The 56,166-nt window shown below is 64.6% G+C and carries 52 protein-coding genes and 1 pseudogene (2 of these 53 only partly in view); 21 read left to right on the plus strand and 32 right to left on the minus strand.

Going from position 1 to position 56,166, the window contains the following annotated elements:
* From HWX53_RS13870 to HWX53_RS13880, 3 genes are all read right to left on the minus strand, one after another.
* Positions 1-598, minus strand: partial view of a hypothetical protein gene (locus HWX53_RS13870; protein ID WP_244140108.1) — the beginning only. Its footprint begins 644 nt before the window's first position; 598 of the gene's 1,242 nt are visible here — the first part of the coding sequence; it begins with the start codon at positions 596-598; its stop codon lies off the left edge, out of view.
* Positions 599-886: 288 nt separating this feature from the next.
* A complete protein-coding gene (locus tag HWX53_RS13875; RefSeq protein ID WP_175941693.1) occupies positions 887-2,281 on the minus strand; it encodes an MFS transporter in 1,395 nt (464 codons plus the stop codon).
* Between the two features lie 449 nt (positions 2,282-2,730).
* On the minus strand, positions 2,731-3,018 hold the full coding sequence (locus HWX53_RS13880; RefSeq protein ID WP_175941695.1) for a hypothetical protein: 288 nt from the start codon (positions 3,016-3,018) through the stop codon (positions 2,731-2,733).
* Between the two features lie 266 nt (positions 3,019-3,284).
* Between HWX53_RS13880 and HWX53_RS13885 the strand changes: the two genes are divergently transcribed.
* The 11 genes from HWX53_RS13885 to HWX53_RS13935 all read left to right on the plus strand — a co-directional run bounded on the left by HWX53_RS13885 (position 3,285) and on the right by HWX53_RS13935 (position 15,089).
* On the plus strand, positions 3,285-4,241 hold the full coding sequence (locus tag HWX53_RS13885; RefSeq protein WP_175941697.1) for a hypothetical protein: 957 nt from the start codon (positions 3,285-3,287) through the stop codon (positions 4,239-4,241).
* Positions 4,242-4,325: 84 nt separating this feature from the next.
* Positions 4,326-5,045 carry a PIG-L family deacetylase gene (locus HWX53_RS13890; RefSeq protein WP_175941700.1) on the plus strand — a complete coding sequence of 240 codons (720 nt, stop codon included), beginning with the start codon at positions 4,326-4,328 and terminating at the stop codon, positions 5,043-5,045.
* Positions 5,042-6,010: a glycosyltransferase gene (locus HWX53_RS13895; RefSeq protein ID WP_175941702.1), complete on the plus strand. Its 969-nt coding sequence runs from the start codon at positions 5,042-5,044 to the stop codon at positions 6,008-6,010. The genes HWX53_RS13890 and HWX53_RS13895 overlap by 4 nt, the downstream gene beginning before the upstream one ends.
* A gap of 197 nt (positions 6,011-6,207) precedes the next feature.
* Complete coding sequence (locus tag HWX53_RS13900) at positions 6,208-7,497, plus strand: glycosyltransferase family 1 protein (protein WP_175941704.1); 1,290 nt, start codon at positions 6,208-6,210, stop codon at positions 7,495-7,497.
* Positions 7,494-8,072: an HAD family hydrolase gene (locus tag HWX53_RS13905; protein ID WP_175941706.1), complete on the plus strand. Its 579-nt coding sequence runs from the start codon at positions 7,494-7,496 to the stop codon at positions 8,070-8,072. The genes HWX53_RS13900 and HWX53_RS13905 overlap by 4 nt, the downstream gene beginning before the upstream one ends.
* The gene (gene waaF / locus HWX53_RS13910; protein ID WP_175941708.1) at positions 8,069-9,253 is read left to right on the plus strand and encodes a lipopolysaccharide heptosyltransferase II; all 1,185 of its coding nucleotides are present in this window, start codon (positions 8,069-8,071) and stop codon (positions 9,251-9,253) included. The genes HWX53_RS13905 and waaF overlap by 4 nt, the downstream gene beginning before the upstream one ends.
* A 12-nt stretch (positions 9,254-9,265) precedes the next feature.
* Positions 9,266-11,011: a carbamoyltransferase C-terminal domain-containing protein gene (locus HWX53_RS13915; RefSeq protein ID WP_175941710.1), complete on the plus strand. Its 1,746-nt coding sequence runs from the start codon at positions 9,266-9,268 to the stop codon at positions 11,009-11,011.
* A complete protein-coding gene (locus tag HWX53_RS13920) occupies positions 11,008-12,063 on the plus strand; it encodes a glycosyltransferase (protein ID WP_175941712.1) in 1,056 nt (351 codons plus the stop codon). The genes HWX53_RS13915 and HWX53_RS13920 overlap by 4 nt, the downstream gene beginning before the upstream one ends.
* Complete coding sequence (locus HWX53_RS13925; protein WP_175941714.1) at positions 12,060-13,124, plus strand: glycosyltransferase family 9 protein; 1,065 nt, start codon at positions 12,060-12,062, stop codon at positions 13,122-13,124. The genes HWX53_RS13920 and HWX53_RS13925 overlap by 4 nt, the downstream gene beginning before the upstream one ends.
* The gene (locus HWX53_RS13930; protein ID WP_175941716.1) at positions 13,111-14,070 is read left to right on the plus strand and encodes a glycosyltransferase family 4 protein; all 960 of its coding nucleotides are present in this window, start codon (positions 13,111-13,113) and stop codon (positions 14,068-14,070) included. Before HWX53_RS13925 ends, HWX53_RS13930 begins: the two co-directional genes overlap by 14 nt.
* A 35-nt stretch (positions 14,071-14,105) precedes the next feature.
* Entirely contained in the window at positions 14,106-15,089 is a 984-nt protein-coding gene (locus tag HWX53_RS13935) for a UDP-glucuronic acid decarboxylase family protein (RefSeq protein WP_175941718.1), read from the plus strand.
* Here the strand turns inward: HWX53_RS13935 and HWX53_RS13940 are convergent.
* From HWX53_RS13940 to HWX53_RS13970, 7 genes are all read right to left on the minus strand, one after another.
* The gene (locus tag HWX53_RS13940; RefSeq protein WP_175941720.1) at positions 15,079-15,681 is read right to left on the minus strand and encodes a ParB/Srx family N-terminal domain-containing protein; all 603 of its coding nucleotides are present in this window, start codon (positions 15,679-15,681) and stop codon (positions 15,079-15,081) included. The genes HWX53_RS13935 and HWX53_RS13940 overlap by 11 nt on opposite strands.
* A 9-nt stretch (positions 15,682-15,690) precedes the next feature.
* Complete coding sequence (locus HWX53_RS13945; protein WP_175942434.1) at positions 15,691-18,357, minus strand: ATP-binding cassette domain-containing protein; 2,667 nt, start codon at positions 18,355-18,357, stop codon at positions 15,691-15,693.
* A 93-nt stretch (positions 18,358-18,450) separates the two neighbouring features.
* Complete coding sequence (locus HWX53_RS13950) at positions 18,451-20,829, minus strand: DNA polymerase II (RefSeq protein ID WP_244140109.1); 2,379 nt, start codon at positions 20,827-20,829, stop codon at positions 18,451-18,453.
* Between the two features lie 203 nt (positions 20,830-21,032).
* Positions 21,033-21,704 (minus strand): flagellar transcriptional regulator FlhC, encoded by a 672-nt coding sequence (gene flhC, locus HWX53_RS13955; protein WP_175941722.1) that lies wholly within the window; start codon positions 21,702-21,704, stop codon positions 21,033-21,035.
* A 17-nt stretch (positions 21,705-21,721) separates the two neighbouring features.
* Complete coding sequence (flhD, locus tag HWX53_RS13960; protein ID WP_175941724.1) at positions 21,722-22,039, minus strand: flagellar transcriptional regulator FlhD; 318 nt, start codon at positions 22,037-22,039, stop codon at positions 21,722-21,724.
* A gap of 511 nt (positions 22,040-22,550) precedes the next feature.
* Entirely contained in the window at positions 22,551-23,681 is a 1,131-nt protein-coding gene (locus tag HWX53_RS13965; RefSeq protein ID WP_244140110.1) for a purine nucleoside permease, read from the minus strand.
* A gap of 133 nt (positions 23,682-23,814) precedes the next feature.
* Entirely contained in the window at positions 23,815-26,373 is a 2,559-nt protein-coding gene (locus HWX53_RS13970) for a mechanosensitive ion channel domain-containing protein (RefSeq protein WP_175942438.1), read from the minus strand.
* A gap of 245 nt (positions 26,374-26,618) precedes the next feature.
* Here HWX53_RS13970 and HWX53_RS13975 point away from each other — a divergent pair, with 245 nt between their 5' ends.
* A complete protein-coding gene (locus HWX53_RS13975; protein ID WP_175941726.1) occupies positions 26,619-26,843 on the plus strand; it encodes a hypothetical protein in 225 nt (74 codons plus the stop codon).
* Positions 26,844-26,859: 16 nt separating this feature from the next.
* On the opposite strand, the gene HWX53_RS13980 is transcribed toward HWX53_RS13975, so the two are convergent.
* From HWX53_RS13980 to HWX53_RS13990, 3 genes are all read right to left on the minus strand, one after another.
* Positions 26,860-27,789, minus strand: a complete 930-nt coding sequence (locus HWX53_RS13980; protein WP_175941727.1) for a cation diffusion facilitator family transporter — start codon at positions 27,787-27,789, stop codon at positions 26,860-26,862.
* 34 nt (positions 27,790-27,823) lie between these two features.
* On the minus strand, positions 27,824-28,903 hold the full coding sequence (gene selD, locus HWX53_RS13985) for a selenide, water dikinase SelD (protein WP_175941728.1): 1,080 nt from the start codon (positions 28,901-28,903) through the stop codon (positions 27,824-27,826).
* A gap of 65 nt (positions 28,904-28,968) precedes the next feature.
* Positions 28,969-29,508, minus strand: a complete 540-nt coding sequence (locus HWX53_RS13990; protein ID WP_175941730.1) for a putative glycolipid-binding domain-containing protein — start codon at positions 29,506-29,508, stop codon at positions 28,969-28,971.
* Positions 29,509-29,712: 204 nt separating this feature from the next.
* Here HWX53_RS13990 and HWX53_RS13995 point away from each other — a divergent pair, with 204 nt between their 5' ends.
* Both HWX53_RS13995 and HWX53_RS14000 read left to right on the plus strand, forming a co-directional pair.
* Positions 29,713-30,135 carry a hypothetical protein gene (locus HWX53_RS13995; protein WP_175941732.1) on the plus strand — a complete coding sequence of 141 codons (423 nt, stop codon included), beginning with the start codon at positions 29,713-29,715 and terminating at the stop codon, positions 30,133-30,135.
* Between the two features lie 298 nt (positions 30,136-30,433).
* Positions 30,434-30,637 carry a hypothetical protein gene (locus HWX53_RS14000; RefSeq protein WP_175941734.1) on the plus strand — a complete coding sequence of 68 codons (204 nt, stop codon included), beginning with the start codon at positions 30,434-30,436 and terminating at the stop codon, positions 30,635-30,637.
* A gap of 286 nt (positions 30,638-30,923) precedes the next feature.
* Here HWX53_RS14000 and HWX53_RS27665 read toward each other — a convergent pair whose 3' ends face one another.
* The 9 genes from HWX53_RS27665 to HWX53_RS14035 all read right to left on the minus strand — a co-directional run bounded on the left by HWX53_RS27665 (position 30,924) and on the right by HWX53_RS14035 (position 35,371).
* A complete protein-coding gene (locus tag HWX53_RS27665; protein ID WP_241269929.1) occupies positions 30,924-31,148 on the minus strand; it encodes a type VI secretion system tube protein Hcp in 225 nt (74 codons plus the stop codon).
* 27 nt (positions 31,149-31,175) lie between these two features.
* Positions 31,176-31,265: a type VI secretion system tube protein Hcp gene (locus tag HWX53_RS27670; RefSeq protein ID WP_241269930.1), complete on the minus strand. Its 90-nt coding sequence runs from the start codon at positions 31,263-31,265 to the stop codon at positions 31,176-31,178.
* A gap of 62 nt (positions 31,266-31,327) precedes the next feature.
* Positions 31,328-31,636 (minus strand): hypothetical protein, encoded by a 309-nt coding sequence (locus HWX53_RS14010; protein ID WP_175941737.1) that lies wholly within the window; start codon positions 31,634-31,636, stop codon positions 31,328-31,330.
* The gene (locus HWX53_RS28045; RefSeq protein WP_347879158.1) at positions 31,633-31,863 is read right to left on the minus strand and encodes a tlde1 domain-containing protein; all 231 of its coding nucleotides are present in this window, start codon (positions 31,861-31,863) and stop codon (positions 31,633-31,635) included. The genes HWX53_RS14010 and HWX53_RS28045 overlap by 4 nt, the downstream gene beginning before the upstream one ends.
* Complete coding sequence (locus tag HWX53_RS28050) at positions 31,827-32,108, minus strand: tlde1 domain-containing protein (RefSeq protein WP_347879161.1); 282 nt, start codon at positions 32,106-32,108, stop codon at positions 31,827-31,829. Before HWX53_RS28050 ends, HWX53_RS28045 begins: the two co-directional genes overlap by 37 nt.
* 420 nt (positions 32,109-32,528) lie before the next feature.
* Positions 32,529-33,296: an anti-sigma factor gene (locus tag HWX53_RS14020; RefSeq protein ID WP_175941740.1), complete on the minus strand. Its 768-nt coding sequence runs from the start codon at positions 33,294-33,296 to the stop codon at positions 32,529-32,531.
* Entirely contained in the window at positions 33,293-33,808 is a 516-nt protein-coding gene (locus tag HWX53_RS14025; protein WP_175941743.1) for a sigma-70 family RNA polymerase sigma factor, read from the minus strand. The genes HWX53_RS14020 and HWX53_RS14025 overlap by 4 nt, the downstream gene beginning before the upstream one ends.
* Positions 33,809-33,851: 43 nt before the next feature.
* Positions 33,852-34,223, minus strand: a complete 372-nt coding sequence (locus HWX53_RS14030; RefSeq protein WP_175941746.1) for a hypothetical protein — start codon at positions 34,221-34,223, stop codon at positions 33,852-33,854.
* Between the two features lie 158 nt (positions 34,224-34,381).
* Positions 34,382-35,371 (minus strand): AraC family transcriptional regulator, encoded by a 990-nt coding sequence (locus HWX53_RS14035; protein ID WP_175942440.1) that lies wholly within the window; start codon positions 35,369-35,371, stop codon positions 34,382-34,384.
* A gap of 220 nt (positions 35,372-35,591) precedes the next feature.
* On the opposite strand from HWX53_RS14035, the gene HWX53_RS14040 reads away from it, so the two are divergent.
* Positions 35,592-36,644, plus strand: a complete 1,053-nt coding sequence (locus tag HWX53_RS14040; protein ID WP_175941749.1) for an aldo/keto reductase — start codon at positions 35,592-35,594, stop codon at positions 36,642-36,644.
* Between the two features lie 33 nt (positions 36,645-36,677).
* Here HWX53_RS14040 and HWX53_RS14045 read toward each other — a convergent pair whose 3' ends face one another.
* Positions 36,678-37,544, minus strand: coding sequence for an SDR family oxidoreductase (locus HWX53_RS14045; RefSeq protein ID WP_175941751.1), 867 nt, complete (start codon positions 37,542-37,544; stop codon positions 36,678-36,680).
* A 183-nt stretch (positions 37,545-37,727) separates the two neighbouring features.
* Between HWX53_RS14045 and HWX53_RS14050 the strand changes: the two genes are divergently transcribed.
* On the plus strand, positions 37,728-38,909 hold the full coding sequence (locus HWX53_RS14050) for a 4-hydroxybenzoate 3-monooxygenase (RefSeq protein ID WP_175941753.1): 1,182 nt from the start codon (positions 37,728-37,730) through the stop codon (positions 38,907-38,909).
* 160 nt (positions 38,910-39,069) lie between these two features.
* On the opposite strand, the gene HWX53_RS14055 is transcribed toward HWX53_RS14050, so the two are convergent.
* Positions 39,070-41,328: an amylo-alpha-1,6-glucosidase gene (locus HWX53_RS14055; protein ID WP_175941755.1), complete on the minus strand. Its 2,259-nt coding sequence runs from the start codon at positions 41,326-41,328 to the stop codon at positions 39,070-39,072.
* A 190-nt stretch (positions 41,329-41,518) separates the two neighbouring features.
* On the opposite strand from HWX53_RS14055, the gene HWX53_RS14060 reads away from it, so the two are divergent.
* On the plus strand, positions 41,519-42,313 hold the full coding sequence (locus tag HWX53_RS14060) for a sulfite exporter TauE/SafE family protein (RefSeq protein ID WP_175941758.1): 795 nt from the start codon (positions 41,519-41,521) through the stop codon (positions 42,311-42,313).
* 222 nt (positions 42,314-42,535) lie between these two features.
* Positions 42,536-44,218: an acid phosphatase gene (locus HWX53_RS14065; RefSeq protein ID WP_175941760.1), complete on the plus strand. Its 1,683-nt coding sequence runs from the start codon at positions 42,536-42,538 to the stop codon at positions 44,216-44,218.
* On the opposite strand, the gene HWX53_RS14070 is transcribed toward HWX53_RS14065, so the two are convergent.
* Positions 44,215-44,613 (minus strand): RidA family protein, encoded by a 399-nt coding sequence (locus HWX53_RS14070; RefSeq protein WP_175941762.1) that lies wholly within the window; start codon positions 44,611-44,613, stop codon positions 44,215-44,217. The genes HWX53_RS14065 and HWX53_RS14070 overlap by 4 nt on opposite strands.
* A gap of 36 nt (positions 44,614-44,649) precedes the next feature.
* Positions 44,650-45,549, minus strand: a complete 900-nt coding sequence (locus HWX53_RS14075; RefSeq protein WP_175941763.1) for a LysR family transcriptional regulator — start codon at positions 45,547-45,549, stop codon at positions 44,650-44,652.
* Positions 45,550-45,662: 113 nt separating this feature from the next.
* Between HWX53_RS14075 and HWX53_RS14080 the strand changes: the two genes are divergently transcribed.
* Positions 45,663-46,559 carry an NAD-dependent epimerase/dehydratase family protein gene (locus HWX53_RS14080; RefSeq protein WP_175941765.1) on the plus strand — a complete coding sequence of 299 codons (897 nt, stop codon included), beginning with the start codon at positions 45,663-45,665 and terminating at the stop codon, positions 46,557-46,559.
* Positions 46,560-46,617: 58 nt separating this feature from the next.
* On the opposite strand, the gene HWX53_RS14085 is transcribed toward HWX53_RS14080, so the two are convergent.
* The 3 genes from HWX53_RS14085 to HWX53_RS14095 form a co-directional block, all read right to left on the minus strand.
* A complete protein-coding gene (locus tag HWX53_RS14085) occupies positions 46,618-47,721 on the minus strand; it encodes a malate/lactate/ureidoglycolate dehydrogenase (protein ID WP_175941767.1) in 1,104 nt (367 codons plus the stop codon).
* Between the two features lie 166 nt (positions 47,722-47,887).
* Positions 47,888-49,357 (minus strand): M20 family metallopeptidase, encoded by a 1,470-nt coding sequence (locus HWX53_RS14090; protein ID WP_175941769.1) that lies wholly within the window; start codon positions 49,355-49,357, stop codon positions 47,888-47,890.
* A 71-nt stretch (positions 49,358-49,428) separates the two neighbouring features.
* Positions 49,429-51,864 (minus strand): penicillin acylase family protein, encoded by a 2,436-nt coding sequence (locus HWX53_RS14095; protein WP_175941771.1) that lies wholly within the window; start codon positions 51,862-51,864, stop codon positions 49,429-49,431.
* Positions 51,865-52,116: 252 nt separating this feature from the next.
* On the opposite strand from HWX53_RS14095, the gene HWX53_RS14100 reads away from it, so the two are divergent.
* Positions 52,117-52,320 carry an oxidoreductase-like domain-containing protein gene (locus tag HWX53_RS14100; RefSeq protein ID WP_244140111.1) on the plus strand — a complete coding sequence of 68 codons (204 nt, stop codon included), beginning with the start codon at positions 52,117-52,119 and terminating at the stop codon, positions 52,318-52,320.
* Positions 52,321-52,417: 97 nt separating this feature from the next.
* Positions 52,418-52,927, plus strand: a complete 510-nt coding sequence (locus HWX53_RS14105; protein ID WP_175942444.1) for a DUF1993 domain-containing protein — start codon at positions 52,418-52,420, stop codon at positions 52,925-52,927.
* Positions 52,928-52,967: 40 nt separating this feature from the next.
* On the opposite strand, the pseudogene HWX53_RS27675 reads toward HWX53_RS14105, so the two are convergent.
* From HWX53_RS27675 to mprF, 3 genes and pseudogenes are all read right to left on the minus strand, one after another.
* Positions 52,968-53,270 (minus strand): annotated as a pseudogene (locus HWX53_RS27675) (VOC family protein).
* Between the two features lie 63 nt (positions 53,271-53,333).
* Positions 53,334-54,623: a virulence factor family protein gene (locus HWX53_RS14110; protein ID WP_175941773.1), complete on the minus strand. Its 1,290-nt coding sequence runs from the start codon at positions 54,621-54,623 to the stop codon at positions 53,334-53,336.
* Positions 54,620-56,166: the 3' portion of a bifunctional lysylphosphatidylglycerol flippase/synthetase MprF gene (gene mprF / locus HWX53_RS14115; protein ID WP_175941775.1), read on the minus strand. Its footprint extends 1,051 nt past the window's final position; the window shows 1,547 of its 2,598 coding nt (coding positions 1,052-2,598); the start codon falls outside the window, past its right edge; the stop codon is at positions 54,620-54,622. The genes HWX53_RS14110 and mprF overlap by 4 nt, the downstream gene beginning before the upstream one ends.

Below are 56,166 nucleotides of genomic sequence, written 5' to 3' on the forward strand. Positions count from 1 at the left end.
CCCTGCCCGGCTGATAGACGGTCAACGGCTCGTCGGTATCGCATCGAGGCGGCGGCAAGGCGTCGAAGAACGCGCTATGTCCGGCCGCATGGCACGCGTTCAGATGACGCGCGAACACGGCTCGCCAGCGCGGACCATACTTGCTATAGAGACGCGGCGTGAACACGAGCGACACCGCCACCACCGGCGCGCCGCGCAAGTCCGGGTGCTGGCTCGACCACATGGATGCAATCGGTATCACGCCATTGAGTAGGTCCCAGTCGGCAACAGCCGGAAATGCCTCCAGCAGTTCCTCCTCCGTGACGAATTTGCCGTACTCGTAGAAGGCCCGGCATCGCGCAGCCATGCCGCGCGCGATGCGGCGGTTCTCCTCGGTATTTCGGACAACGAACATTTCCGTATTGATGCCGAAGAAACCTTTGGTCACGAGGCTGTCTCGTCCTTCCATGATCCGGCCGAAATCTTCGAAGCGGACGAAAAGCGCATTCTCCGTCGCAAAGATGACGACCTCGCCTTCGGCCGCGCGCGCGAGCCGGTCGCTGATCATCTGGTATTTGAAGAGGACACCGAGTTCGAGCGAATCGACGCTGCTCGACATCGACTCGTCGTAATGAGCCGCTTGCGTTCGGCGACAGAATTCGGCGTGGTTGTCGCGCGAGGATGTCGCGCGGCGGTCGGAGAAGCAGCTAACCAGTGTGACCATGTTGTACCGGCAAGTGAATAGCGTGGACGCACGAAGCGCGGCGCAAGAGGCCGCGCGCAAGGGGCCAAGCATATCCGTTGCGGTCAACGAACTTGCAAATTATTGCGTCAACCGAAGTATCGCTGCGCGCGGCGAAGAGCGACCCGCGCTCAATTGTAGGACGCGCGAAGAAGCATGAAAGCACTAACGACCGGCGGCGCGCTCGCCTGTTCGAATCACGCGCACGATGCCCACCGCGACGCCAATCGCGGCCGCTGCCGCCGCGCCGACGAGCGACACCTGCGCGCCGTGTTGTCCATACATGCCGAACGCAACGGCGGCGAGCGCCGCGCCCAGCGAAAGGCCGATCATGCGCGCCATCGTCATGAGGCCGCCCGCCGCGCCGCTGCGTTCATGCGGCGCGGACGTCAGCATGATGCGATTGTTCGGCGTCTGAAAGAAGCCGAATCCGATGCCGCACACCGCGACACGCCACGCGATGTCCACGTTCGAAGGCGATGCCGGCAGCCCGATCAAAAGACATAGCCCGATTGCCATGATGCCGAGTCCCATGCCGCCGATCAGCCCCGGCGCGTGCCGGTCCGACAGGCGACCGGCGAGCGGCGCGACGAACACGATCACGAGCGGCCACGGCGTGACGAGCAGTCCGGTCGTCGTCGCGCTGCGGGCGAACTGGTGCTGGAGCATGAACGGCAGCGCGAGATAGGCGAGCGTCTGCGCCACGTACGAGCAGATGGACGTCAGCGAGGACAGCGAGAGGATCGGAATGCGCAGCAGATCCAGCGGCACGAGCGGCGCGGACCGTCCGCGTTGATGGCGGATGAGCGCGAAACCGGCAACGCACGCACACGCGATCTCGACGAGAGGCAGCGCCCGCAGTTGCACATGGCCCTCGCCCGCGCCCTCGCCTGCACCGAGCCCGCCCACGCCCAGAATGAAGAGCCCGATGGCGAGCGCGCTGAGCGTCGCGCCCGCGAAGTCGAAGCGGCGCGCGGCGTTCGGCGTGCCGGGCGGCAGCATCGTGCTGGCGAGACCGAGGCCGATGATGCCGAGCGGCACGTTCACCGCGAAGAGCCAGCGCCATCCGGCGACCGAGAGAATCCCCGCCGCGACTGTCGGCCCGAGCGCCGCCGAGAGCGCCACGGTCAAGCCGAGCAGCGCGACGCCGCGTCCGACGAGCTTCGGCGGATAAACCTGCCGCAGCAGCGCGGGCACGATCGTCGACATGCATGCGCCGCCCACGCCCTGAATCGCGCGAGCAGCGACCAAGAGCGGCAGCGTCGGCGCGAGCGCGCAGCCTATCGACGCCAGCGTGAAGACGACGAAGCCCCACAGGAACACGCGCCGGAAGCCGAGCATTTCGCCGAGCGCGGCGAGCGGCAGCACCGAGACGGCGACCGCGAGCTGATACGCGGTGACGACCCAGACCGTATCGGCTGCGCTGCGCGAGAGGTTGTGCGCGATGGTCGGCAAGGCGACATTCGCAATGGACGAATCGAGGTTGCCGAGAAACGTGCCGAGCAGCACGGAGACGACTGCCCAGTAATTGACGCGGGTGGCGGGTATGGCGCTGTTCATGTCTGCTTTTGAAATGCCCGCGGGAGGCGGACCCGCGCGGCGCCCGCATGGTAACGGACACTGCGGTGCGTGTGCAAAAGCGTGCTGTCGGCCAATGTGCCGACTGCTGCCTGACGCTTCGCGCGAGCGCGTCGGCGATCACATCACCGACATGTCGTCTGAACGACCGTTCGTTCGCGGCGCGACGCTGACAGCGCGCACGCCGTGACTCTTCGGCAATTCGCGCTGCGCCAACGCGACGACGCGGGCGTTTGCAATTTGGGTTCGGATGCCTGCCGGGCGGTGCGTTCGGACTGGCGCGGCCTCAATGCACAGTGCGCGTCGCTTTGCCGACTCGACGAAGAATTCAGCGGACCTGCCCCGCCGCGCCGGGCCAGAGACCCGGGCATTTCAGTCGTGCGTTATCGGATATGGAAGCGGCGCGAGCGGCGGGGCCGTTCATCGCGTGGCTATAAGCGCCGCTCCGGCGCAACGGCGGTCGAGCGTCCCGTAGCCGCATCATCGCAAGTCGTCATGTGAACGCCGCGCGGCACGTGGCGTCCATCCAGCTCGTCCCTGCCATATTGGATGGCGAACTGCTCGGCTGCCCGGGCCGTGGCAAACGGTCGAAACGGGCCGATCGCGCGCCGCACGCCGTCGGGCCGCTCGATCAGGACCGTCGCGATGAACTCGCCGGCCGCCCGCGCGACAATCGCCGACAACTCACACCCGCGGTACTCCACTGGAATGGCGTCCATCTGATCCTCGCTTCGAAATGGCTGGAGTGCGAAGGCGTCCCGCGCATGCCGACGCGCGCGGCACGGACGCCTTATTTGTAGCGCCGAATCGAAAGTCAGGACGTGCGTCGACGAACATTCCCTTTCTGCAATATCGGCATGATTCTCGTTTAGCCGCTATGCTTGGACGACGCTTTCACTTCGAAGGCATCTGCATTCCCGGTTCCGACTTTATTTCGATGCCATCTCTCGCTCAAAGACGCCCGTACAGACACGCCGCCTTCACAATGGCCGCCCTCGCGCTCAGCGCCACGGCTCACGTGGTCCAAGCGCAAGAATTCTCGATTCTCGCCGGCCCGCTCCAGAGCGGCAGCCAGAACACGTATTCGTGGGAAGCAAGCTATCGCGAGGGCCTCGGCCCGTACGCGGCCTGGAGCTTCTCGTGGATCAACGAAGGTCATATTCCGAACCATCACCGCGACGGTCAGGCGGCGCAGTTGTGGGCGCGGATGCCGCTCTGGAACAACCGCCTCGAATTGTCGGCGGGCGCGGGCCCGTACCGTTACTTCGACACCAGCGAGGCGGAAGCCGGCGGCGACTATTCCAACACGCACGGCTGGGGTGGCATATTCACGCTGCGCGCCGCGTATTACTTCGATAACCGCTGGATCGCGGAGATGAAGCTCAATCGCGTGCAGGCGTTCGGCGGCCCGGACACGACCGCCCTGCTCTTCGGCATCGGCTATCAGCTCGACGCCCCGAACGGCCACGGCCCGCGTGACTCCGCGCCGTCGCGCACGACGAACGTCACCGGCAACGAGGTCACGGTGCTGGTCGGCACGACCATCCTGAACAGCCTCGATTCTGAATCGAACGTGGCGGAAAGCATCGAATACCGGCGCGGGCTGTGGAAGTACGTCGATTTCACCGCGTCGTATCTGCACGAAGGCGGCCACGTGCAGTCGCGGCGCGACGGCGTCGCCGCTCAATTGTGGGCGACGCGCGCGTTCTTCGATGACCGGCTGACGCTCGGCGTCGGCGCCGGACCGTATCTGTCGATCACGCAGAACGACGATCTGCCGCAAAACCGCACCGGCGATGGCCGTTTCGCCGGCCTCGTCTCGGTGTCGGCGAGCTACCGCTTTACGAATCGCTGGCTCGTGCGCGCAACGTGGAACCGCATGGTGACGCGCTACGACCGTGACGCAGACATCATCGAAGCGGGCGTCGGCGTGCGTTTCTGACCGCGCCGTTACGTCCGTCGAGTTTCACCGCTGGCGCGGTACTTGCGTTTCGACGAGCCGTCATTCGCTCTCAACGGCTCCTTTATGATCGAAGTCCCGCGCAAAACGCTGCTCATCTCTCCCCATCTCGACGACGCCGTGTTCGGTTGCGGCGCGTCGCTCGCCGGCGCGGCCGACGTGCTGGTCTGCACGGTCTTTACGGGCTGCCCCGCCGCCGATGCCAGCACGGACTGGGACGCCCAGTGCGGCTTCGTGGACGCGAAGCAGGCGATGGCCGCGCGCATCGAAGAAGACAACCGCGCGCTCGGGCTGCTCGGCGCGACGCCGCTGCATCTCGGCTTCCTCGACTCGCAATACGTACCCTTCGCGCCCGACGCCGACAAGCCCACGCGCGCGATGTTGACGCAGGCGTTTCTCGACGCGATAGACGAGCATCGCCCCGAAACGCTGCTGATCCCGCTCGGCCTGTTTCATTCGGACCACGCGCTCGTGCATGAGGCCGCGTGCGATGCATGGTTGCGCCATCCCGAGCTGCCGTGCATCGCCTATGAAGAGGCGCTCTATCGATGCCACCGGGCGCTCTTGCAGCAGCGGCTCGCGGACTTGATAAAACGCGGCATCGACGCTACGCCGCTCAATGCGCGCCTTCCCGAGCATGGGCAAGCCACGCGCCGCGAAGCGTTGAAGCGCGAAGCCGTGGCCGCGTACGCGAGCCAATTGAAGGCATTCGGCCCGAACGGATACGACGACGTGTTCCGGCCCGAGCGCTTCTGGACACTCGAAGTTGCGGAGGCACGCGCATGAGCTCGCTGCCGCAACGCGTTGCGCGCGCTGCTCACGACGCCGCCGCGCGCCTCACTGTTGTCGTGCTGACCTACAACCGCGCCGATCAGGTGCTCGACACACTGGAAAGACTCGCGGCGCTGCCGGATCGCATCGACATTGTCGTGGTCGATAACGCCTCGTCCGACGATACCGCGGCACGCATCGCACAAGCCTTCCCGTTCGTCGAACTCGTCGTCGCGCCGTCGAACATGGGCGCAGCGGGGCGCAATCTTGGCGTCGCGAAGGTCAGCACCGAGTACGTCGCCTTCTGCGACGACGACACGTGGTGGAGCCCCGGCTCGCTCACGCGCGCAATCGAGATCCTCGATGCCGCGCCGCGCGTCGCGGTGTTGAGCGCGCGCGTGGTCGTCGGCGAAAACGGCGATGCCGACGAAACCTGCGAGCGCATGCGCGTGAGCCCGCTCGGCGCGAACGGTTTGCCGGGGCCGGCGCTCATCGGCTACATGGCCGGCGCGAGCGTGTTTCGCACGAGCGTTTATCGGGAGATGGGCGGCTATGAGCCGCGGCTTTTCATAGGCGGCGAGGAATCGCTGCTTGCGCTCGACATGCTCGATCACGGCCACGCACTCGTCTATGCAGACGAACTCGTCCTGCATCATCACCCTTCTCCGATCCGCGACAGCGCCTTGCGCAGACGCCTGCTCGCGCGTAACGCAGCGTGGGTCGCGTGGCTTCGCTTGCCGTTGCGCGAAGCCTTGCACGCGAGCATGCAGGCGCTCGCCGTCATGTGGCGCGAAGGCGCGTTCTGGCGAGATGCGATTCAGATATTGCGTGGATTGCCTTGGGCGCTCGCACATCGGCGCGTGGTGGGCACTCACGTGCGGATCATGCGATCGATCGTGCGCGAGGACGACCGCCGCCATGCCCGGGTAGAGGCAAGCAAACACGCCACGATACCGGCAGACGCTACACACACCGTGTAAAACCGCGCCGCTGCTGTCGAAGCTACGTCTAACGAAATTTTGTTCGTCCCGCAACGAACCAACGATTCTGCGCAATTTTGCGCTGGTGGCACAACGAATGCTCACAGGCCATCAAGCTTCGAAAGACGCGGCAATCCCTGTGCGCGCTCAACGGCTCGAAGCCCATTTCGAACAACGCGAATCGAGGGGGCCTACACGTGAAGATCGCACTTATCAGTGAGCATGCGTCGCCTCTCGCGGTAGCGGGCGGTGTCGATAGCGGCGGGCAGAATATCTATGTCGCGCACGTCGCGCGGCAGCTCGCACGCAACGGCCATCAAGTGGATGTCTTCACGCGCCGCGACCGTTCTCTCTTGCCGCTGGTGTCGCGTTTCGAAGGCATACGCGGCATTCGCGTCATCAACGTGCCGGCGGGTCCGCCGGTGCAACTCGCGAAGGAACAGCTTCTTCCGCACATGGACGAGTTCGCTCGCTTCATGATCGGCTTCTTCAAGAAGCAGGCGACGCCTTATCACGTCGTGCATGCGAACTTCTTCATGTCGGGACTCGTCGGCATGCGCATCAAGGAAGCGCTGGGCGTGCCGCTCGTCACGACGTTTCATGCGCTCGGCCGCGTGCGGCGCATTCATCAAGGCGCGGGCGATGGCTTCCCCGATGAACGCTTCGAGATCGAAGATGCGCTCGTGCGCGAATCCGATTCGGTGATTGCCGAATGCCCGCAAGACGAAGCGGACCTCATATCGCTGTATCACGCGGAGCGCGAACGCATCGACCTCGTGCCGTGCGGCTTCGACAGCACCGAGTTTCATCCGATGAAGAAGGTCGAAGCGCGTGAGCGTCTCGGCTGGCCGCAGGACCGCTTCATCGTGCTGCAACTCGGACGCATGGTGCCGCGCAAGGGCATCGACAACGTGGTGCGCGGCATCGGCCTCTGCAATCGCGAACTGAACGAAGACGCGCATCTCTATGTGATCGGCGGCAACTCCGATGAAGCGAATGAGATTGCGACGCCGGAAATCGGGCGTCTGCGCGGCATTGCGCAGGAATGCGGCGTGGCCGACAAGGTGAACTTTCTCGGCCGTCATGGAAGGCAACGCCTCAAGACCTTCTATAACGCAGCCGATGTGTTCGTGACGACGCCGTGGTATGAGCCGTTCGGCATCACGCCGCTCGAAGCCATGGCCTGCGGCCGGCCGGTCATCGGCGCGGACGTGGGCGGCATTCGATATTCGGTGGCCCATGAAGAAACGGGTCTGCTCGTGCCGCCGAAGGACCCGCGCGCGCTTGCCGATGCGCTCGCCACGCTGAAGCGCGACCCCGCGCGCGCCGAACGCATGGGCGCAGCGGGCCTCGAACGCGCTCGCGCGATGTTCACATGGTCCGGCGTCGCGCAGTCGCTCGAACGCGTCTATGCGCGCGTGGCGGGGGTGGATATCGCGCAGGACCTCGACAGCCGGCGCGCCGCATACGGCAGCGCCACCGCATGAAGCCCGCCGTTTTCCTCGATAAAGACGGCACGCTGCTCGACGACGTGCCCTATAACGTCGATCCCGCGAAGATGCGTCTTGCGCCAGGCGCGCGCGATGCGCTTGCCATCTTCGCGCGTATGAATGTGCCGCTTGTCGTTATTAGCAATCAGAGCGGTGTCGCGCTCGGCAAGTTCGATGAGTCAGCGCTTCGGCACGTCGAACGCAAGCTGCACGAGCTCGCTGCCGAAGCGGGCGCGCGGCTCGCGGGCATCTACTGGTGTCCGCATCATCCGCAAGGCACGGTCGCAAGTTATGCACGCGCATGCGATTGCCGCAAGCCCGCGCCGGGCATGATTGAGCGTGCCGCGCGCGAACTGAACCTTGACCTGGCGCGAAGCTGGTTCGTAGGCGACATTCTCGACGATATCGAAGCGGGCCATCGCGCGGGCTGCCGCGCGGTGCTGATCGACAACGGCAACGAGACGCTGTGGCAGCGTGGTCCCTTGCGTGAACCGGATGCCACTGCGAAGGACATGGGCGAAGCCGCGCGCATCATCGAGCGTGCGTGGCATGCGACGGAGCTCGCGACATGAAGCGCGATCCGTCACGGGCGAACGATATCGCCATCCCTCTTCAGCCCGCGAACGCGCACGCGCGCGCGCCGGCCATCGCGCCTCAGCGCGTATGGGGCGCGGACGTGCGGCGCATTCTCTGCATTCGTCTCGACAATCTCGGCGACGTGCTGATGACGACGCCCGCACTGCATGCGCTCAAACACGCGTATCCGGGGCGGCATCTCACGTTGCTTGCATCGCGTTCGGGCGCGCAGGCGGCGCGCTTCATCGACGATATCGACGACGTGATCGAATACGATGCGCCGTGGGTCAAGCATGACAAGGCCATCGATGCGAGCGGAGACATCGCGATGTGCGAGCGGCTTGCATCGCTCGGCTTCGATGCCGCCGTCATCTTCACGGTCTATAGCCAGAATCCGCTTCCCGCAGCGATGTTTTGCCATCTGGCGAAGATTCCGCTGCGCCTCGCGCATTGCCGCGAGAATCCATACGGCCTGCTAACCGATTGGGTCGCGGAACGCGAGCCGCAACAGGGCACGCGACACGAAGTCGAGCGGCAGCTTGCGCTCGTCGAGAGCGTCGGCGCAACGCACGCGGATACGCGCATGCGCTTCGCGTTGCGCGCCGAAGACGAGGCATCGCTTGCGCGCAAGCTGGACCAACGCGGTGTCGATCTCGACGCGCCCTTCTTCGTCATGCATCCCGGCGCGACCGCCGCATCGCGGCGCTATCCGCCCGAGCGATTCGCGCAGGCCGCGCGCGTGCTCGCGGATGGAACCGGCTGGCCCGTGCTCGTGACCGGCTCGGCGAGCGAAGCCCCATTGTGCGAGACCGTCAGCGCTGGCGATACGCGCGTCGTCAGTCTCGCGGGCGCGCTCGAACTGGGCGAGCTCGCGGCACTGATCGCCCATGCGCGCGTGCTGATCTCCAACAACAGCGGTCCTGTGCATATCGCATCGGCGCTTAACGCGCCGGTCGTCGATCTGTATGCGCTCACCAATCCGCAGCATATGCCGTGGCAAACGCCGCATCGCGTGCTGTACCGCGACGTGCCCTGCCGCTGGTGCTATCGCAGCGTGTGTCCCGAAGGGCATCACGCGTGTCTGCTCGGCGTGAGCGTCGATGAAGTCGTCGATGCCGCGCTGTCTTTACTCGATGCCCGCACCGAACACCATCCTGCTCATCTGACACTACCCTGAGAGACGCGCCTTATGTACACACTCGGAATCAATGCGGTCTATCACGACAGCGCGGCGGCGCTGGTTCGCGACGGCGTCGTGATCGCGGCGGCGGAAGACGAGCGTTTCACGCATGTGAAGCATGCGAAGCGCCCCGTGCCTTTCTCGACGTGGCAGCTTCCTTTCGATGCCATCGACTATTGCCTGAAGGAAGCCGGCATCGAACTCGCGGATATCGACCATGTAGCGTATTCGTACGATCCGCATCTGTTCTCGGGCATGCCCAAGCAGGCGAAGGCGACCATCGCCCTGCCCTTCATGCCGTCGGAGCATGTGACCGGCAATCCCTCGGAATCGCCGTGGGACCCGCTTTTCCTGAGCTATATCGTCAATGCCCGCGGCCAGTTGCTCGACGGCGCGCCGCATCATCTGAAGAAGCGTTTCGCCAGCGGCGGACGCGCGCCGCGCTTCGAGTGGCACAACGTCGATCACCATCTGTCGCATGAGGCGAGCGCGTTCCTCGCGGCGCCGTATGAAAACACTGCGGTACTCACGATGGACGGCCGCGGCGAAGGCGTGACGACGAGTCTCGGTCAGTTCGTCGATGGCGAGTACAAGCGTCTCAAGCAAGTGGAACTGCCGCATTCGCTGGGCTTGCTCTACGAAGCCGTGACGGACTATCTCGGCTTCCTTCACTCGTCGGACGAGTACAAAGTCATGGCGCTTGCTTCGTTCGGCAAGCCCGCATACGTCGATCAGTTCCGCGAGATCGTGAAGTATCGCAACGACGGCAGCTACACCGTGGATGCGCCGCGTCTCGTTGAGCGCTTTGGCCCGCGACGCGAGCGCGGCGGTCCGCTCACGCAGCATCACTACGACATCGCTCATTCGCTGCAAGTGGTGCTCGAAGAAACGGCGCTGGATCTCGCGCGCTGGCTGCATGAACGCACCGGCCTCAAGCATCTGGCGATGGCAGGCGGCGTCGCGCTCAATTGCGTGATGAACGCGCGTCTGCGTGACCGTGGTCCGTTCGAAGACATCTGGGTTCAACCCGCTGCGGGCGATGCGGGCACCGCGCTCGGCGCGGCGCTCTGGACCGACTATCAGGAGCGCGTGAAGCAAGGCGATAGCAGCCGGCGCTGGCACATGAATCACGCGTATCTCGGCCCGCGTTATGAAGACGACGAGATCGAGCAATTCCTCAAGTGGTCGAAGACGCCGTATCGCCGGCTGCACGATATTGCGAGCGAAACCGCTGAGATCCTGGCGTCCAATCGCGTGATCGGCTGGTATCAGGGACGCACGGAGTTCGGTCCGCGCGCGCTCGGTGCGCGCTCGATTCTCGCGTCGCCGATCGATCCGTCCATGCAGGCGCGCCTGAACGAGATCAAGGATCGCGAAGACTTCCGGCCGGTTGCGCCCGTGGTAATGGAAGAACATGCTGCGGACTGGTTCGTCGATGCACGCGTCGCGCCGTTCATGCTCTTCGTATTCGATGTGCGCGAGGACATGAAGTCGCGCATTCCGGCGGTGACACATATCGACGGCACGGCTCGCGTGCAGACCGTGAACCGCTCGCAGCATCCGCTCTATTACGACTTGCTCGCCGCATTCAAGGCGCGCACGGGCGTGCCGGTGCTCGTGAATACGTCGTTCAATACGCGCGGCGAGCCGATGGTCAACTCGCCGCGCGATGCGCTCGAATCGTTCTGGACCTCGCCGCTCGATGCGCTCGTAATCGGGCCGTTCCTGATCGAGAAGCCGGGAGTGCGTGCATGAGCACGATTGCAGGCTCGTTTCCCTACGACGGCGCGAGGGACGCGTCCACGCAGCGCAATGCGGGCGCAGCGGCGGGCGCGGCCTTCGACGTGTCGGTGGTCGTGCCGACGTATCGGCGGCCCGACATGCTGGAACGCTGTCTGCGGGCGATCATCGCGCAGGACTACGACAAGGCGCGCTTCGAGATCATCGTGTGCGATGACGGTCCTGATGAAGCCACTCGCTCGCGCGTGACCGCGCTCGCACGCGAGTTCGACGAAGCGCCCCGCATCCGCTACGTTCCCGTTACCGCAACTCAAGGCCCTGCGGGCGCTCGCAATGCGGGATGGCGCGCATCGGGCGCGCCGCTGATCGCGTTCACCGACGACGACACGATCCCCGATCCGCATTGGCTCGCGGCAGGCGTCGCTGCTTTGCGGGCGGGCGCGGACGCCGTATCGGGGCGTATCGTGGTGCCGCTCGGCCCGCGTCCGACCGACTACGAACAAGACGCTGCCGGTCTCTCCCGCGCGGAATTCGCGACGGCTAATACGTTCGTGACGCGCTCGGCGCTCGCACGCGTGGACGGCTTCGATGCGCGCTTTACGTCGGCATGGCGCGAAGACTCCGATCTTCAGTTCGAACTGATGCGCATTGGCGCGCACATCGTGCGATCGCACGATGCAATGGTTCTGCATCCGGTGCGGCCGGCACGCTGGGGCGTGAGCTTGTCGCAGCAGAAGAAGAGCCAGTTCGACGCGCTGCTCTACAAGAAGCATCGGTCGCTCTTCAAGACACGCATTCGCAGCCTGCCGCCGCTGCTCTATTACGCGATCATCGTCGCCGTAGTCGTGGCCGTGTTCGCGCTCGCGAACGGCAACAACAAGCTCGCGGGCGTCTGCCTCGCGGGCTGGCTCGGCATGACCGCATGGTTCTGCTTCAAGCGCCTGAAGTCGACCGCGCTGACACCGTCGCACGTGCTAGAAATGGCGTGGACATCGCTATGGATACCGTTTCTTTCGGTGTACTGGCGAATTTATGGCGCCGTCAAGTTCCGCGTGGTATTCATATGAAACCGGAGAATGTCGAGCGCATTGCGATTTTTCGGGCGCTTCAGCTCGGCGACATGCTGTGCTGCGTGCCCGCGATGCGTGCCCTGCGCCGCGCTTATCCGAATGCACGCATCGCACTGATCGGCTTGCCGTGGGCGCATAGTTTCGTCGAACGTTATACGCATCTCGTCGATGAATTGATCCTGTTTCCGGGCGCCGTCGGCTTTCCCGAACAAGAAGAAACGGACGCGCACCTCCCCGCCTTTTACGACGCCATGCGCGCGCGCCGCTTTGATCTCGCGATCCAGTTGCACGGCAGCGGCGGCGTGGCGAACGATATCATCGAAGCGATGCACGCGCGCGTCAACGCGGGCTTTCTCAAGCCCGACGAAGCACCGCGCGCAGGCGTATTCATTCCGTGGCCCGACGCGTTGCAGGAAGTCGCGCGCTACAACGCGCTGATGCAGGCGTTGGGTATCGATGCGCACGACACGCAGCTCGAAATTCCGCTCACGCAACACGACACGCGCGAGTGCGATCAACTGATCGAACGGTATGGCCTCGACACTGCACGGCTCGTTCTCGTGCATGCCGGCGCCCAGTTGCCTTCGCGACGCTGGCCTGCAGAACGCTTCGCGCAAGTGGCAGCCGCGCTTTCGAGCGATGGCTGGCAAGTCGCGTTGACAGGCAGCGCAGGCGAAGCGGCCATCACCGCGAGCATCGCGAACACGCCCGGCGTGAACGCGATAGACCTGACCGGCAAAACGTCGCTCGGCGGGTTGGCGGCGCTCGTCGCGCGCGCGCGACTCATCGTGTGCAACGACACGGGGCTTTCGCACGTGGCGGCCGCGATGCGAACGAAAAGCGTCGTCATTGCCTCGGGCAGCGACACGCAACGCTGGGCGCCGCTCGATCACGAAAGGCATCGCGTGCTCGCGGACTATCCGCCATGTCGTCCCTGTTCGTTTCGCGAGTGTCCGTATGGGCATCCTTGCGCGCTCAATGTGAGCGTTGCGCAAGTGTTCGATGTCGCACGACTTCAATTGCCCGTAGAAAAACTGGAAACCGATGCCCACTGCTAATCAACGACGTCTGCGCGTGCTCACATGGCACGTGCACGGCAACTACCTCTACTACCTGACTCAGGCGAAGCACGATTTCTATCTCGTCACGAAGCCCGGTCATCCGCCCGGCTACGCGGGCAAAGTCGGCGTGCTGCCGTGGGGCGACAACGTCCATGAGGTACCCGCCGACGAAGTCGCGTCGCGCGAGTTCGACGTCGTGCTGTTTCAGCATCGCACGCACTGGGACGACGATCGCATCAACCTGCTTTCGGATGCGCAGCGGCGCTTGCCTCGCGTGTATATCGAACATGATCCGCCGCAGGAGAATCCGTTCGAACAACGCCATTGGGTGCAGGATCGCGACACGCTACTCGTGCATGTGACGCACTTCAATCGCCTGATGTGGGACAGCGGCGAAACACCGACGCGCGTGATCGAACATGGCGTGGTCGTGCCGGAAGGCGTGCGCTATACGGGCGAGAAAGAACGCGGCATCGTCGTCATCAATCATTTGCGGCAGCGCGGGCGCAGGCTCGGCAGCGACGTGTTCGCGGATGCCGCGCAACGCGTGCCGCTCGATCTGGTCGGCATGGACGCGGAATCGGCGGGCGGTCTGGGCGAGATCGGCAATCTGGATTTGGCTGCGTTCTCCGCGCAATACCGCTTCTTCTTCAACCCGATTCGCTGGACGAGCCTGGGCCTCGCCATCGTCGAAGCCATGACGATCGGCATGCCGATCATCGGTCTCGCGACGACGGAACTCGCCACCGTCATTCGCAACGGCGAGAGCGGCTTCATTCATACCGACACGAACGCGCTCGTCGATGTCATGCAACAACTGTTGCGCGATCCCGCGGAAGCGCGGCGTCTCGGCGAAGGCGCGCGCCGTCTCGCGCTCGAACGCTTCAACATCGACCGCTTCGCCGCCGAATGGGAAGCGACCTTGCGCCATGTCTGCAGTTGACCGACCGCGACCAATCACCACAAAAAGGAACCGACATGAAGGAAGCATATCGCAAGCGCATTCTGGTGACGGGCGGCGCGGGCTTTCTCGGCTCGCATCTTTGCGAACGCCTGCTGGCGCAAGGGCACGACGTGCTGTGCGTCGATAACTTCTATACGGGCACGAAGGACAACATCGCGCATCTGCTCGACAGTCCCAACTTCGAACTGATGCGTCATGACGTGACCTTTCCGCTGTACGTGGAAGTGGACGAGATCTACAACCTCGCATGTCCTGCGTCGCCGGTTCATTATCAGCATGATCCGGTGCAGACCACGAAGACGAGCGTGCACGGCGCGATCAACATGCTCGGGCTCGCCAAGCGCGTGAAGGCCAAGATCTTTCAGGCATCGACGAGCGAAGTGTATGGCGATGCGCGCGTTCATCCGCAACAGGAAGCGTACTGGGGCAATGTGAATCCGATCGGCCCGCGCTCGTGCTATGACGAGGGCAAGCGTTGCGCCGAGACGCTTTTCATGGACTATCGCCGGCAGCATGGTCTCAACATCAAGATCGCGCGGATCTTCAATACGTACGGGCCGCGTATGCATCCGAGCGATGGCCGCGTGGTGTCCAACTTCATGATGCAGGCGCTCGCCGGCGAGCCGATCACCGTCTACGGCGAAGGCACGCAGACGCGTTCGTTCTGCTATGTGGACGACATGGTGGACGCCTTCATCCGTTTGATGAACACGCCCGACGACGTGACGGGCCCGGTCAATCTCGGCAATCCGCATGAACTGTCGATGCTGGAGATCGCGCAGCGCATCGTCGCGTTGACGGGCTCGAAGTCGGAGATCGTGTTCCGCCCGCTGCCGATGGACGATCCGTGGCATCGTCAGCCGGATATCACGCAGGCGCGCCAGCTTCTCGGCTGGGAACCGGTGACCGTGCTCGACGAAGGCTTACGCCGCACCGCCGCGTATTTCCGGCAGATCATCGAGGCGCAGCAGACTCGTTCGGCACTGGCTACGCTTTGACGTTGTAGCCCGGCAGCGCGCGCGCTTCGTCTTGACGAGAAGCCGCGACTGCCTGCGCGAGCGCCTTGGCGAAACCTGCAATCGACGAGAAGTCACCATGCACGTGCTTGCGAAAGTAACCGGCCCACGCGAACTTGGCGTTGACCTCGGGCGAATCGGAATAGACACCGGCCATTCGCACGAAGGCAGCAAGGCTCAGATACGGATCGTCGGGCATCGCGGCGATGGACGGCGGCAGTGCTTCGACCGGCGTTTCGCGGCCTTGCGCATCGAAGGGATGAAGCCAGCGCCGCTCGCGCAGCGCGGCGATGAACGAAGCTTGATCGCGGTCGCTGTAGTCGCACGCGATCATGACCGGCACGACGTCGATGCCCAGTTCATACCAGGCGCGCGCCCAGTGATGATGATCGATCACATGCAGCGTGCCGCCCGGCCCGCGTACCACACGCAATGCGTGTTCGCGCAGGAATGCCGCGCGTTCGTGCTCGGGCGTGCTGCTCGTAAGACGCATTTTCTCTCGCACATGCTCCATACCGAGCGCGCCTTGCGTCGGCTTTAGTTCAACGATGCGCGCCGATGCTTCGGTGTCCATATCGTATCCTCATGCTTCGGTGCGCGCGGCGACCTGCCTGATCGCCGCGATCAGCCGCTCGGCGGGAACGGGCTTCGTCAAGTGCAACTGAAAGCCTGCCATCTGCGCGCGCAGCCGGTCTTCCGTCTGCGTGTGTCCTGTCAACGCAATGGCCGGCATGCGTTCCCCGAGCGACACACGGCGGCTTGCTTCCAGTTCGCGCACGCGGCGCAACACCTGATAGCCGTCCTCTTCGCCGAGCACGATGTCGCACAAGAACGCATCGGGCCATTCCTGCGTCGGCGCTTGCGCGAGCCATTCGAGCGCTTCCTTGCCCGACGCGGCCAGTCTCACGCCCGCCCCGGACATCTCCAGCACCGCGCCGAGCGCCTCGCGAGCGGCTTCCTGATCGTCCAGCACCATGACGCACAGGCCCTCCAGAGTGCCGGTAACGTTTGCGTTCGGCTCCGCGAGGCCCGCGAGACTGTCGGTATCGACCACGGGACGCAGCGGCATCATCGCGACGTAGGCGAGGTGGCCGTCGACATAGCCGACCGTGAACGTGCCGCCCGTTTCCGCCAGCGCCTGTTCGAGCCGGCGAGCCTGCTCCTGCGAAAGCGGCGCGGGCTGCGCGCGACGGCCCAGCACGCAAACACGTACCTGATTCGCTTCGCGTTCCACACGCAGTTCGACGCGCTCGCCACGCTCCGCCGCGCGTATCTCGGTGCGACACAGATCCGCTATCACGAACTGCAGCACGCCGGGGTCGCCGGTCACGCGGAGATCGGCATCGGGCATCATGGTGTAAAGCTGCACGCCATGTTCGACGATCTCCTCGTGCAGACCATCGACCACGCCCGCGATCAGCGCGCCGAGGCCGACCGGTTGCGCCGATACCTTGCGCTGCACTTGCGCAAGCTCGCCTTGTTGCGATTGCAGCGCCCACATGCGCGCATACACGCCACCGCGCTCGATCAATTCCGCATGCTGACCTTGCTCGACAATGCGGCCGTGCTCCATCACGAGAATCCAGTCGGCATTCACGACAGTCGAGAGCCGGTGCGCGATGACGATGGACGTGCGGCCTTGCGCGAGGCGGTCGAGTTCGCTCTGAATGGCGCGCTCGGAACGCGTATCGAGCGCCGAGGTGGCTTCATCGAACACGATGATGCGCGGATCTTTGAGAATGGCGCGCGCGATGGCGATGCGTTGCCGCTCGCCGCCCGAGAGCCGCACGCCGCGTTCGCCGACGCGCGTGTCGTAATGATCGGGCAATCGTTCGATGAAGCTGTCCAGTTGCGCGGCACGCGCCGCGCGGACGATATCGGCACGCGTGGCGGACGGCCGGCCATAGGCGATGTTATAGGCGATCGTATCGTTGAAGAGCACGGTATCCTGCGGCACGATGCCGATTGCTTCGCGCAGGCTCTTTTGCGTGACCTGCCGGATGTCCTGACCGTCGATGGTGATGACACCCGCCGTCGGTGAATAAAGCCTGAAAAGCAGCTTCATGAGTGTGGACTTGCCCGAGCCGCTGCCGCCGACCACCGCGAGTTTCTTGCCGGGATGCGCGCGAAAGTCGATATCGCGCAGTATCTGTCGCGCCGGATCGTAGCCGAAGTCCACGTGCTCGAATTCGATCTCGCCGGCCGTCACGACGAGCGGCTTGGCATCTGCCTCGTCCACGTCTTCACCGCGACGGCCCCGCGCAAGCAGAATCTCGAACATGCGTTCGACATTGACGATGGCATCGTTCGTCTCGCGAAAGACGAAGCCGAGCGTGTTGAGCGGCGCGCACACTTGCACGATATACGCATTCACGAGCACGAGGTCGCCCACGCTCATCGTGCCCGCCACCACGCTCTGCGCGGCGAGCAGCATCACGGCCGCGATGCCGATGGCGATCACGGTGCTTTGCCCCACATGCAGGATCGTCAATGCGCGCTGGTTCGCGGTGCGCGCGTCGACCCACTTGTCGAGCACGGTGGAAAGACGCTGGCGTTCGACGTCTTCGCTCGCAAAGAGCTTGACGGTCTCGTAGTTCAGCAGACTGTCGACGAGGCGGCTGTCCGATTGCGCTTCGAGCCGGTTCACCGCGCGTTGAAAACGCATGCGGTAGCGCGTGAAGATCAGCGTATAGATCGCGTAGCAGACGAAGGTCGCGCCGATCGCAACCATGAACGTCTTCGCATACTGGCTCACCATGATGGCGACGACCGTGCCGATTTCGATCAACGTCGGCACGATGGTGAAAATCGCGACGCCGAGCAAAAAACCGATACCGTCCGCGCCTTTTTGCACGTCGCGCACCACGCCGCCCGTTTCGCGCTGCGCATGGAAACGCGCGCCCATGTTGTGCAAATGAGAGAACGTGCGCGCTGAAAAAGACGCGACCGTGCGTTGCGTGACGACGCTGAACAGCACGTCACGCGCTTCGTTGAGCACGTCGCCGAGATAGCGCATCAGCACGTACGTCAGGATCACGAAGACCGGAAATACGGCGTTCGCGGTGGGCTTGCTGAACTCGTCGATGACGTGTTTCAGCATCAGGGGAACGGACACCACCGCAAGGCGCGACGCAATCATCAACGCAACGGCACCGAGCGTCTGCAAGCGAAACGTCCAGATCGCCTGCCAAAGGTCCTTCACGATGCGGTTACGAACTTGCGAGCGGCTGATTTCCGTGGACGCAGTCATCATCTGCATGCTTCCATTCTCGTTGTCGATGCAAGCAACGCGTAAAGCGGCAGCAAGTGCCGCGCCCGCGCACGCCCGTTCGTCTTTTGATGCCTAGAAAAGCGCTTGCTGTCCCGACATCAGCGTGGCGAAGTCGTTGCGCAAGAACGGCAGAATGCCGTCGGCCACGGGCTGTAGCTGCTTGCTCACGTAATGCTCGTAGTCGATAGGCGCATGACGCGCTTCGACCGGCTCGGGGCCGCCGACCGTCATCACGTAGCTGATCCATCCACCGTTCTGATATTGCAGCGGGCGTCCCTGCTGCGCGTTGAATTCGTCGGCGGTGCGCGCGGCGCGAACATGCGGCGGCACGTTGCGCTCATAGTCGTCGAGGCTGCGGCGCAGGCGCTTCCGATAGATCAACAGGTCGTTCAGCTCGCCGCGCCGCGTGCGCTCGACGTAATCGCGCACATAGTCTTCATAAGGCTCGTCCTTGAAGATGCGCAGATAAAGCTCTTGCTGGAAACGCTGTGCGAGCGGCGTCCAGTCCGTGCGCACCGTCTCTAGCCCTTTATAGATGATTTCTTCGCTGCCGTCCGCGCGTTGCGTGAGTCCCGCATAACGCTTCTTGCTGCCTTCGTCGGTGCCGCGAACCGTCGGCATCAAGAACCGCTTGAAGTGCGTTTCGAATTGCAGTTCCAGTGCGCTTTCGAGGCCGAATGTTTCGCGCAGATGCTCGCGCCAGTAATCGTTGACATGGTCGACGAGCGCGCGGCCGATGCGCGCGGCGTCGTCCTCGCTGCGGGCGCGGCGCAGCCACACGAAGGTCGAATCCGTATCGCCGTAAATGACGCTGTAGCCGCGTGCTTCGATCAGCTCGCGCGTGCGATGCATGATTTCATGGCCGCGCATGGTGATGGACGAGGCGAGCCGCGGATCGAAAAAACGGCAGCCGCTCGAACCGAGCACGCCATAGAACGAGTTCATGATGATCTTGAGTGCCTGCGAAAGCGGCTTGTTGCGCTGACGCTTCGCGGCCTCGCGCCCTTCCCATACTTGTTCGACGATGGCCGGCAGACAATGCTTGTCGCGCGAAAAGCGCGCGCCGCGAAATCCGGGCACGGTGCGCGTCTCTTCTTGCGCTTCGCTCATGCCTTGCGCGAGACCGACCGGATCGATCAGGAAGGTGCGAATGATCGACGGGTACAGGCTTTTATAGTCGAGCACGAGCACTGAATCGTAGAGACCGGGCCGCGAATCCATCACGAAACCGCCGGGACTCGCTTCTTCCGGCACGTCGCCGAGATTGGGCGCAACGTACCCTAAGCGATGCATGCGCGGCATGTACAAATGCGTGAACGCCGCGACCGAGCCGCCGCTGCGGTCGGCGGCCAGTCCCGTCACCGTCGCGCGTTCGAGCAGGAACGGCAGAAGCTCGGTCTTCTCGAAGATCTTCGTGACGAGCTCGCAGTCGGTCAGGTTGTAGCGTGCGAGCGCAGGCTTGTCTTCGCGAAAGCGCCGCGCGATCTCGTCCATGCGCGCGTACGGACTGTCGATCGCCTTGCCTTCGCCCAGTAGCGATTGCGCGACGTATTCGAGGCTGAACGAAGGAAAGTTCCACGTCGCCGAGCGCAACGCCTCGATGCCGTCCACCACGAGCCGTCCCGCGACGGACGCAAAGAAGTGATTGCGCTTCATGCCGTGCTCGCGCCATTCGATCACGCTGCCATCGCGGCCAATGGCCAGCGGCACGTCATGAGCGTCGGCATGCTTTTGCAGCACGCGCAGATCGAACTGCACGACGTTCCAGCCGATGATCGCATCGGGATCGTGCTCGGCGATCCACGCGTTGAAACGCTGAAGCATCTCCGCGCGGCTGGCGCAATATTCGAGGTCGAAGTCGAGCGGCGGATGCGCGTCGCCCGTGGGTGGCCCGAGCATATAGACCTGCCGCACGCCGCAGCCTTCGAGCGCGATGGAATAGAGCTCGGCCGTAGCGCTCGTTTCGATATCGAGCGAGACGAGCTTGAGCGCCGGACGATACGCCGGCGCAGGCTTCAGCTCACTGTGAACCACGCCGTCGCGCGCTTCGCCTTCGAAGGAAACGGGCGCGGTGATGAACCGCTCCATCAGATAGCGCTCGGTCGGACGGATATCCGCTTCGTAGACGGTCACGCCCGCATTCTTCAGCGTCTTTTCGAGCGCGAGCAATTGACGATACTGCGCGCAGTAAAGCCCGAGCACCGGCTTGTGTCGAAAGTCCGTGAGCGGCAGTTCGCGCAATTGCGCATCGCGCACGGCACGCACGAGCGGCTCGGCCTTGTCGCGATCTTCCGCGCGGATGAACGCAACCGGCGTTTGCGGCGCGATGCGGACCTTGCGTGGACCGTCATCGGTGGCGAGCCAGAACTCGACCTCCGTGCCCGCGGCCGTATCGCGCCAATGACGCGTCAGCAAAAAGCCCTGCTGGGAGTGATTCGGTGCCTGAGCCAAGGCGTGTCCTTCGAAAGCGCGTGCCATCGAAGCATTTTACTTGGGGGCGGAAAATGCAGCGGCGCGCATGGCAAGCGCGCCGGCGTGAACGAAGCGAGAAAGCTGGTGCAGAAAGTAAAACGCGGTAGCGGCATGCCGGTCATCCACCATCCAGAACATCCACGCTGGATGGTCCTCGAAGGATGCGCCGGCGCCGCTACCGCCTAAGCAGCCTGTGCGACCAGGCTTGCGCGCGGCGGCTGCAAGGCCGCCACGTTTTCGAGTGCGACATGCGCCGGAAACTCCGGTGCTGGCGGCACTTCGCTCTTGCTAGACACAACCTCCAGAGCGGCTTCTTGAACGGCCTGTCGAGCGGCCGCCGCTTTCTTGGTCTTCCCCGCGCGTGACGGCGGCTGGCAGGCCCCGCACACCACGTTGTTCTGCAAATCATGTTTGTGTGCGACAAACTTCCCGGTGCAGCGGCAGCACGCTGTCATCTGCAGCATGCCCGCGTCGAAGAAGCGCACAAGAGTCCAGGCCCGCGTAAGGTCGAGTACCGCCTCGGCGCCGCTATGATTGCAGTGCTCGAGATACAGCCGATACCCCTTGGTCAACGCATCGAGATGCGAACAACCGGCTTCGTTCTTGAGGAACGTATAGGTGTTGTAGAACAGCGATGCGTGGATATTCGCGAGCCACGTCATATACCAGTCCGCCGAAAACGGCAGCATGCCTTTGGGCGGCGACACGCCCTTCACTTCGCGATAAAGACGAATCATGCGATCCCGCGAAAGCGTGAGTTCGCTCTCCAGCACTTGCATGCGCGCGCCGAGTTCGATCAGCGCGATGGCGCGGAACACTTCCTGGGCGTCTTCGGTGAGGCTCTTCTTCAGCATGGCTCGCTCCGTCTCTCTTAAGCGAACTGTTCGGCCGGCTGGCCAGCCAGCAGGATGGCTGCGTGCGTCGGCGCGATGTCCGCGTTCTTCGCGGGCTGCGTCAATGCGGACAGCATCGAGTGATCGTTGAAGCGGAAAGCGCACAGCAAATTGTCGGATTGCGCGAGCTTGACGACCTGCGCGAGCGTGAGCCCAGACAGGAGGTCAGCCAGTTCGGCCGACAGCCCGAGCCGAAACATGCCGATGGCCCGGTCTTCGCGCAGCAGACGCTGTGCGAGCATGATGTAAGACAAGTTGATTTCCCGGATCGATTCCAGCGTCTCGCGACCGTTCATGGTTGCTGCTTCCAGTAAATCCCCGATTTCTCGCCGGCTTTTGCCGATATCTTTTTTGTGCCTCACCAGGCTCGCTTCGCCCGGCTACGTACTTTGATACAGGCCGTTACAACTTGTAACAACACTGTGAAACGGATTCTAAGTACGGCCTTAATCGAACGCAAGACCATCTCAATAATATTTTGTTGCAAACAACACTTTCGATCGGTAACGTTTGCTTCGTCGAGAAACCGGCAAATTTGACTGCGTTTCGACGTGAGGTTTTCGTCTGTTCGTTCGAATTTTGCGAGGCTGGGTTTTTATATGAGTAATTGCCTGACGCCCGGAACAACGGGGCGTTCGGGCATTCGGTTGACAGCTTGAAAGATATTTTTGAGACGCGCTTTTCGGCCAAAAGGCGGTAAAAAAGCCGCGATACCGGAAATTACCGATTCGCGGCTATGGATGTAATAGCTTCTGATGTGTTGTTACTACGCTGTGACATCGGACAAAACGAGGGTTTGCCCGGTGCTTATCGCTGAGGCACGCCTTTGCGCCACGCGCCCCAGTGGGAGACGATTTCCTGGACGAAAGGATTGCCGGTCAGATACAAATTCTGGATGGCGGGTGTAAAACCGCCCTGCGCCGAATAGTTCAGTAGGTTGTCGCTGGCCGTCTGGCCTTCGTACGGCCGGTCGAAGTCCGAGCCGGCGCGCAGGTCCGCCACGCGCGACAAATCCACTCGCCTGACGCTCGCGGCGCGCTTGAGCGCCTCGAAGGTCGCGTTGTCCTCCTGCTGCGTCGTGCAGTAGACGCCCTTCCCGTCAGTCAGGAGGCGCGTCCAGTAACGCGCCCGCTCGCCGATGTACTTGCCCGACCACCAGGTATCGCCCGCGAGCGTGTCGCACTGGATCACGCGTGGCGGCTGGTTCGCCGGCGCGTAGTTGAACTTGGCGCGTGCCACCTTCGCCTGATCGCTGTCGGAGAGCGTCACGTTGCGCGAAAGCGCGTAGGCCGCGTCCGCGAGCGACGCGTTCAGCGCGAACACTTCCGTGCGATAGTCGAGCGGCGGTTTGTCGTGCGGGCTCTTCGTGTTGATGCCGAGGAAGCCGGTCGGCCAGTCCGCGGGCTTTTCGCGGGCGTCGATTTCCCACTGAATGCCGAAATCGACCAGATACTTCGCCCACGCCGCCGAGCCGAGCGTGCCCCGCGCCGGATCGATTCCCGCGATGCCCGCGATCAGAAAGTACGTGTGCCGCAGATCGAAGCGGTCGGAGAACGTCAACGCCATGATCGACGCCGTGGCGTTCGCGTGGCCCATGCCGGTGGTGATGACGCACACGTCGTCGCGGTTGCAGTGCACGTCCGGATAGTCCGGCGAAAGTCCCGGCACATGCACCGCCTGCCACGGTCCGAGGTTGTCGAGCCAGACCTGGCCTTCGGGCCCGAACATGGTGACGATCATCACCTTGACGTGCCGGCCGCCGTCTCCGTGGCGTTCGCCGTCTCCGTGGCGTTCGCCGCTCATGTCGTCGGGTTGTTGCGCGAAGGCGCAACCGGTGAATGCGCACAGCGTCGCGAGGCCGGCGGCGGCGAGCGCCGTGCGCATTTTCGCGGGCGCGCGCTTGAAACGAGTCGATTGAAACCGTGCGGCGATTTTCATGGCGAGCATCGTCCTCTTGAAGGTTCGAACTTCGAAGAAAAGCCGGCGCGCCGTGGCAATCATGTGCCGGCGCGACCGGCCCGGACGATTATAGGAGAGCCAATAAGCTATTCGACCGCGCGGGCTCCGATGCTCATGTACCGCTCTGCGCGCCGCGCGGCGGCGGCGCGTTCGCGGCGACATTGCTGCCGGCGGCCGCTTCGCTCGTCGGATGCTGCGACGCCTTCGACGGCTCCGCGCGCTGTTCCGCGCCTGTCCGTTCGCTATCTTGCTGAAGCTCCTGCGCGGTCTCGTGCCCGTTGCCGCCGACGATCACGAAGTTGCGCTGCGGATTCGCGATCTCGATGCCGCGCGCCGTGAACTCGTTGAGAATGCGCCGGTTGAACTCGCGCTGCACCGGCCAGCGCGCGCTGTCGCGACACTGAATCTGGCCGGCGAGCGTGACGGTCGAACCATCGACCGCATCCACGCCCCAGAAGCTGAAGTCGGAGAGAATACCGTCGCTAAACGCCTCGTCCTGGCGCAGCGCGCTGCCGATCTCCTTCAGCGTCGCAATGGCGAGATCGACGTCCTGGCCGAGCGCAATCGACACGCGCACCGCCGCGTTGCCGATGCCCCGGTTCGTGTTGTTCACCGTCGTCACGGAACTGAACGGCACGGTGTAGAGCGAGCCGTCGCCGCCGCGCAGGCGCACCGTGCGGATCGACAGATACTCCACCGTGCCCGACACGCCCGCGACCGTGACCCAGTCGCCGACCTGCATCGCGTTCTCCATCAACAGGAAGATGCCGGTGATGAAGTCCTGCACGAGCTTCTGCGAGCCGAAGCCCAGCGCCACGCCGAAGATGCTGGCGCTCGCGAGCAGCGGCGCGGTGTTCACGCCGATCTCCGAGAGCCCCGTCAGCACGACCACCATGCCGATGACGACGAGGAGCGCCGTGCGCATCATCGGCAAGAGCGTGCGCAGGCGCGCGGCACGCACGCGGTCGCCCGTGGCGTTCCACTGTTCGAGACGACGCTCGACCAGCACGTTGGCCGTCTCCCATACGAGCACCGCGAACACGGCGGCGACCGCGATGGTCAGAATCGCCGACGCGAGCCGGTTGCCCACGCCGCCCGAGGTGAAGAAGCGCACGACATGCACGCCCCACACTTCGAGCAGCGCAATGACGGTCGCCACGCCGATGACCGTCTGCACGATCCGGCGCAGCATCGGGTAATAGCGGTACGCATGGCGATGCGCGATGGACTTGCTCGCGAAGTCTTCGTCTTCGTTGTCGCGGAAAATGCGCCCGAGCGCGCCGAACGCGACGATCGCGGCCACGCGCGCGCCGACCAGCACCAGCAGCGACACGCCGCCGAGGTGGAAGAGCGTGCTGTAGCCGTTCTGCACGTCGAGCGCCCACACGAACCACAGCGCGATCACGAAGAAGATCGCGACGCCCGCCCAGACATCGGCGACCCAGCTGCCGACGAGCGCGATCGACCGATACGCCGTCATGCGCTGGCGAATGCTCTCGCCGACGAGCCTGCGGGATTCGAAGATCACCCACGCGACCATCAGATGCACGACGAGCGTGACGATTTTTAGAATCGCGATATGCGCGGCATCGGTCAGGCCGAGCGGCTCGCAGCCGTTCGCGAGCGCGATACCGGCGCCCGCCACGATCACGATGCGCAGCAGCCAGCGGTACATGTACATCGCGTACTGATCGCGCATTTGCAGGAGCCGCAAGCCGCGCGCGCGCGGCGCGACGAAGAAGCCGAACACGATCATCACGAGGCGGCAGACCAGATACACGTCGATCAACGCGCCCGCGACGTGCGCCTCGGTCGTGTTGTCGTCGATGAAAACCGACATCAGCACGGTCGCCGCGCCCATGAACACGCCGAGCGGGATCAGCTTCAGCACGAGATACAGCAGCGCGTTCGGCAGCCGCCGCAGCAAGGTCCAGTGCCGCGCCGCATGGCGCTTGCCACGTGCTGCGTCCGCCTTTCGCTCCGCGACATGCTGCTGCACTTCGTCGCCGGAGCGGTGCGCCGCATCCTCGGCATGTTCGGCGGCGCGTTGCTCCTGCACCAGTTCCGGCTCGGTCACTTCGGCGTCCGCGACTCCGCGCGCGGCGACTTTCTCGCGCGACTTCCTCAGAAGGCGCCCCGCCAGATATTCGATCACGAGCGCGGGCAGGAGCGAGAGCAGCACCGACCATGCGACGTGGGCCATCAGATCCCGCGCCTGCTCGCTCGCGAGCCGGTCGTGCCACCAGTGCACCACCGAGCGCACGTTGAGCAGCGCCGCCACCGAGTGCCGCAGCCCCGTGCAGAAATGCACGAGCCAGTTGCCCGCCTGACGCGAAATCTGCGATGCGAGGCCGTTGGCCTTCAGCGAATTCGCCAGCACGCCCGACGCCCCGGATGCCGGCGCGGCGCCCGCAGCCGAAGCAGGCTGCGCCGCGCTCGCCGGCGCGGCGAGCGTGCCGGCCGCGGCCACCGCGCGCAGCGTGTCGGCGACTTGCGCGCGCCGCTGCGGATCGTTTAGGACGGAGAGCGCATCGCGCGCCTGTTGCGGCGTCAGCGCGACCGCGGGCTGCGACGCATGCTGCGCGGGCGCGGCGGCCAGGGCGGTTGGCGAGAGCATCGAGACGAGGCCCGACACGACAATGAAATAGACGGCAAGTAAATAGTTGCGCATGGGTCGGATGAAGATCACGAAATTTCGGGGACTCGATGCGGACGACGCGCACGGCACGGAATCACGCGATGGCTCGACAGGCGGCGCGCCGCAAGCACTGCACGCCGCGGACCGAAGCGTGCTATCGCGTTGATGTTGAAACCACAATGACAAGGACAATGCTCAAACGTTCGCAGTACCGGGGTCGATTTCGCTGGTTGAAAGACGGTGCGCGGGAGGCGAAAGTCGCGCTCGCGGCGGCTTCGTTGTCTGTAGCACTTGGCGCACCCGCTCCGCTTTTTGCGTCGCCGGGCGGCATGCCGAACACGCCGCGCGCCGCGCCGGGCTCGCTTGCCGCCAACGGGCGACACGCCGCGCCGTTGCCCGAGATGGGCGTCACGCAGGTTCCGGACCACGGCCGCACCCAAGTGCCCGCGACGCCTGTCACGCCGCGTCCGCACCATGCGCGTCCGCCCGCGCATCTACCCTGATACGCGGCGCAGGTGCTTAAGCAGCGGCGGCAGACTTGCGCACTTCGCGCGGCACATCCGGCTCGAAGAACACCCAGCGCACCTGGGGAAAAGCACGCTGAAGGTCTTCTTCGATGACGTTGATCGCATCGATCATCGCCCGGCCGCTCGGGTAGTCGATCATCTCTGCCTGCACCGCGACGACGAGATGCTTGCCCCACTGCAACGTAATAAGGCTGATGATGTGCGTGACCTCCGGACGGGCGCGCAGATGCGCGTCGATGGCCTTGCGCACTTCGGGGCTCGCGGACTCGCCGACGATCATCGACTTCACCTCGCGGGCGACGAGAAACGCGATGACCATGAGCAGCAGGCCGACGCCGATGGAGCCGGCGGCATCGTAGGCGGGATTGCCGGTGATCATCGTGAGCAGCACGGCGGTGAAGGCGATGGCGAGACCCGCGAGCGCGGCCACGTCTTCGCCCGCCACGACGAGCAGCTCCGATTCGCGCGTCTCGCGGAACCATCGCCACAGCGTCTTGTTCGGCGTGGTCTTGCGAATCTCGCGCATGGCGCCGGCAAGCGAAAACGCCTCCAGCGCGACGGACACGCCGAGAATCACGAGCGCGACGATCGGATTCGACAACGGCTCATGGTGCAGCAGCCGATGCGCGCCCTCGTACACCGAAAACGCCCCGCCCACGAAGAAGAGCAACAGCGCGACGAGAAGCGCGTAGAAGTAGATCTCGCGTCCCGAGCCGAGCGGATGCAGCGCGTTCGCCGGAGCCTGCGCGCGCTTGAGCCCAAAGAGCAGCAGCAGTTGATTGCCGCAGTCGGCGGTGGAATGAATGGCTTCCGCGAACATCGAGCCGGAACCCGTGAACGCGGCTGCCGCGAACTTGCAAACCGCAATGCCGAGATTCGCGGCGAGCGCGTAGAAGATGGCTTTCGGCGATTCTTCCTTCATGTGCACCCGCTGAGGATTGTCCAGGAGAGTTGTGTTAGCGCACCTCGACGCGCCCCGCGCCGTCCGTCATTTCGCCGATGACCGCCGCCTCGGCGAAGCCATCGGCACGGAAAATCGCCAGCACGTCGTCGACGGCTTCGGGCGCGCACGACACGAGCAGCCCGCCCGATGTCTGCGGATCGGTGAGCAAGGTTCGGGCCGCTTCCATCGACGTGCCCGCCAATTCGCCCAGCGTGACGTCCGCGCCATACGCGGCCCAGTTGCGGCCCGACGCGCCCGTGAAGATGCCGGCGTGCACGAATCGCTCCACCTGCGGCAGCCACGGCAGCGCGGCATAACGGATGCGCGCCGTCAGCCGCGCGCCGCGCGCGAGTTCCAGCGTGTGCCCGAGCAGACCGAAGCCCGTGACATCGGTGAGCGCGTGAACGCCGTCGAGTTGCGCGAGTTCCGCGCCGGGGCGATTGAGCTTGGTGGTCGCGGCGATCATCGCGGCGTAGCCGGCCGCATCGAGCTGATTCTTCTTGAGCGCCGCCGAGAGCACGCCGACGCCGAGCGGCTTGCCGAGAATCAGCACGTCGCCCGCGCGGGCCGCCGCGTTGCGCTTCACGCGCGACGGATGCACGACGCCGAGCGCCGCGAGCCCGTAAATCGGCTCGACGGAGTCGATCGAGTGGCCGCCCGCGACCGGTATGCCCGCCTCCGCGCACACCGCCTCGCCGCCCTTCAGCACTTGCGCGATGACGTCGTGCGGCAGCACGTTGATCGGCATGCCGACGAGCGCGAGCGCGAGAATCGGCTTGCCACCCATCGCGTAGACGTCGGAGAGCGCGTTGGTCGCGGCGATGCGGCCGAAGTCGAACGGATCGTCGACGATCGGCATGAAGAAGTCCGTCGTCGCGACGATGGCTTGTTCATCGTTGAGCCGGTACACGGCGGCGTCGTCGGCGGTGTCGTTGCCGACGAGCAGATTCGGGAACGCGGGCATCGGCGCGCTGCGCTTGAGCAGATCGGCGAGCAGGCCCGGCGCGATCTTGCAGCCGCAGCCGCCGCCATGCGAGAGGCTCGTGAGACGCGGGCCGTTTGTCGATTCAGGGGTAAGTGCGGTATCGGTCATCGTTTGAGTCATGCCAGAAAGTCTTCGATGACCTGCATTATCGCCGCTCGCGGCCCGGCGCGTCTTTACGCGATCCGTTCGAAGAGGCCGGGGTAGTCGGTCACGAGGCCGTCGTCATCGACCGCGATCTCGGCGGTAAAGCCCGTGTCGAGTCCTTCGAAGCGGTAACGCCTGTTCAGCTCGATACATGTATAAGCTTGCGCGACAGCGCTCACCGTCATCTCGGGAACACGCACGTACGCGACGCGAATCTCGCGCCGCTCGCCCGGCTGCAAGCGCAGGCGGCGGATGGGCAACGTGTTAGTGAACGGCGTCGCGATGATGTCCACGTCGATGCAGCCGTTGAGAGCCTCGTGCGGCGCGCCGTGCTCGTCGGTCCACGCGTGCGCGCGATGCAGATCGATCGACCCGCCGCCGGCTAGCTTCACGGCAAGCCGCGTGACCTGCCAGCGCGCATCGCACTCGATACGGTAGGTGATGCCGAACGCCCCGGCCTCGCCCTCCCCCACGACGACACTTTCGATGACGACGCCATCGGACCGCTGATCGAGCACGAGGTGCTCGAGCCCTCGACCGTCCCGCTGCATCCATCGCGCTTGTTTCATGATGTGCCTCGATTCATAAGCCGGCTCACGACAAGCATACAACGCGACGCGAAGGCTTTCGATCGGCATTCGATCTTCGATGCGCTCGACGGAGAAAAACATCGCACGGTATACTTCGGCATCTCAAAAACGAGCCGCGCTTCTCCCTGCGATGCGCGTCCGTGCTCCATCTCGTTCCCTGCCGACAACGCCCATCGTGACTGCATGAAACCCTTGATCGCCCCTGCGCTGTGCGCGCTTCTGCTTTCGGCGTCGCTGTTCCAGATGGTTCAGGCTCAAGAGACGCCCGACCCTACCGAAGACTATTCGTATCTCACGCGCCTGCATGTGCCCGATACCGTCGTGCAATGCGTCGCGGCTTTCGACCGCTGGGTCGAGAACGCGCCGAAGTACGACACGCTGATCGTGCCGGACCGCCGCGTGCTGTCCGCGAAGATCGACGACGACACGGCGATCCTGAGCCCCGCCAATCCCATTCCCGTCGACAAGGTGATCTTGATGCGCGCGTTTGCCAAGGCGCGCGGCAAGGCGCAATGGATGCGCGTCGATAGCCGCTGCGGCGTGCGCGACGGACAAGTGGTCGGCGTCTCGCTCACGCCGAACATGAAGCCGCAGATCGTGCGATGAACGGCGGCAAGCGTCGTGTTTATAAGCCTGCTTCGTAAATATTTCAGGCAACACTTTTGCTTACAAACGAACACGGCTTGTCATTTTGCTAACAGCTAAATTGGTTTCCACGGATTCACACGGAGAAACCCATGAAGAAGTTAGCGATTCTTGCGGTACTGAGCGTGGTGTTGGGAAGCACGCTGTCGGGCTGCATCATCGTGCCCGATGGAGGCGGCTATCACCACCATCACGACTATTACCGCTAAAGCCGGAACGGTCTGACACGCTGCGAACCATTTACTTGAAGGAGCCAATCATGTTCGACATGACAAAGAAGAGCCTGCTTATCGCTTCCGTTGCCGCTTCGCTCGGCTTAGGTCTCGTGAACGTCGCATCCGCTGATGTTCATCACGGGCATCACCATGCCGTGAAAGTGGGCTGGCACGGCGATCGTTACTGGGACGGGCACCGCTATTGGCAGCGCGCGGAGTGGGAACGTCATCACATGCATCACGGTTGATCCCGGGCTTCGCTCGATAGAAAGCCGCAGCGCATCGGGTCGCTGCGGCTTTTTGTTTTCTCGGCGGGTCGTGCTGGGACCTGTTGGACCGGATGGTGCATTCGAGCAGCCCGAGCGTGAGCGTCTTCGCGCACGAGACCGCGTTGGAGCCTACGCGGTCTGATTGTTCCTCATGTCGATCAATCCCGTAACGGCACCCATCGCGCCACCATGCCGATTCTGCAGAATATATTCTTGCTTCATGCGTGAGAACGATAGACCGACTGTTTCGATTGCGTAACCGCCGTCAGCCGAAGGCAAGACTTTTTGTGATTACCACATCGGACATCGTGATTCGATAGAACGTAAACGGCAACCCGCCCGCTTTGCGCATCGAGAGTTTGACTTCGCTGATGTGCTTGCCCTGGAAGCAGAAGGCCGCGAGCGTCGGTGATGCGCAATCTACCTCGTGCTGAAACACGAGATCGGACACTGAGGCTTTGCTTGCGCCGCCGCCGGAGCCTGACAGCATGCGTGCATCTTGTTCGATGAGAAACTGTCAGTGAATTACGTCGATGGCGTTGGGGAAGTCCGCATCTTGTGACTCGCCTTTGATGCCGTCGAGCTGGATAAAGATGTCTGAAGTCATTCGAGATGTCCTATTACCTACGGCGTACTGGGTTCATTCGTGCGCGTTTCGTGCCTCTGTGCTCACCGGCGCTGTGTCGCGCGCCACCACTTCGCAACACGCCACAAACAAAGCAGGCCGATGCTCGCAACCATCCAGCAAACCAGAAACGTTGCTAGAAGACTGGTGTCGATAATGTCTTCGATGGGAGGATCGTTAGCGCCAAACACGGCCAATAGACGGCGCGTGGCAACGTCCATCCAATAAGGCATCTCGTCCTCACGGATTACGATGGCTCGGGTGAGCCACACGCCCCCCATGACCGAGCCGATCACAAAGATGCCACCTAAGGCCGCGCGCCGAAGAAGGGTTGATGTACGCGGAGTCATCATCGAACCGTCACCGTGCCGTATGCTTTCATCGAGGATCCGGGCACCGACAAAACTGGCGGCGAACGCCGGATGAATCGTTGTAACAGTTCGAATTCAGCGGGATTCACTAAAGTAATGCAGCCTTCGCTAAGTTCGCGTCGGCCTTCTGGATGCAAGCGAAAGTTTCGACGCGCGACGCCGTTCACCATCGTTACGTTGCCGCTTTTCGGATTCCACAGCGGAACCATTTCGTGCGGTCGGCCGAAGCTATCGGTGAGAGGATGTCGCGCATTCTCCCGAGCAGTCCGCCGGATTGCCGGTCCACTAGATAATAGATTCCCGGCGGTATCGGCCCGACGTCGGGCGTCTCAATCCGTGCCGGATTATCCCGGCCTTCTTTTTGTCCCGAGAACGCCTCTACCGTTCCATACCCCTCACACACGAGTGTGGAAGTGCGGCGATTATTTAATGTGAAGACGCAGCGAACCGGCATGCTCAAGACCTTGCTGTTTCGCGCTCAGCGCTACGAGAATGGGGAACCGTGAGATATCCATCGCCGCGGCGCTCATTCTCATTCTTCTCGGCGCGCAAGAGCGGGAGCCTCTCCACGAACCGCATAGACGAACGGTTTCCGCAAATGATCGCGCTGGTTCGGCTTGATGACCTCATAAATTCTTGCGACAGCGCAGTTATCTCGGAGCTAATTAGCCGAATGGCAACGAACCGAGCACCGCGCAAGTCGTCACCCGGATCTTGCGTAGCACGCACATGAACACCCTTAATCATATTAAGCATTCCCTATCAATTAAGACATCGGCGCCGTAAGAGTAGCGCTAACGAAGAATGCTATGTATGGATTTCTGTCACTTCACCTGACGCTTGCGCCCAACCAGACATTGCGTGAATCCACGCGTCACCAATTCTTCGGATCCCCGCCCAGTTCCTTGCACGTGTCATAGGCGATCGCCTGCAGCTTCGCCTGCCCGATTTGCCCGGAGAGCGCATAGCCGACGCGATCCGATGCCCAGTAGTACGTCGTACGCGGACCGTCGCGCAGCATCCTGACCTTCGCGTCGTTGCGCGCGACGGTGGTCATGTACAGCGTGAGCCGTTCGCCCGATGCGTTCTGATACATGAATTGCGCGGCCGGCCCTTCTTCGCCCGGCAAGAGACGCCCGCCGACGAGCTCGAAGCCGTACTCCGCAAGCGATGGAATCGTGAGCGTCCGGTTGAGCCGCTTCGACAGCCAGTTCACGAGATGATCCTGCTGTGACGCCGCCACTTCCACCGCGTGCCGCTGCTCGGGCGCATACACCGCGTAGGCGATATCCGCGCGCTCAGCGAAACGCGCACGTGGCTCGCCCAAAGAAGGCAGCAGCATGTGCATGAGAAATCCGCACGCGATACCGACGACGAGAAGGCACGCAGCCAGCAGATAACGTTGCCTCGCGGGCGGCCGCATCACGACGATCTGCGGCTCCGCCCGTTCCGCCGCGAACAGCGCGCGCAACGCGTTGTCCTGCGCGCGATAAGCGGCCACCGTCGCTTCGCAGGCGGCGTCGTTAGCGATGCGCACGGCGGTCGCGTCGCGTTCGTCGCCGGGCAACTCGTCGTCGATATAGGCGGAGAGCGCCTGCAACGCGCGCTCGTTGTCGTCGGCCGGGCGGTCTTGATTCGTCATGAGCGGCTCACCACTTTCAACGGCGCAGGACGCTCCTTCTCTTCGCCCAGCAAGACGCGCATATGTTCGCGCGCCCGCGAGAGGCGCGACATGACCGTGCCCGCCGGCACGTTCAGCACCTGCGACGCTTCCTGATAACTCATTTCCTCGACGCATACGAGCAGCATCACTTCGCGCTGCTCGACCGGCAGACAGTACAGCGCGCGCTGCACGTCGCGCAGCACGAGGCCATCGACTTCGCCGCGCGGCGCGGCCATCTGCCGCCAGGGCGCGGTTTCATCGTCGACGGCAATATCGCGGCGTCCCCGCAACTGATCGATATAGATGTTGCGCATGATCGTGAACAGCCACGCGCGCAAATTCGTGCCCGCGCGGAACATGCTCGCGCGGTTGAGCGCGCGTTCGGTGGCATCCTGCACGAGGTCGTCGGCCCACGCGCGATCGCCCGTCAGTGCGCGCGCATAGCGGCGCAACTGCGGGAGGTGCGCGAGAAGATCGTGCTCGAAGTTCACGAGCGTGCTTCCGAGTGTGCTTTATATCGCGCCGGTCACGGCTTCAAGGCTTGACCACGTGCCACACGTTGCGAAAGTTGTCGCCGTTCTTGTCGCCGGGCTTCGTGTCCTTGGCGAACCGGTACACGCGCTTGCCGTCGTAGGCCCATTGCTTGCCGCCGTCGGCCGCTTCGGTCGTCCATTTGCCGCTCGGCTGGTCGGAGTCGCTCGCCATCGCGGCCGGCCACGCCTGCGCGCAGCCGCCAGTGCACGCGCTCGGGCTGCCTTTGGTGTCCTTGTCGAACGTGTAGAGCGTCATGCCGTTTTCGTCGACATACATGCCGTTGGCTTCCTTGGGCGCCGCCGCGAAAGCCGACGACGCGACGCACGCGACGGTTGCGGTGACGCTGACGCTCATCAAAATGTGCTTGTTCATTTCATCTTCCTCGCGAAAAAAGTACGTGGCAGTTTCCGCAGAACGTCCCGCGGCGCTGCGTTATTCCGCGGACGATGAAATAAACCGATGCGGCAGCGCCGACGCATCGCCAGTCAGCATTCGTGAGGTCATGCGCAGTGCGTCGTGCGTCGTGCGGCTCATGCGCCGGCGGCGGCCGCATCGCGCCAGCGGCGCGTATCGCGCAGGGGCGGCGCGCCGAAGAGCCGGCTGTACTCGCGGCTGAACTGCGACGCGCTTTCATAGCCTACGCGATGCGCGGCCGTCGCGGCATCCGCGATATCGAGCAGCATGAGCCGCCGCGCTTCCTGCAAGCGCAACTGCTTCTGATATTGCAGCGGGCTCATCGCGGTCACGGCCTTGAAGTGATGATGCAGCGACGACACGCTCATATGCACGTCCTTCGCGATGTCCTCCACGCGCAACGGCTGATCGAAATGCTGACGCAGCAGCTTGATGGCCTTCGCGATGCGCTGCGTCTGGCTGTCGTTGAGCGCGATCTGGCGCAGCCGCGCGCCGGAGCCGTTCATCAGCAGCCGGTACAGAATCTCGCGCTTGACGAGCGGCGCGACGATCGGCACGTCTTCCGGCGTGTCGATGAGGCGCAAGAGGCGCAGCACGGCGTCGAGCATCGACGTGCCGAGGCGATTGACGAACAGGCCGCGCGAAGCGTCGGTCTGCGTCGCGGGCGGCAGGTTCTGGTCCTGGATCAGCGAGGTGATCTCTTCGACATCGAGGTCGAGCCGCAGGCCGAGATACGGCTCCGAATCGCTCGCGACCGTCACCTGGCCGATCACCGGCAAATCGACGGACGAAACGAGATAGTGCATCGGATCGTAGACGTACACCTCGTCGCCGACGATCACGCGCTTCGAACCCTGCGCGATGAGCGCGAGCGCCGGCGTCTGGATGCCCGGCTTCGGCCCGCCGGGATTCATCACGCGATGCAGGAAAAGGCCCGGCACCGGCGTCTCCGTCGTGCCTTCGCAGCCTACGGTAAAGCGGTCGATCAGCGCGACCAGATCGAGCCGCGCCTGATCGAGCGTGGAGTCGGATGAAACGCGGTGCGTTTCGCGGGAATGATCGTGACCATCTTTTCCGGCGAGGCCGGGCGTGTCGTTCAGCGCCATGGTTTCCGAAGGGACTCGAGCGTGGAAGAAGTCGACATAGCTTACTCGCGCGAGCGCGATCGTGCGCGCAAGCTGCCCCCGCGTTTGCAGGAACAGGCAAGGATTCGACAGGATCAGGCTATGAACGCCGCGCGTTGCCGGACGATACTGCATTGGCGGCACCGAACGCTCGTCGCATTTCAGCGAACGCTTCACGCCTATCGTCCACTCGGGAGCAACCATGCGCTACAGGAAATTCGGCAACACCGGCCTCTTCGTCTCCGAACTGTGCCTCGGCACCATGACGTTCGGCGGCGGTGGCGGCGGCATCTGGGACAACATCGGCCAGCTTCAGCAGGCGGACGCCGACAAGCTCGTCGGCCGGTCGCTCGACGCGGGCATCAACTTCATCGACACCGCCGATGTCTACGCCGACGGCCAGTCGGAAATCATCACCGGACAGGCGCTCAAGAACCTGAAGGTGCCGCGCGAGAATGTCGTCGTCGGGACGAAGATTCTGGGCGAAGCGGGCACCAAGAGCGTGAATTCGCGGGGCGCGTCGCGGTTTCACATCATCGACGGCGTGAAGGCGAGCCTCAAGCGCCTGCAACTCGATCACGTCGATCTCTATCAGATTCACGGCTTCGATCCGGCCACGCCGATCGAAGAAACGCTGCGCGCGCTCGATACGCTCGTGCAGCACGGCCACGTGCGCTACATCGGCGTGTCAAACTGGGCGGCCTGGCAAATCATGAAGGCGCTCGGCATTTCGGAGCGGCTCGGGCTCGCGCGCTTCGAATCGTTGCAGGCGTATTACACGATCGCCGGACGCGATCTGGAACGCGAACTGGTGCCGCTCTTGCAGAGCGAAAACGTCGGGCTGATGGTGTGGAGCCCGCTCGCGGGCGGCCTGCTCTCGGGCAAGTTCACGCGCGAAGGCGGCAAGGAAGAAGGCAGCCGCCGCTCGAAGTTCGACTTCCCGCCGGTCAACGTCGATCGCGCGTACGACTGCATCGACGCGATGCGCCGCGTGGCCGAGGCGAAGAGCGTGTCGGTCGCGCAGATCGCGCTTGCGTGGCTCTTGCACCAGAAAGTGGTGACGAGCGTGATCGTCGGCGCAAAGCGCATCGAGCAACTCGATGACAACATCGCGGCGACGAACGTGCGGCTCAGCGAGGACGAACTCGCGGCGCTCAACGAAGTGAGCCAGTTGCCGGCCGAATACCCCGGCTGGATGCTAACGCGCCAGGGCGAATACCGCCGCAACCAGTTGACGGAAGCGGCGGGCGAGTAAGTCTCGGGCTCGCGAGGGTAGCCGGCAGGCCGGTCAAATGATCGGCTTGCCGCCCGTCACCGCGATGGTCGCGCCAGAGATGTAGCTGCCCTCGTCCGAAGCCAGCATCACATAGGCGGGCGCGAGTTCGGCGGGCTGGCCGGGGCGCTTCATCGGCACCTGCGAGCCGAAGTTCTTCACCTTCTCGGCCGGCATCGTCGACGGAATCAGCGGCGTCCAGATCGGGCCCGGCGCGACGCAGTTCACGCGAATGCCGCGCTCTGCCAGCAACTGCGCGAGCCCGCCCGTGAAGTTCTGGATCGCGCCCTTCGTGCTCGCATACGCGATCAGGCCGGGATTCGGCGAGTCCGCGTTCACGGACGTCGTGTTGATGATCGCCGCGCCTTCCTTCATGTGCGCGAGCGCCGCCTTCGTGATGCGGAACATCGCGCCGATGTTCGTCGAATAGGTCTTGTCCCACTCGTCGTCGCTGATTTCTTCGAGGCTGTCGTAGGTCATCTGATACGCCGCGTTGTTCACGAGCACGTCGAGCCGGCCGAACGCATCGGCCGTTTTTGCGACGATGTCGCGGCAATGCTGGCGATCCGTGATGTCGCCGGGCAGCAAGAGCGCCTTGCGCCCCGCCTGCTCGATCCAGCGCGCGGTTTCCTTCGCGTCGTCGTGTTCGTCCAGATAGGCGATGGCGACGTCCGCCCCCTCGCGCGCAAAGGCGATCGCCACCGCGCGGCCGATGCCGCTGTCGCCACCCGTGATCAGCGCCGCTTTGCCGGCAAGCCGGCCGCTGCCTTTGTAAGTCTCTTCGCCGTGATCGGGCTTCGGATTCATCGCTTCGGTCAGGCCCGGCGTGCGTTCCTGTTGCTGGTCGGCGAAAGGCGGCTTCGGATATGCGCTTGCGTCCATGTCGGTGTCCTCGTGTTGATGAGTCGGGATAAACCCTTGGTCAGCAAGCACCGGACCCGATTTCACAAGGGTTTGCGGCCGTTATCCCGATATTGGATAGGCGCTATCCGCTGTATCGCGTTGCGGCATATCGCCACGATGCCGACACTGTACGCACAACATCACGACGCAACGGAGACATTCATGCGTACTCAAGTCGGCATCGTCGGCGCGGGCCCGGCGGGGCTTCTGCTCTCTCATCTCCTTCATCTGCGCGGCATCGAATCGGTCGTGCTCGAAGTGCGCAGCCAGCAGGACATCGAATCCACCATTCGCGCGGGCGTGCTAGAACAAGGCACGATGGACCTGCTCAACGAAGCCGGCCTCGGCGCGCGGATGCAGGCCCAAGGCGCGCTGCATCACGGTTTCGAACTCGCGTTCGAAGGACAGCGGCGACGCATTGCCCTGACCGAACTGACCGGCCACTCGATCACGGTCTACGCGCAGCACGAAGTCATCAAGGATCTGGTCGCGGCGCGCATGGCGGCGAACGGTGCGCTGAAGTTCAACGTGTCGGACGTTTCGCTGCACGACTTCGCCGAGAACAGCGACCGCAAGCCGCGCATCAAGTACCGCCACGAGGGACGCGACGAAGAGCTGGAGTGCGACTTCATCATCGGCTGCGACGGCTCGCAAGGCGTCTCCCGCAAGTGCATTCCGGAGGCGGTGCGGCAGGACTATCAGCGCGTGTACCCGTTCGGCTGGTTCGGCATTCTGGTTGAAGCGCCGCCTTCGTCCGACGAACTCATCTACGCGCGGCACGACCGCGGCTTCGCGCTCATCAGCACGCGCTCGCCCGGCGTGCAGCGCATGTACTTCCAGTGCGACCCGAAAGATTCGGTCGATGCCTGGTCCGACGACCGCATCTGGGCCGAACTGCACGCACGCGTCGATACGGCGGACGGCTGGCAGATCACTGAAGGGCGCATTTTTCAGAAGAACATCGTCGGCATGCGCAGCTTCGTTTCCACGCCGATGCAGTCCGGCAAGCTCTTCCTCGCCGGCGACGCGGCGCACATCGTGCCGCCGACCGGCGCGAAGGGCATGAATCTGGCGGTGTCGGACGTGCGCGTGCTGACGGCGGCGCTCGTCGGCTATTACGAGGAAAACGACGCGGCCTCGCTTGCCCGTTACACGGAGACGGCGCTCAAGCGCGTGTGGCGCGCCGAGCACTTTTCATGGTGGATGACGCGCATGCTGCACAAGCTCGACGACAACTCGCCTTTCGAGCAGCGGCTGCAAGTTGCCGAGCTCGAGCATGTGACGACGTCGCGCGCAGCGGCCACCGCGCTTGCGGAGAATTACGTCGGGAGTGTGGCGGTTTGAGTTAGCGTTCGCTTCGCTCCGCGCTGCGTTGTTGGTGAGGCGCTGGGCGTGGCAGTTTGATCAGCGGCTGGACTCCCTCGGCCGCTTGAAGGCCTACTCCCAATCACGCTTCCCTCTCCGACGAGGGCGCCCGGCACCCGTCCGCGCGCCCCCGCGGACTTCACAGCACCGCCACGACCCGCGCATCGCCCTCCACCGACGGCACCACTTGCCCGCCCACACGCCGGAACGTGATGGTGACGTTCTTCTCGCCGATTCGCAGATCCCCGATCTCCAGCCAGTCGATGCCCTCGGGCAACTGCGGCCGGTCGACGCGGATTTCGTCGTTGACCGCGTCGATCGTCACGCCCAGACACGCCTCAAGAATCATGAACGGCGCCCCCGCCGCCCATGCCTGCGGCAGGCACGCCACCGGGTACGCAATGGGCCGCTCGCCGCGCTGCCGCGTGAAGCCGCAAAAGAGCTCGGGCAAGCGCATGTCGAACGTGACGGCCGCCTCGAACAACGATTGCAGCAGGCCAACCGCCGCGCCGCGCTCGCCGTAGCGTGCAAGGCCGCGCGCGCAGATGGCCGAATCGTGCGGCCATACGGAGCCGTTGTGATACGACATCGGATTGAAGCGCGGCTGCCCTGCTGCGAGCGTGCGCACGCCCCAGCCGGTGTGAAAGAGCGCGGATTCCAGTTGACGCGCGACCGCCTCGCCGCGCTTGCGCTCCACGAGGTCGAATGCAAGCAGATGCCCCGCGTTCGACGAGAGCACCCGGCAAAGCTCGTTGCGCCCATCCAGCGCGATGCCGTAGAAGTCCATCTCGGGCATCCAGAAGAGCGCCTCGACGCGTTCGCGTATGTGCTCGGCGCGCCGCTCGAACTCCGCTACCCGCTCATGCTCGCCGCGCTCGCGGGCAAGGCGGGCCATCGTGGAGAACGCCGTTGATGCATAAGCCTGCACTTCCACGAGCGAAATCGGCCCGATCGGGAACTGGCCGTCCGCATGAAACACGGAGTCATGACTGTCTTTCCAGCCCTGATTGGCAAGGCCGTATTCGGTCGCCCGCTGGTAGCTCAAGAGACCATGCGGGTTTCGGTCGCAATGGCGCGCCACCCAGCCGGCGGCCAGTTGCAGCGCCGGCCAGATTTCGTCGATGAGCGCGCGGTCTCCCGTGCGCTCCGCATACGCGCCGGCAAGCACGATGAAAAGCGGCGTGCTGTCCACGCCGCCGTAGTACAGCGCGAACGGCACTTCGCCGGTGGCCGCCATTTCGCTCTTGCGGGTCTCGTGCATGATCTTGCCGACTTCGGCGTCTCTGAACGCCGAGTCTTCGCGCGCCTGATGCGCAGCCAGAAAGCGCAGGACGCCGCGCGCGAGCGTCGGCTGCAGCCACAGCATTTGCAGCGACGTGATGATGGCGTCGCGTCCGAACGGCGTCGAGAACCACGGAATGCCCGCGTACGGGTACGGGCCGGTTTCGAGATCCGTGGTCAGCAAGCCGAGGTCCGCGAGCGACCGGTCGATCCATTCACTGAAGAGCGGATTGCTCGATCTGACGCGGGCGCCGGCGCGGCGCTTGTCGCGCATGCTGCGGTGCGCGTCGACGAGCGCCTCGCGGATGGCCGGCCGTCCCGATTCCGGCGCGCATTCCGGGGCTTCCGCTGCGTTGCGCTTGCTTTCCTCGCTGGCGTCGTTCAGGGCGTGCGTGACCGCCGTGACCGACAAATACACCGAAATCGCCGTCTCCGACTGAATGTGGAGCGCGTAGTCGGCGCGCGTCGGCGAGAGAACGTCCGGGGCGGGCGTGAACTGGATGCGCGCGGTGCGCTCTACTTCGTCCAGTCCGATGTAGCTCAGCACGACTTCCCCGTTTTCGACGGCGGGCGGGCGCAAAGTGCCGCGTTTCGGCCGAATGGTGCCGCGCACTTCGAACATGTCCAGGAAGTCGGCGGCGAACGAGATGGAAAGCGGCACCGTCGACGGTTCCGTGCCGTAGTTCGTGAGCACGATGCTTTCGTGCAGCACGTGTCCCGATAGCACACGTTTGCGCTCGACGTGAATCACGCCCTCCGGCGTGCGTGCCCCGCCGATGGGCGGCAAGGGCCGGTTCGTCAGATGCGCGGTGAACACGGCGTTGTCGCTCGAAACGCTCCCCGATAGCAGCGAAGGCGCGCGGCCGCCGAAGGTCAACACCAGTTCCGAAAGCACGCGCGTGTCGTTGACGAACAGGCCGTCGTCACGACCGCGGATATCGCCGTTGGCGTCGTAGACGGCGAAGGTGTTGCCGGACTTGAGGACGAATTGCCGCTCGGTCGGCTGGTTGACGTTCTCGGTTGGGATGAATGCCTCGTCCGTCGCCGCCAACTGCTGCTGTTGCTGCTGCTGTTGTTGCTGTTGCGTCGGGTTCTGCGTCTGTTGCTTCGTATCCATTGCACCTTCCTGAAAGTGACGTGAAAGGGGCGCCCGATGGCGCAAAGTGGCGATTCGCAGTGCGCCGTGAGCCGTTACAGGCGAACGGCCGGCGGCTCGCGCACGGGTTTCGTGCAGCAGGTGAACCGCTGACCGGCTATCATCGACGGTTTTTCGACCCACCGACGCCTGACCGGTTCTCTCCGCGCGCATGTCATTTCCGCATATCGACTTACTTTATTCCGCTTCCGGGCTGGCGGTCGGCTTTCTCGTCGGGCTGACCGGCGTGGGCGGCGGCTCGCTGATGACGCCGCTGCTCGTGCTCCTCTTCGGTATCCATCCGGCCACCGCCGTGGGAACCGACCTGCTGTATGCCGCCGCCACCAAAACCGCGGGAACGCTCGTCCACGGCCTGAAAGGGTCCGTCGACTGGCGCATCACCGGTAGGCTGGCGGCAGGCAGCGTGCCCGCGGCCGCCGTCACCCTGTACTTCCTGAATCAGCACGGGATTACCTCGCCCGGCACGGCGCGGCTGATTCAGTTGATCCTCGGCACGGCGCTCCTGATAACCGCCGTATCCCTCGTGTTCCGACCGCAGCTCGCGCGCTTCGCTTACCGCAAGGGCCATAGCCGCCCGGAACGGCCCGCGCGCACGGCGGCGTGGACCGTGCTGACCGGCGCGATCCTCGGCACGCTGGTTTCCATTACGTCCGTCGGCGCCGGGGCCATCGGCGTGACCGTCTTACTGCTGCTCTACCCGCGCCTCGCGACGGTGCGCATAGTCGGCTCCGATGTCGCGCACGCCGTGCCGCTCACGCTCATTGCCGGCGCGGGCCACTGGATGATGGGCTCGGTCGACTGGTCGTTGCTCGTGTCGCTCCTCGTGGGTTCGATTCCGGGCATCGTGATCGGCAGCAATCTCTCGTCCAAGGCGCCCGAAGCACTGCTGCGCTACCTGCTCGCCGCCACCCTCGTTCTCGTCGGAATAAAGCTCGTCTTCAGTTGATGTTAGTCACGCGGCTCGGCGGTTTCCAGTCGGCCGAATGTCATAGGCAAAATCGCATGTTCCGGTTTTTTTGCTTATGCCGTTCGGCCGGGTTTCCGTCATCCGGTCGATGCGGCATCATGCGCTGTCAGACCCAACGAGGCGCGAGCGTCAGGCGAGCGTCGTTTTGGCGTCGATCATCCGCGCGCCGGCCGGCGTGTGCATGCAACGAGGAGTCACGCGATGAAACCGAACGACGAGCCGAATCTCGAACTTCCCGCAGCCGACGACGCCCCTGTCGACCCCGCGCGGCGGCGCTTGCTGGCTGCGGGCGTCGGCCTTGCCGGATGGTCGCTCGGCGGCTGCAATCTGTTCGATCACAAGCCGGCCACGCCGAAGACGGCGGCAGACCTTACGCTGGACCGCGCGCTCGCGGCGCATGCGCGCCAGATCGTCGTGATCTACGCCGAAAACCGCAGCTTCACGAATCTCTACGGGGACTATCCGGGCGTGCAGTATCCGCTCTCGGCAGTGACGTCCGCGCAATGCACGCAGTTCGACCGCGACGGCGTGACGCCCCTGCCCACGCTGCCCAAGATCTGGGGCGGCCTGGTGCCGCAGGCTCAGGAAGTGGATGGCAAGCGTTACGCCATTGCGGAACATCAGATCAGCGAGCTGCCCAACGGCCCTTTCCGCCTCATGGACGCGCACGGCGAACCGCTGCCCAACAGCGTCATCACGCGTGATCTGGTGCATCGCTTCTATCAGAACCAGATGCAGATCAACGCCGGGCGCAACAATCAGTTTGCGGCGTGGGGCGACTCGGGCGGCCTCGTCATGGGCCACTACCGGAATTCGCCCGATACGCTGAAGCTTTGGGGCCTCGCGCAGCAGTACACGCTCTGCGACAACTTCTTCATGTCCGCGTTCGGCGGCTCGTGGCTGAACCACATCTTCCTGATTTCGGCGCAGGCACCCTTCTATCCGGACGCAAAGAACGGCCCGGCGGCGAAACTGCTGGCTGTCGTCGAAGGCGACGACCCAACCGGCACGCGTCTCAAGCTCGCGCCCGATTCGCCAGGCTCTGCGCTGGACGGCCCGCCGAAGTTTGTCCGCGACGGCGCGCTGACCGCCGACGGCTACGCGGTCAACACCATGTTCCCGCCGTATCAGCCGAGCAACGTGAAGCCCGCGCCCGGCGGCGACCCGCGCTTCGCGGATACGTCGAACGCGCTGGTGCTCCCGCCGCAGACCTACGCGACCATCGGCGACCGCTTGTCGGACAAGGGCGTCGACTGGGCGTGGTACAGCGGCGCGTGGCAATACGCGCTCGATCACCGCGACACCGGCGCGGTGCCCGACTTCCAGTACCACCACCAGCCGTTCAACTACTTTCGCAACTATGCGCCCGGCACGGCCGCCCGCGAGCGGCATGTGCGCGATGCCGGCATCGGCGACGATCCTTCCACGAACAAACTGCTCGCCGATATCGACGCCGGCCGCCTGCCGCCTGTCACGTTCTACAAGCCGCAGGGCAACTTGAACATGCACGCCGGCTACGCGGATGTCGCCTCGGGCGACCGCCACATCGCCAATGTGATCGAGCATATCCGGCGCGGTCCGCAGTGGCAGAACACGGTCGTCATCGTGACCGTCGACGAAAACGGCGGCTGGTGGGATCACGTCGCGCCGCCGAAGGGCGGCCGCTGGGGGCCGGGCTCGCGCATTCCGGCGCTCGTCATCTCGCCGTTCGCGAAGCAGGGCTATGTCGATCACACGGTCTACGACACGAACTCGATCCTGCGCTTCATCTCGCGCGTGCATGACCTTGCGCCGCTCGACGGCGTGGCCGCGCGCGACCGGGCGATGGCGGCCAACGGCGAAGCGCCGCTCGGCGATCTGACCAACGCGCTGGATCTCGCTTAAACCGGAGCCGGTTCGACCCACGCACGCGCCGAGATTTCGAGCAGATAGCCGTAATGCAGCGCGCCGACCGGCACGACGGCGCGCGCCGGCTTCCACGCGCCGAAATGACGCGCGTAGATGTCGTTGAACGCCTTCCAGTGCTCGACGCCGACGAGATAGACCGTCACTTCGATGCAGTCCGCGAGCGCTGCGCCCGCCGCTTCGAGCACGGTTCGTAGGTTGCGCAAGGTCTGCTCGGCCTGCTCTTCGAAAGGAAGGTCGCCGGTGTGCGTGCCGTCCGGGCGCACGGGCAACTGGCCCGAGACGCAGATCAGATTGCCGGCGCGCGTCGCATGGCTGTAGTGGCCGGCGGGAATGGGCAGGCCGGGGGCGTTGATCGCTTCGATCGGTGGCATGGTGGAGTCCTGTATCGAGTGGGAGCAGCGGTGCCGTCAGAGCGCCAGCTTGCCCGCGAGAAAGTCGAGGAACGCGCGGGCCCGCGCGGCCATCGACTCGCTTTGGTAATAGACGGCGCTGATCGGCTGGCGAACGTCGCGCAGCGCATCGTCGAGAATCGGGCGCAGGCGGCCCGCTTTGACATCGGCGGCAGTCATGAAGTCGGCGAGACACGCAATGCCGCCGCCGTCGAGTGCCAACTGCCGGATCGTCTCGCCGCTCGACGCGGAAATCGCGGGCTCCACGGTCACGAACTCCGCCTCGCGCCCTCCGCGCGTATTCCGCAGTGGCCAGTCGTTGAGACTCTCGGGCGCCGTGAAGCCGATCAGCCGGGCGCACATGAGTTCGTCGACGTCGCGCGGCTCGCCGTGCTCGGCCAGATAAGCCGGACTGGCGAGCACGCGCAAGCGGCTACTGCCGAGCGCGCGTGCGTGCAGCGTGGAATCCTGCAGCGCGCCGATCCGGATCGCAATATCGACACGCTGTTCCAGCAAGTCGACGATGCGCTCGTTGCTCGTCAGTTCCAGCGAAATATCTGGATAGAGCTCGGCGAACGCTCTGACGTGCGGCACGACGCAATGAAGCATGAACGGCGACGCCGCATCCACGCGCAGCCGGCCCGCCGGGCGCTCGCGGCGTCGGGAAAGCGCTTCCTCGGCGTCGTCCATCGCGGCGAGTATCGCGCGGGCGCGGGTCAGGAACAGCTCGCCTTCGTCGGTGAGTTGCAGCCGGCGGGTCGTGCGGCGAACGAGCGTCGCATCGAGTTTCTTCTCCAGCCGCGTCAGCGTCCGACTCACGCCCGACACCGTCTGTTGCAGGCGTTCGGCCGCCGCCGTCATCGATCCGCTGTCGACGACGGTCACGAACACGAGCAATTCGTCGGTGTTGGTCTTCATGGCGGCGCGTCGATTATTGAATTCCAGTCAAGTTTCCTTTGAGACTAACACGGTTTTTGCGAAAGTCGAAACGGACGATACTGGGCGCACTGGTTCAATCAATGGAGCAACGAATGAATATATTTGTGACTGGCGCGGGCGGTTTTATCGGCGGATCGATTGCGGCGGGGCTGGTTCGTGACGGGCATCGCGTGCGTGGACTCATCCGCCGCGAAGAGCAGCGTGATGCGCTGAAGCGCGCGGGCATCGAGCCGGTCGTCGGCAGTCTGGACGACAGCGCCCTGCTCGCCGATGAAGCGCGAACCGCCGATGCCGTCATCAACGCGGCCAGCAGCGATCATCGCGGCGCGGTCGAGGCATTGGTGCGTGCGCTCGAAGGGTCGGACAAGCCGCTGCTGCACACGAGCGGATCGAGCATCGTCGGGGACGGTTCGGGCGGCGAGGCGTCGGAGGACATCTACACCGAGGCGCAGTTGCCCGAGCCGACCGCCGACAAGGCGCCGCGCGTCGCCATCGACCGTCTCGTGCTCGACGCAGCTAAGCGCGGCGTGCGCTCGGCGGTGCTCTGCAACACGCTCATCTACGGTCACGGCGCGATTCCGGACACCGCGAGCGTCCAGTTGCCGCGTCTCGAGCGGCAAGCGAAGAAGAGCGGCGTGGTCAGGCACGTCGGCCGCGGCTTGAATATCTGGTCGAACGTCCATATCGACGACGTCGTCGATGCGTACCGGCTGGCACTCGCGAAGACGCCGGCGGGCGCGTTCTACTTCATCGAGAGCGGCGAGGCGCAGTTCCGCGACATGACGACCGCGATGGCGAAGGCGCTCGGCTTGCGTGGCCCGGAAGACTGGCCGCTGGAACAGGCGATCGAGGAATGGGGCTACGAGATGGCGTCCTACGGGCTCGGGTCGAACAGCCGCGTGCGGGGCGAGCGCGCCCGCACGCTCCTCGGCTGGCAACCGAAGCGCACGTCGGTGATCGAGTGGATCGAAAAAGAGATGGTGCGCTGATTGGCACCACGCGGGCCGAAATTGGCTTGACCAATTCCGGCCGCCCAGCGTCTTGCGCTTACTTCAATGCGTCCGCGTACTGCGCGATTTCGGCTTCCGTCATGCCGGATTTTTGCGCCGATTCGCGAATCTGCTTCCACGTGGTCGGATCGATGGGCACGCCGTTCGCGCTGCGTTCCGCGCGACGCGCTTCTTCCGGCTCGCCCGGCGCGTAGATCGCATCGACGCCCTCGGCGCGCGGCGACGCCTTCATCCATTCGAGGAATGCTTCCGCTTCGGCCTGCGCGGCGGGCGCGTCGAACGCGTTCGGATCGAGAATGACCGACGTCATGCAGTTGTAAATGGCGCTCGACTTCTCCAGCGTGCTCTCGTGCGTCGTGTAGCCGCCCGACAGCGCGCCGCCGAAAATCTCGCACAGCGCGGCCAGTCCCGAACCCTTGTGCAGGCCGAACGCCGTCAGCGCGCCGAACGGCTCCTCGTGCATGACTTTCGGCTCCACGGTCGGGCGCCCTTCGTGGTCGAGCAGCATGCCCGGCGCGACCTTCACGCCCTTGTTATACGCGACGCGCGTCTTGCCGTAAGCGATGCCCGCCGTCGCGAAATCGAGCACGAGCGGGTTTTTGCCGTCGCGCGGATACCCGGCGCAGAACGGATTCGTGCCGAAGCGACGGTCGATGCCGCCGAACGGCGCGACGAGCGGATCGCCCGCTACGTTCACGAAGTGGAACGACACGAAGCCCGCCTTCGCGCATTGCTCCGCCCAGTGGCCGATGCGCCCGATGTGGTGCGCGTTGCGCAGCCCCACCGCGCACACGCCGAACTTCTTCGCGCGCTCGATGCCGTGCTCCATCGCCTCGTACGCGACGACCTGCCCGAAGCCCTTGCGGCCATCGATGGTCAGCACCGCGCCGGCGTCGCGGACGATTTCCGCGTGCGTGTTCAGCTGCAATTGGCCGTCGGCGAGCGACGACGTGTAGCGCGGAATCATGCCGACGCCGTGCGAATCGTGGCCCGACAGATTGGCCATCACGAGGTGATCGGCTACGAGTTCCGCCTCGCGCGCCGCGCTGCCGGCGTGCTCCCAGATGGCGCGGACGTAGGCATGCAAGGTGTCGGCGGCGATGCGCTGTTCTTTTACTGCGGTTTGGCTCGTTTCGTTCATTGCGACTCTCGTCTCCAAAGTCGATTGCTGACGCGTCGTCTCTACGTGCGACGCGGGGCCTTCTACTTTACAGACGATCAACTGGCCTGACCAGTTTCATTTTCAGCCAAACCAAAGAAAACGCCCGCAAGCGCGGGCGTCAGTCCGACAACCGTGGAAAAAAAGCTCAGGGCGCAGCCGCGATCACTTCCGCCACGGCCGCCGTCAGCTTGCGGGCATACGGAACGTGCAGGAATTCGTTCGGTCCGTGCGCATTCGATTTCGGGCCGAGCACGCCGCACACCATGAACTGCGAGCGCGGGAAGCCTTCCTTCAGCGTATTCATCAGGGGAATCGTGCCGCCCTGCCCGATATAGGCGACATCGGCGCCGAAATGCCGGCGCGACGCGTCGTTCAGCGACGACGCAAGCCACGGCGCGAGTTCCGGCGCGCTCCAGCCTGTGGCCGCGCCCGCTTCCGGCTTGAACGTGACTTTCGCGTTGTACGGCGGATCCAATTCGAGCAAGGACTTCAGCTGCGCGACTGCCTCCGTCGCCTCGACGAGCGGCGGCAGGCGCAGCGACAGCTTGAACGCAGTGCGCGGCGCAAGCACGTTGCCGGCGTCCGCGAGGGGCGGCAGGCCGGCTGCGCCCGTCACGGTCAGCGACGGCCGCCACGTCGAATTCAGCAGCGCTTCCTTCGGATCGGTGGTGGTCGGAAGCACGCTGCCGCCATCCTGGCCGCAGCTCCAAGGCAGCTTCTTCCAGACGTCGTCGCCGAGAATCTGCGCCGTGGCTTCCGCTTCGCGCAGGCGTTGCGCCGGAATCGCGCAGTGGAAGTCTTTCGGCAGCAGGTTGCCGGTGGCGGCGTCCTCTAGGCGCTCGAACAGCTGCCGCATGATGCGAAACGTCGACGGCGCGATGCCGCCGTAGCCGCCCGAATGCAAGCCTTCCTCGAGCACTTGCACTTCGAGGTCGCCCGCGACGAGCCCGCGCAGCGACGTGGTCAGCCAGAGCTGATCGTAGTTGCCTGCGCCCGAATCGAGACAGATCACGAGTCCGACGTCGCCGAGCCGGTCGCGCAGCGCGTCGATGTACGGCAGCAAGTCGTAGCTGCCCGACTCCTCGCACGTCTCGATGATGCCGACGCAGCGCGGCCGCTCGACGCCCTGCGCGTCCAGCGCCGCGAGCGCCGTGATGCTGGCGTAGGTCGCGTAGCCGTCGTCCGCGCCGCCGCGCCCGTAGAGCTTGCCGTCCTCCAGCTTCGGGGTCCACGGACCCAGATCGCTGCGCCAGCCTTCGAATTCCGGCTGCTTGTCCAGATGGCCGTACAGCACGACCGTTTCGGTGCTGCCCGAGCGCGTGGCCGGGGCTTCGAAGAAGATCACCGGCGTGCGCCCGGTCAGCCGCACGATTTCGACTTTCAAGCCTTTGACCGGCTGCGCCTTCACCCAGTCGACGGCGTCCATGACCACGCGTTCGATGAAGCCGTGGCGCGCCCAGTCGACGTCGAACATCGGGCTTTTGGCGGGAACGGCGATGTAATCGGTGAGCGCCGGAACGATCTCGTCGTTCCATTTGCGGTCGACGAATGCCTGCAGCGCGGACGCGTCGAGCCGGACTGCTTCTTCTTGCGGTGTGCTGTCGCCAGTAGTCATGACAGAGATTCCATGCGGGCAAACCTCCATCATAGACGGGAAACTTCCGGCTCGCGAAGCGTCTCGCGATCTCAGCGCGCGCCGTTGATGACGATTCGCGTGAGCGCCGGATCGGCTTCGATGGCTTCGTCGGTGAACGGGAACCGCTGCCAGTGCTTCGCTGCGAACAGACGCGTGGCGTCGCCCGAGCGAGGCGAAGCGGGATCGTCCGATTCCGACGGCGCGAGCATGGTGTCCGCCTCGACGCCGGCCGCGCCGTCGGCCGTGAACGTGACGACCTGCATGTAGCTGTCGCCGTGGCCGTTCGCGTCCATCGAATAGCCCTTCGGATCGAGCGGACGCCCCGCGCAGACGACCGTGAAGTAGCCGGCGTCGTCGCAGCCGCCGTAGAGCGGCACGTTCGCGCCATTGCGCGTCGTGTAGAGCAGGTCGCCACGCCGCGAATCCAGCGCGAAACCGTTGAGCCGCAGCGAGAGCGCCGCGCCGCCGAGCGCCTGCCGCAACTCCTGCACCACCTCCGGGCTGTCCGTCTTCAGGCCGCTCGGCGTCGCGATCGGGCGCGCCGGATCGAAGCGCGTCGCGGCCAGCGTCTCGGGCGCAAGCTTCGTGACGCGCCGCCAGAACTCGTCCCACAGATTCGCGCCGCGGGCGTCGATATCGGCCGTGCCGTTCCAGTTGCGCAGCACGTCGCAGGCGTCGTTGAGCGCGCTCATCGCGTCGCCGGGCGTGCAGACGGCGTCGAGCACCGGCTGACGATACAACTGCTCGGACAGCGAGTGCGTCTCCAGCACGGCCTGCTCGACCGCGGCCCGCGTCACGCCGCCGGGGTCGCGCTGCAGCCGCGCCGCGAGCAGATGCCCGTAGCGGGTGCGCATGGACTGCTCGTAGCGCGTCGCGCCGAGCACGCGCGCGTAGCCGGTGAGCGGGACGTTCGCGTTCGTGAGCCAGTAACTATCGTTGAAATTGCCGACGTAATCGCCGCGAAGCATGCTGGGTAATTGAGTAACCGGCAATGTGCCCGGCTGCGCGCCCGGCGTCGTGTTAGAGGGATCGCTGCGCCACATGCAGGCGGTTTTCGAGCCGTCGAGGACAGGCACGCCGGGCATCCGGCTCGCCAGCGCGCGGCCCGTCGGCGTCGTGCAGGCGTCGGCGAGCGCATCGGGCACGCCGGGAATCGGGCCGATATCCGCGAACCACGCGCGCGGGTCTCCCCGGCCGATGGCGAACGTGTTGGCCCACGGTATCGCTTTGTACCGCTTCTGTATCGCGATGAAATCGTCGAGCGAGCGAGCCTGGTCCCATGCGAAGAAGTTCTCGAAACTGCGCACGTTGTCCGCGTTGACGTCGGCGAATGCGTACGCGCGCTGCGCGTTCCAGCCGAGGCCCGCGTTCATGGCCGACAGATCGACGACCGGACCGAAGCGCGTGCGATACAGCGTGCGCGACACCGATTCGAGCGAGCCGTCCGCGCGGCGCACGCGCACCGTGAGCGGCACGGGCGTCATCGGCTGGCTCGCGCCGTCGAAGAGATAATGCGTCGGATCGGCGGGATCGAGCGTCATTTCGAAGAGGCCGAAGCGGCGGCCGGTCGAAACAGTATGCGTCCACGCGATGTTTTCGTTGAAGCCGAGCACGACGAGCGGCATGCCGAGAAACGACACGCCCGCCACGTTCAGGCGGCCGGGAATCGTTAATTGCGCCTGATAGAAGCGGTCCGGGCCTTGCCAGGACCAGTGCGGATTGCCGAACAGGATGCTGCGCTTCTCCCGCGTGATCGGCGCGCCGAACGCCAGCGCGTTGCTGCCGAGGCCGGGCATGTCGCCGACGGCGTCGCGCCGCTCTCTAATGTCCAGCGACGCGGCCGGCGGCTGCGCGCCCGGCTTCGGCGGGTGCGCCGCCGCGATGGCCTGCACGAAACGCGCCGATCCGCCCGCCAGATTCGCCGCGATCACGCGACGGTAGATGTCGTCCGGCTCGATGTCCTCGACCCACGGCTGGCTGCGGCAAGCGGCGTGCGCGCCGGGGAACTGGCCGGCTTTGAGATCCGCCACATAATGGTTGTAGCCAGATGCGAAGCCGTCGACGAGATCGCGCAATTCCGGTGGCTGCGCGGCGCGATAACGGTCGACGGCGGCTTGATCGTCGACTAAGCGGAAGAAGAAATCGGCGTCCAGATTGCGCGGCTGGCCGAACGTTGATCCGCTCGGCAGGCGGGCGTCCGCGCCGAAGTACGCCGACCGCTCGCCGCGATAGGTCACGAAGCCATCGGCGAGCGTGCAGAGCGTGTCTTGCGCCTGCGCATATCCGTAGCCGAAACCGAGGCTGCCCCAGTCGGCGGCGCGGACGTGCGCAATGCCGGACTGCGTGCGGCGGATTTCGGCGCTGTACGGCGTGTCCTTGCCCGGCGCGGCGCGCGCCCGGTCGGACGCGTCCGGCGACGACGCGCAGCCGGCGAGCACCGCGCTCAAGATCGCGCTGAAGATCGCAAGCCTGATGGTCTGATTCATCGAGGGAGTCCTTCGGTCCAGTCGAGTGGGTCGGATGCCGCAACTGCGTTCGCGACGTTCGCGGCAGTATCGCATTGAGCGAATGATGAACCCGCCAAAAGTTAGCCGTTGAGTTTGCCGTTGGGAGCCGCTCAGTCGGCCGTGTTTGCGCGCGCACGGCTTGCGCTTGCGTCGGATGAACAGGCGGTCCAAGCTCAATTCTCGGCCCGCCAAAACGTGGCGGCCTGCGAACGCAGCCGCCAGTCGCGTCCGATGAACCGGCATCCAAGCGCGATGAACAATCACAATCCCGACGCTCCTCCAGACGACCCGCGCCCCACGCCGCCCGAGCGCCCCGCCCCGGGCGATTGCTGCCAGAGTGGCTGCAATCCCTGCGTATTCGACATCTATCAGGAGGCGCTCGAACGCTATCAGGCGCAATTGCGAGACTGGGAGGCGCGGCACGCGCGGCCGTAGCCGGCGGTTCGTGCGCAGCGCCGCGGCGGGCGCTATGCTTGTCGCCCATTACTACCCGGACCGCAACGGTCCGCACCACGTCAAGGAGCGCAAGACCATGTCCCTCTCGATGTATCGCGCGTCGATTCCGGTGTTCATCCGCGGGCTGGAAGTCTGCTCGTCGCTATTGGAGAAAGGCGCCGCCTTCGCCGACGGAAAAGGCCTCGCCCACGCCGATGTCATCGCCGCGCGGCTCGCGCCCGACATGCTGCCGCTTTCCGCGCAGATCCAGCGCGCGAGCGATACCGCGAAGCTCTCGGCGCAGCGTCTTTCCGGCGTCGATGCGCCGAAGTTCGAGGACAACGAGGACAGCTTCGCGGCGTTGCAGGAACGCATCGCGAAGACGATCGCTTACTTGAAGAGCATTCAGGAAGCGACGATGGAAGGCAGCGAGACGCGCACCGTCACGCTCAAGTTTCCGGACTTTTCGCCGTCGTTTTCGGGTGTCGATTATCTATTCGGCTTCGGATTGCCGAACTTCTATTTTCATGTCGCGACGACTCACGACATCTTGCGCCACCTCGGCGCGCCGATCGGCAAGCGGGATTATTTGGGGCCGCTGAAGTGAGATCGGGGAGTTCAATCGGGTTGTGCTCGGGATCGCGCACTTAGACCGAGCGCAGCATCTGCGTCGCGCCCGTGCGCTCGACCGGTCCCTTTATGGCACGTTAATGCGCGAAAGCCGCTCGATCACCGGATCCAGCGGCACCGCGGCGATTCAACACAGGTCGAGCGCGCCCGATACGGGCAAAAGTGCCTTTGCCTCCAATTCGGCGCCGCACACATGCAGATGAATCTTTGATTGCCAAAACGAAAGGCCATGCGACCTGAGCCGAAGGTTTCGAGTTGCATTTCAAACCGTCGACGCAGAAGCGTTTCGTGGCTTCCACGTCGACGCAAGTGAGAGCCAAATGGTCGCGGTGATCGTTGAGACATGGCCGGCTCCGTCGAAACCGGCCATCATCGCCTTTGCTTCACGCCGCTTGCTTCGCCGCGATCTGCTTGCGCCAGCCGGCCAGAATCCGCCGCGCGAGCGCGTCGTAGTCGCCGCCGAAGTGATGATCGCCCGGCAGCTTCACCACGTCGATGCCCGTCTTCGTCAGCGTGGGACACAGCGTGTCGTCTTCCTTTTCGCCGTAGATGCACTGGACCATCGCGGGCGGCAGTTGCGCGAGCTCCGGTTTGACCTTGAGCGCCTTGTCGCTCGCCTTCATGCCGAGCCAGCCGGTCACGCGAATCTGGAAATCGGCCTCAGGCGCGAAGCCCATCAGCGAGATATACGAGACCTGGCGCCGCACGTCGTCGGGCAGACGGTTGTACGCGAACGGCATCACGTCCGCGCCGAACGAATAGCCGACGAGCGCCACGTGGCTCGTATGCCAACGCGCGCTGTAGGTGCGCACCACGCGGGCGATATCCGCTGCGGTGCGCTGCGGGGACTTCTCGCTCCAGAAATAGCGCAGCGAATCGATGCCGATCACCGACACGCCGTCGCGCTGAAGCGCGAGCGCCATCGTCTTGTCAAGGTCGCGCCAGCCGCCGTCGCCCGAAATGACGATCGCGAGCAAATCAGTCGGCTGCGACGCGCGCAATTCGATGAGCGGCAGATCGGACACATCGTTCGCAGCAGGCGCCTCCGGTTTGGTCAGATGCGGCGCGGTCATTGCCACGAGCGCGTCGGCCTTCGTGCGGCCGGGTTGCCACGCGGCGCGCTCCATGAAGCCCGGCAAGCCTTTCATGTGGATGATGGTCGGGTCAGGCGGACACGGCTTGAAGCGCGCGTCGAGCGTGGCTTCCGGCGCGAGCGACACCGCGCCCGCCACCGTGTTGTCCGGCGCCTGGCCGAGCGCGTGTTCCGCGACCGTCGCGCCCTGGCCCGCACCGGCAAAGATCGGCGAGAAATAGCGGCTCGTCTCTACCGTGCGTTCGAGCTGGTGGCTCATATCCTCCGCATCGCCGACGAGGTTGTGGCACGTCTCCTTCTTCTCGGCGGCGAGGCGCGCGGCGTAGCGCGGCGTATCGACGCCGACGACCATCGCGCCCTTGGCCGCGAGCGCATCGGCGGCTTGCTGGTCCGACTCGCTCCAGCCGCTCTTGTCCGACAACAGCACGACGAAGCCCGTCATCGCGCCCGCCGGTTTCGTCACCGTGACCTGCCCGTAGCGGCCGCCCGAAATGGTGTTCGCGTGCGCCGCGCCGATCAGGGACACGCCGAAGACGGCGGCCGCCGCGAGCGCCGCAAGTTTCTTGCCAAACTTGTTCATGAACGCCAGCCTCCCGCCAGCAACGAGAGGTCCGCCAAAGTGAGAAACACGCTGACCGAACCGGACGCCGCGAGATAACGCGGCTCCCAGTGCGGCTGGAACTTGCTCTTGAATCCGCGCAGGCCGCGGAAGTTGTAGAAGCGTCCGCCGAAGCGCCATACGAGCCCCGCCAGCCGATGCCAGTGCGATGCGAGCGGCGTCGGCTCCATGCCGGACAACGGCGCGATGCCGAGCGACAGCGATTTGAACCCCGCCTCCTTCAGATGCAGCGCGAGCTTGGTGAAGAGGTATTCCATCGCATACGACGAGGCTTCCGCCACGTGACGCATCACGCCGACGGTCGCTTCGGTGTTGAGGTCCGTCGTCATGAAGGTGACGAACGCCACCGGCACGCCCTGCTGACGCACGAGCAGCACCGACTGCGCGGCGAGATATTCCTCGTTGAACGCCGCCACCGAGAAGCTTTTCTCACGCGCCGAGCGGCTGTCGAGCCAGTCGTCGGAAATCTCGCGCAACATCGGCATGCTTTCCGCGATGCGGTCCGGGCCGATCAGTTCCGTATCGAACCCGTCGCGTTCGCCGCGCTTCAACGCATAGCGCAAATGCGCGCGGTGCGAGCCTTTTAGATCGAACTCGGACAATGCGACGTGTGCTTCCTCGCCGAGCTTCATCAGCGTGAGACCGGCGTCGAGATACAGCGGCAGCGCGTCGGCGCGCACCTGATAGAACGCGGCGCGGCCGTTGTGCGAATGCGCGAGTTCCACGAAACGGCGGATCAGCCCTGCCCACTCGCTGCGCGGGCCGACCGGATCGTGCAGCGCGGCCCACGTGCGGCCGTGCTTCGCGTACATGAGAAACGCCTCGCGCGACTCGGAGAACAGAAAGCTCTTGTCGCCCATCATCGCGAGGCCGGCGTCGCTGCGCTCCTGCGCCCGGAAGATGCGCGCGGCATCAGCGAGATCCTGCGGCGCGGGCATCTCGAAGCGGCCCGCCGCCGGGCGCAGCAACTGCCAGACGGCGAACGCGCACGCGAACACGCCGGCTGCGAGCGTCGCGCGCAGCGCACGCGGCGCGCGCTCGTCGAACGCGAATTGCCACCAGAGGTCCGTGTTGTACGGTACGTCGCGGAAGGCGAAGAACATGATCCAAACCGCAACCGCCATCACCATGCCGACGGAAACGAGCCACGTGGCCGTGAATCGCTCGGCGAACAGCGACGCCCGGCGATTGAAGCGCTCGCGCGTCAAAACGAGCAGCGCGATGAGGAACGCGAGAACGCCCGCCTCGATGAATGCGAGCCCCTTCGCCAGCGACAGCGCGAAGTTCGCGACCGCGAGAATCAGCGCGACCCACCACGCGGCGTCGAGCCGGCGCATGAGGCCGCGCGCGACGAAAAGCAGCATGACGCCCATCACGCTGCCGAGCAGTTGCGAGCTTTCCAGCACCCACAGCGGAATCACCGTCTGCAAGAGCGCGATGCGCATTTTGAATGCGGGCGTCGCGCCGGAGATGACGAGCATCGACCCGGCCGCGAACGCGACGA

This window comes from Caballeronia sp. BCC1704 (genome assembly GCF_902833455.1).
GTDB lineage: Bacteria > Pseudomonadota > Gammaproteobacteria > Burkholderiales > Burkholderiaceae > Caballeronia.

What these genes read in the sequence shown, in the direction of transcription:
- HWX53_RS14070 (WP_175941762.1), bottom strand. Translation starts at nt 44,613, where the DNA reads ATGCCACCGATCGAAGCGATCAACGCCCCCGGCCTGCCCATTCCCGCC.
- HWX53_RS14035 (WP_175942440.1), bottom strand. Translation starts at nt 35,371, where the DNA reads ATGGCGCTGAACGACACGCCCGGCCTCGCCGGAAAAGATGGTCACGAT.
- HWX53_RS14040 (WP_175941749.1), top strand. Translation starts at nt 35,592, where the DNA reads ATGCGCTACAGGAAATTCGGCAACACCGGCCTCTTCGTCTCCGAACTG.
- HWX53_RS14065 (WP_175941760.1), top strand. Translation starts at nt 42,536, where the DNA reads ATGAAACCGAACGACGAGCCGAATCTCGAACTTCCCGCAGCCGACGAC.
- HWX53_RS13880 (WP_175941695.1), bottom strand. Translation starts at nt 3,018, where the DNA reads ATGGACGCCATTCCAGTGGAGTACCGCGGGTGTGAGTTGTCGGCGATT.
- HWX53_RS13995 (WP_175941732.1), top strand. Translation starts at nt 29,713, where the DNA reads ATGAAACCCTTGATCGCCCCTGCGCTGTGCGCGCTTCTGCTTTCGGCG.
- HWX53_RS14100 (WP_244140111.1), top strand. Translation starts at nt 52,117, where the DNA reads ATGAACCGGCATCCAAGCGCGATGAACAATCACAATCCCGACGCTCCT.
- HWX53_RS14045 (WP_175941751.1), bottom strand. Translation starts at nt 37,544, where the DNA reads ATGGACGCAAGCGCATATCCGAAGCCGCCTTTCGCCGACCAGCAACAG.
- HWX53_RS14095 (WP_175941771.1), bottom strand. Translation starts at nt 51,864, where the DNA reads ATGAATCAGACCATCAGGCTTGCGATCTTCAGCGCGATCTTGAGCGCG.
- HWX53_RS13940 (WP_175941720.1), bottom strand. Translation starts at nt 15,681, where the DNA reads ATGGACACCGAAGCATCGGCGCGCATCGTTGAACTAAAGCCGACGCAA.
- HWX53_RS13895 (WP_175941702.1), top strand. Translation starts at nt 5,042, where the DNA reads ATGAGCTCGCTGCCGCAACGCGTTGCGCGCGCTGCTCACGACGCCGCC.
- HWX53_RS27665 (WP_241269929.1), bottom strand. Translation starts at nt 31,148, where the DNA reads ATGCTGTCAGGCTCCGGCGGCGGCGCAAGCAAAGCCTCAGTGTCCGAT.
- HWX53_RS14030 (WP_175941746.1), bottom strand. Translation starts at nt 34,223, where the DNA reads ATGAACAAGCACATTTTGATGAGCGTCAGCGTCACCGCAACCGTCGCG.
- HWX53_RS13890 (WP_175941700.1), top strand. Translation starts at nt 4,326, where the DNA reads ATGATCGAAGTCCCGCGCAAAACGCTGCTCATCTCTCCCCATCTCGAC.
- HWX53_RS13915 (WP_175941710.1), top strand. Translation starts at nt 9,266, where the DNA reads ATGTACACACTCGGAATCAATGCGGTCTATCACGACAGCGCGGCGGCG.
- HWX53_RS13925 (WP_175941714.1), top strand. Translation starts at nt 12,060, where the DNA reads ATGAAACCGGAGAATGTCGAGCGCATTGCGATTTTTCGGGCGCTTCAG.
- HWX53_RS13875 (WP_175941693.1), bottom strand. Translation starts at nt 2,281, where the DNA reads ATGAACAGCGCCATACCCGCCACCCGCGTCAATTACTGGGCAGTCGTC.
- HWX53_RS14105 (WP_175942444.1), top strand. Translation starts at nt 52,418, where the DNA reads ATGTCCCTCTCGATGTATCGCGCGTCGATTCCGGTGTTCATCCGCGGG.
- HWX53_RS13965 (WP_244140110.1), bottom strand. Translation starts at nt 23,681, where the DNA reads ATGAAAATCGCCGCACGGTTTCAATCGACTCGTTTCAAGCGCGCGCCC.
- HWX53_RS14060 (WP_175941758.1), top strand. Translation starts at nt 41,519, where the DNA reads ATGTCATTTCCGCATATCGACTTACTTTATTCCGCTTCCGGGCTGGCG.
- HWX53_RS13990 (WP_175941730.1), bottom strand. Translation starts at nt 29,508, where the DNA reads ATGAAACAAGCGCGATGGATGCAGCGGGACGGTCGAGGGCTCGAGCAC.
- HWX53_RS14110 (WP_175941773.1), bottom strand. Translation starts at nt 54,623, where the DNA reads ATGAACAAGTTTGGCAAGAAACTTGCGGCGCTCGCGGCGGCCGCCGTC.
- HWX53_RS14050 (WP_175941753.1), top strand. Translation starts at nt 37,728, where the DNA reads ATGCGTACTCAAGTCGGCATCGTCGGCGCGGGCCCGGCGGGGCTTCTG.
- HWX53_RS28050 (WP_347879161.1), bottom strand. Translation starts at nt 32,108, where the DNA reads ATGCCGGTTCGCTGCGTCTTCACATTAAATAATCGCCGCACTTCCACA.
- HWX53_RS14080 (WP_175941765.1), top strand. Translation starts at nt 45,663, where the DNA reads ATGAATATATTTGTGACTGGCGCGGGCGGTTTTATCGGCGGATCGATT.
- flhC (WP_175941722.1), bottom strand. Translation starts at nt 21,704, where the DNA reads ATGCTGAAGAAGAGCCTCACCGAAGACGCCCAGGAAGTGTTCCGCGCC.
- HWX53_RS14055 (WP_175941755.1), bottom strand. Translation starts at nt 41,328, where the DNA reads ATGGATACGAAGCAACAGACGCAGAACCCGACGCAACAGCAACAACAG.
- HWX53_RS13935 (WP_175941718.1), top strand. Translation starts at nt 14,106, where the DNA reads ATGAAGGAAGCATATCGCAAGCGCATTCTGGTGACGGGCGGCGCGGGC.
- HWX53_RS14085 (WP_175941767.1), bottom strand. Translation starts at nt 47,721, where the DNA reads ATGAACGAAACGAGCCAAACCGCAGTAAAAGAACAGCGCATCGCCGCC.
- HWX53_RS13885 (WP_175941697.1), top strand. Translation starts at nt 3,285, where the DNA reads ATGGCCGCCCTCGCGCTCAGCGCCACGGCTCACGTGGTCCAAGCGCAA.
- HWX53_RS13970 (WP_175942438.1), bottom strand. Translation starts at nt 26,373, where the DNA reads ATGCGCAACTATTTACTTGCCGTCTATTTCATTGTCGTGTCGGGCCTC.
- HWX53_RS13905 (WP_175941706.1), top strand. Translation starts at nt 7,494, where the DNA reads ATGAAGCCCGCCGTTTTCCTCGATAAAGACGGCACGCTGCTCGACGAC.
- HWX53_RS28045 (WP_347879158.1), bottom strand. Translation starts at nt 31,863, where the DNA reads ATGGTTCCGCTGTGGAATCCGAAAAGCGGCAACGTAACGATGGTGAAC.
- HWX53_RS14000 (WP_175941734.1), top strand. Translation starts at nt 30,434, where the DNA reads ATGTTCGACATGACAAAGAAGAGCCTGCTTATCGCTTCCGTTGCCGCT.
- HWX53_RS14090 (WP_175941769.1), bottom strand. Translation starts at nt 49,357, where the DNA reads ATGACTACTGGCGACAGCACACCGCAAGAAGAAGCAGTCCGGCTCGAC.
- HWX53_RS13945 (WP_175942434.1), bottom strand. Translation starts at nt 18,357, where the DNA reads ATGACTGCGTCCACGGAAATCAGCCGCTCGCAAGTTCGTAACCGCATC.
- waaF (WP_175941708.1), top strand. Translation starts at nt 8,069, where the DNA reads ATGAAGCGCGATCCGTCACGGGCGAACGATATCGCCATCCCTCTTCAG.
- HWX53_RS13930 (WP_175941716.1), top strand. Translation starts at nt 13,111, where the DNA reads ATGCCCACTGCTAATCAACGACGTCTGCGCGTGCTCACATGGCACGTG.
- HWX53_RS14020 (WP_175941740.1), bottom strand. Translation starts at nt 33,296, where the DNA reads ATGACGAATCAAGACCGCCCGGCCGACGACAACGAGCGCGCGTTGCAG.
- HWX53_RS14075 (WP_175941763.1), bottom strand. Translation starts at nt 45,549, where the DNA reads ATGAAGACCAACACCGACGAATTGCTCGTGTTCGTGACCGTCGTCGAC.
- HWX53_RS13920 (WP_175941712.1), top strand. Translation starts at nt 11,008, where the DNA reads ATGAGCACGATTGCAGGCTCGTTTCCCTACGACGGCGCGAGGGACGCG.
- HWX53_RS27670 (WP_241269930.1), bottom strand. Translation starts at nt 31,265, where the DNA reads ATGACTTCAGACATCTTTATCCAGCTCGACGGCATCAAAGGCGAGTCA.
- HWX53_RS14010 (WP_175941737.1), bottom strand. Translation starts at nt 31,636, where the DNA reads ATGATGACTCCGCGTACATCAACCCTTCTTCGGCGCGCGGCCTTAGGT.
- HWX53_RS13980 (WP_175941727.1), bottom strand. Translation starts at nt 27,789, where the DNA reads ATGAAGGAAGAATCGCCGAAAGCCATCTTCTACGCGCTCGCCGCGAAT.
- flhD (WP_175941724.1), bottom strand. Translation starts at nt 22,039, where the DNA reads ATGAACGGTCGCGAGACGCTGGAATCGATCCGGGAAATCAACTTGTCT.
- selD (WP_175941728.1), bottom strand. Translation starts at nt 28,903, where the DNA reads ATGACCGATACCGCACTTACCCCTGAATCGACAAACGGCCCGCGTCTC.